The organism is Methylobacterium organophilum (genome assembly GCF_022533465.1).
Taxonomy (GTDB): domain Bacteria; phylum Pseudomonadota; class Alphaproteobacteria; order Rhizobiales; family Beijerinckiaceae; genus Methylobacterium; species Methylobacterium organophilum.
The window spans coordinates 3,808,517-3,862,703 of sequence record NZ_CP092848.1 but is presented as its reverse complement, the minus strand read 5'-3'; the positions used below and the strand labels follow the sequence as shown (position 1 = coordinate 3,862,703).

Sequence of the window (54,187 nt, the reverse complement as noted above, 5' to 3'; positions counted from 1 at the left end):
TCGGCGAATTTGGGCAGCTGCGCTGTCCCAAACATTGCTTCGCTTCGAACCAGGATCGGTGGGGCCACCTCCAGATAGCCATGCTCCTGCGTGTGCAGGTCGAGCATGAACTGGCCGAGCGCCCGTTCCAGCCGGGCGAGCTGACCTTTGAGCACCACGAAGCGCGCGCCGGAGAGCTTGGCCGCCGCCTCGAAATCCATCAGGCCGGTGGCCTCGCCGAGCTCGAAATGCTGGCGGCCCTCGGCGAGGCGGCTGCGCGCGGAGTCGAAGCGGCGATACTCGACATTGCCGTGCTCGTCGGCGCCCTCCGGCACCTCGGCCTTCGGCCGGTTGGGAATCGCGGCGAGGCGCTCGTCCAGGGCCTTGGCGGCCTCCGCCTGCGCCGCGTCGAGGGCCGGCCCCTCCTCCTTCAGCCGGGCGACCTCGGCCATCAGCTCGGCGGCGCGGGCCTCGTCCTTCGCCTTCTTGGCGCCGCCGATCTCCTTGGCCAGGGCGTTGCGGCGCTCCTGGTTGGCCTGCGCGGCCGAGACGGCGTTCTTGCGGGCATCGTCCAGGGCGAGCAGCTCGGCGGAGAGCGGCGCCAGCCCGCGGCGTGCGAGATCGTGGTCGAAGCCTTGCGGGTTCTCGCGGATGGCGCGGATGTCGTGCATGGGGGGCTCGGGCGGCGTCTTCGAAAGTCGGCCGGCCCGCTTTGCCGCATCGCTCCCGGCATCACAAGGCCGGGACGCCCCTCCCGTCAGTAGACGCCCGCGATCCGCGAGCGCTTGCCCTTGGCGCCGGCCTTCGTGTCGGCCATCGCGGGGGCCTTGCCCTTCGGCGCCGAGGCGGCGGCGAGCTTGGCCATGGCGGCCTGGGCGGCGGCCGGCATCACCGCCGGCTTGGCCTTGCCCGAACCGGGGGCGGAGAGGGCCGCCATGCGGGGCGCGGCCGCGGCCTTGCCGGGCGCCAGGGCGGCGTTGCGGATCGCCGGCGCGCCCTTCGGGCCCGAACCGTGGATCGCCATCGGCGCCCGGCCGGCGGGCGCGGCGGCGAGCTTGAGCGGAGCGGGGGCGAGGCTGAGCGGCGCGGCCTGGGCGTGCTGGCTGCGGGCCGGCCCTTGCGCCGCCGCGAAGGTGGCGCGCGGGGCCGTGCCGGCCACGACGGGGCGGGGCGGAACGGCGCGGCGCGGCGCGCGGTCGGCTGCAGGGCCGCCGGCACGGCGACGCTCGCCGCGCTCGCGACCATGACCGGGGCGGGCCGGGCCGGGCGCGGGGCCGGGGCGGGCTCGGGCGCTTCGGCCGTTCCGGTCTCCCGGGCCTCCTCGTCCTTCGGCTTGAAGGCGAGGGGCGCGGCCTCCGGCCGGGTGAAGCGCTCGACGTCGGGATCCGTGTCGGGGCCGAGATCGGCCATCATGACCGGAGTGCTGATGCCGGCCGGGCGGCCGTCCGTGCGGAGCGTCGCGAGCAGCCGGCGGTCGTCGCTGCCGGCGGTGGAGGCCTTGCCGACATATTCGACCCGCACATGGGCGGTGCCGCGACGGTGGAAATCGAGGGCGCGGGCCGCCTCCTCCGACACGTCCATGACGCGGCCGGCATGGTAGGGGCCGCGGTCGTTGACGCGGACCACCATCGAGTAGCCGTTGTCGAGATTGGTCACCCGGGCATAGCTCGGCAGCGGCAGGGTCGGATGGGCCGCCGCGATCGAGTGGCGGTCGAACACCTCGCCGTTGGCGGTCATGCGGCCGTGGAAGGCGCTGCCGTACCAGGAGGCCAGGCCCTGGCGCACATAGCCCCGGGCCTCCTCCCGCGGGACGTAGGTCTTGCCCGCCACCACGTAGGGCTTGCCGGAGAAGCGGCGGCCGCCGCCCTTCGGGATCACGTCGCCCTCGTTGTAGAGGCGCCGGCTGGCGCGCACGCCGTATTTCGGATCGATGCCGTTGCCCCCGGAGGCGCCGGCGAGCTTCTGCGGATTGGTGCTGCAATTGGCGGTCGTCAGCGCCACTGCGCAGACGCCGAGGAGCTTCCAGAAGGGCGCGCCGAACGGCGGCAGGGCCGACGCATACGGGAAGGGACCCTTTCCGGTCTTCTCGACACCCGCCATGAGGACACGCCTGGGCTCCCCGTCACGCCACACGGGCACCCGCAGCGCGGGGAGCGCCGGTGCGGGGCCGTCACACGGGAAGCCGGCGGCAGCCGCCTCCCCCGCCCAAAATCGTCCGAACGCCGTAAAGGAAAGCTGAACGGATTCGTTTGCGCACAACAATCTTCCTGCGGGGCCGGGGGCTTGCGCGCCGGCGGACGGGTGCCCGGCGAGGCCGCACAGGGAAAGGGGCCTGAGGCGGCGGATCAGGATCCGTCCTCAAGCCCCTCGGACAGCGGGCGTCTTCGCGTTCCGGCCGCCCTCAGCGGCGATCCGCCATGACCTGCTCGATCGAGCGGGCGCCGCGCTGGCGGAACAGCAGGTCGAGCGCCTCGAGCATCAGGGCGTGCATCTTGGTGCGCTCGACATGGGCGAGGTCGCGCAGCTGGTCGTGGACCGGCGGCTCCAGATAGACCGACATCTGCCGCGCCCGCTGCTTCAGCGTGGCGGGGGCCGGGCGCTGGGGTGGGGCGCGGTCGAGGGAGACGATCTCCGCCGTCTTCTGTCCCCGCGCCGGGCTCGCCGCCGCCACGATGGAGGCGAGGTTGAGCTTAGGCGGCTTTGACATGACGGCTCGCCTGCATGCGCCGCTCGATCCAGCCCCAGAGCCGGCGCACCTCGTCGGCGGCCTGGCCCTTCGGGTTGAACTCGGTCACGCCCTGGCCGACGCCGATGGCGTCCTGGTGGTCGGTGCGGGCCACGATGTTCACGTCGGGCAGGATGCCGAGCACCGCCAGGCCGTCCGCCGCGTCGCGGATGCGGTAGGAGCGGGGCGGGGTCTGGTTCAGCACGAAGGCGAACTTCTTCTCCAGGCGGTAGACCGCCGCCAGCGTCGGCTTGAAGGCGCGCAGATCGGCGGGGGTGGGCCGGCAGGGGATGATGCAGAGATCGGCCGCGCGGATCGCCGCCAGGGTGCCGGGGGAATCGACGCCGGGGGTGTCGATGAAGACGTAGTCGTAGGCCGAATCGCGCAGGCGCTCCATCACGAGCTCCATCTGCGTGGCGTCGATCTGCGCCACCTCGGGGCCCTCCGCCGTGCGGTGGTCGAGCCAGTCCGAGATCGTGGCCTGCCGGTCCATCTCCAGGATGCAGACGCTGTGTCCGGCTTCCTGCGCCGCGACGGCCAGCGAGATGCACAGCGTGCTCTTCCCGCTGCCTCCCTTCTGGGTGACGAAGGTGATGGCTTTCATGATCGGGCGCTCCCTTTCGGTCCAGGCGGGCTCTTGTCGTCCGGGCGCTCTGAGCGCGGGCGCCCGTCCTGTGACACCGGGATCGCCTGATCCCCTGATCGCCAAACAGGGTTAACCGTTGGTTAAAGTGCATCCCGCGGGGGCAGGCGCCGGCGGGGCGACACCGCTTCCGTGCGCGCAAATTTAACTTGAAATTGAATCTGCGTTGCCGCTTCGATCTTCGCTTTACTGATGTATGATAAGGACTGTAGGCTCCCGGAATTGCGAAATCCGGGCACCAACGCCTTAACCTGAGGTTTGTCTCCGAGCGGCGAATAGCCGGGGCGGGACGCCTTCCGGGTCGTGGGTCGCCCGCCCGTAGCCCGGAGCCCCATGTCGGCCCTTCACCCCGATCTCGAAGATGCCCTCGCCCGGTCGGCCTGTCTCGGCCCCTGGTCACACCAGGCGGCCTGCGACCGTTTCGCCGCGGCCCAGGCGCTGACCCGGCTGCTGGGTCTCGAGGAAGACGCCACGGCGGGCGTGCCGCTCGCCGCCTTTCTCGCCCGGATCGAGGAAGGCACGCGGGTCGAGAGCGTGCTGCTCGCGGCCCGGCAGGGCAGGGAGCCCTTCGAGGTCGAGTTCCGCACCCGCGGCGGTCCGGAGGGGCGGCGCTGGCTGCGGCTGATGGGGCGGGGCGAGCACGACCGCGCCACCGGCCTCGCCTTCGACCTCACGGAGGAGCGCATGGTCCGCGGCAGCGCGGCCCGGGAGGCGCAGCGCCGGGTCAACCGCCTCGCCGACCACGTGGTGGCGATGAAGGGGCTGGTCGAGGGCCTGCCCAATCCGCCCCTCGCCCGCCTCGTCGATGCGGTGGCGCTGGAGATCGGTTTCGAACTCGCGCGGCGGTTGCAGCCGCCGGAGGGCAGCCAGTCCCACTGAGCCGGTCGGCTCAGGGGCGGGCCGTCGCCTCCAGGGCCGGCCGCTTCCCGGGGGCGATCAGCCGGCGCAGGGCCGTGGCCGCCTCGGGCAAGGGCAGGCTCAGGGCCCGCAGGTAGCGGCGATGCTGGAGCGCGCAGGCGGAGGCCGGATCGGGAATCGCCGCCGCCGCTTCGAGCCGGGCCGCCTCCGTGTCCTCCACCTCGATCGTCACGGGCAGGACGGCGTCGTCGAGGGCCTGCCGGACGAGATCCCGCGCCTCGACCGCGCCCGTCAGCATCCGCTGCGCGAGGACGAGGTCCCCCGTTTCCGCGAGGCGGGCGCAGGTCTGCGGGTGGCTCGGGCCGGCCCGCTCCATCGCCCGCACCAGGAGGCGCCCGAGGGCGAGCAGGGTCTCGTCGGAGGCGCCGTGCAGCGCTCGCGCCGCCGCCCGGGCGGCGTCCCGCTGCATCCCCGCGAGGACCGCGTCCTCCGATCGGCCCTCGAGATAGGCGCCGAGCGCCCGGACCGCGACCGCGTCGATCACCTGCGGCGCCCTCCCCTCGAAGGCGGAGAGGAGCGGCACGTTGCGCAGGGCGGCGGCGCGGGCATGGGCGAGGTCCGGCCCGTCGTCGAGGCTCGAATCCGGGAAGCGGTCGGTCCCGACCACGCCGGTGGCGACGTTGCCGCGCATCAGCCGGGCCGGATCCGGGATCCAGAGATCGCCGGAGGCCACCGCCAGGGCCGTGTCGGCGAAATCCGCCGTCACCCCCGCCGCGAGATAGGCCGCCCGTTCCGGCCCCGAATCGGCCTGGATGTCGAGCCCGAGCGGCCCCGTCTCGTAGGGCGCGTGGAAGCCGAGCCGGGCGCTCGCCACGATCAGCCGCTCGCGGCCGCGCACGAAGGCGAGGGTGCAGGCGGAGACGCAGTAATCCGGCACGTAGGTCACGAGGCGGTGGGCCGCGATCAGCTCCCCGAGCGCGTTGCCCTCGTCGACGAGGCCGCCCTCGCTGGTGAGATGGATGCGCTCCACCCCCGGATGCGCGGCGAGGAGCCGGGCGAGCCGGTCCGCCGTCCCCTCCCCCAATTCGCCGGAGAGCCGGATGTCGTGGCCGCCGGGGCCGAGGGCGACCCGGGCGGGGGAGGCCTCGGGCTCGGGGCCGGGCAAAGTCTCCGGCCGGAAGGCGAGGCCGCGGGCGGGGGGCGCCGCGAGGGCCGGAACCGGCTCCGGCGGCGGCCCGAGCCCGGCCGGCGCCAGGCCGGTCATGCCCAGGGCACAGCACAGGCCGCCGGCCAGAAGACTCAATCCGCGCAACGCGTTCCGCGCCGCTCGTGTCATGGTGTCAGCCCCTTCGGGACGTGGCGCGACCTTGTTCGTCCGCGGCTCAGTGTCCCGTATGGAGCCGGCCAAGCAAGGGCTCTGCCAGGGCCTTTCCGAGGCCGATTCCGGGCGGGAGACGGATTCGTGCGGTCGCCGATCGTCCGATAGAAAGGATTATTCGTACGGAAGGGCGAACAGGCAAGGGCCTCCCGCGGCCGGGCCGATTTGTCGCACCCTGCCCCGTCGGCTCCGTGCCGCCTAGCGCGGCCGGCGCAGCAGGTAGGTGTCCATGATCCAGCCGTGGCGCGCCCGCGCCTCGGCCCGCAGCCGCAGGATCTCCGGCGCCACGTCGCCGATCCGGCCGGCCACCACGATCTCGTCGGGCGTGCCGAGATAGGCGCCCCAATGGATGGTGAGGTCCGGGTCGAGCCGGTCGAGGGCGGGGTCGCCGTCGAGCATGACCACGGTGGTGTCGAGGGGCTCCGGCAGCCCCTCCGCGAGGCGCCGGCCGGTGGTGACATGAACCGGCTCGCCGATGCGGTTGAGGGCGATGCGGTGGCTCGCGCAGAGGACCTGCACGCTGCTGATCCCCGGGATCACCGCATGGGTGAAGGGCAGCCGGCCCCGGGCGGCGATGCGGTCGATGATGCGCAGCGTGCTGTCGTAGAGGGAGGGGTCGCCCCAGACGAGGAAGCCGCCGGTCCCGCCCTCGGGCAGGTTCTGGGCGATCAGGTCCTCGAGCAGGGCGGCCCGGGCGGCGTGCCAGTCCGCGACCGCCGTGCCGTAATCGGCGGGGGCGCGGTCGCGCTCGGGATCGGGGGCGGCGACGAAGCGGTAGGGCCGCTCGCCCATGTAGCGGTCGCAGATCTCCTGGCGGATCCGGGTGAGCGCGCTCTTCGAGCCGCCCTTGTCGAGGACGAACACGGCGTCGAGGCTGCGCAGGGCCTCGACCGCCTGGACGGTGAGATGCGCGGGGTTGCCCGTGCCGATGCCGATGACGAGGAGTTTGCGCACGGAGCTTCGGGATCGAGGCGTCAGCGGGTGAGGCCGCCGAGCCAGGCGGTCACGGGATCGACGACATAGGCGGCCACCGAGGCCATCCAGGCCCGGGCGCGGCTCGTCAGGCTATGGCCGTCATGGGCGCTGGCGCCCTCGCTGCCCTGGGCCGCGAGAACGCCGGCGACATAGGCGTCCTCGGCCGGCTTGCATTCGGCGAGCGCCGCGTTCTGCGCCGCCTGCTTGGGCACGCTGACGGGCTGGCCGGAATAGGCTTGGCGCACGCAGCGATGCCATTGCCGGCGCAGGCTCTCCAGGTCCGGGCCCGCCGGGACGCCGGTTTCCGGGGTGGTTTCCGCCGGAGCCGGCAGGGCCGGGAGCGGCCCGAGGGCCAGCGGCAGGGCCAAGGCTACGGACGCGCATCCCACTCGCATGGCTCCCCTCCTCGGACCGGCACGGAGGGCCGCCGCCGGCACCCGCCGACGTTCCCCACCCGTTCTCATCCGAAGGATTTAGGCGATTCTCGCCGCCGGCGCTGTCACCGGGATGCCCCACCGGCCCTCGCCGATGGCCTGCCCTCCCGGAAAGCCGCCCGCTCGGTCTCGGAGCGGGCTTGCGCCTCAGCCGACGAGGGCCGCCAGGGCGCTGCCGCCCAGGGTCACGACCATCATGGTCATCAGGAACTTCAGGTCTTCGATCCGGTCGCTCATCGTCGTACTGCTGCTGGGTTCGGGCCGGTCGGCGCCTTCGCGCCACCTCAAACGTTAATAGTCCTTAACCGGAACGGGCGGGATTCTGCGGTGCGTTTCCTCACCGTTGCTCACACCTGCCCACACCCCGGCGCGGCGCTTTGCGCGGTATGGTTTCCGAATTCTTAACGGCGCTGCCGGTTCCGGTCCCGCGGCGGCACGGGGCCTCCGGTCAGGCGGAGGGCTCGGACAGCCTGGCCCGGTGGCGGCCGAGGGCCGCGAGCAGGAGGGGCAGGGACGAGGCGCGCGCGCCGCGCGCCAAGCCGTCCGCAACGGCACGCTCCAGCACGTCGAGGGCCTGCATCTGGGCGGTGAGGCCCTCGATGGGAGCCAGGTAGCTCCAGAGGGCCGCGTCGAAGGCGGCCAGGGGGGAGGGCGGATCCGCGATCAGAAGGACGCGGAAGGCGTCGAGTGTCGGCTCCCGGGTCGTCATCGCGCGCGGATCCCGTCGTCAGTGGGAGCGCGGCGTGTCCGCCTTGCCCGACGCGGCATGGCGGTGATGCCGGTCGCGCTCGCCGCCGCCGCCGGAGACCTTCGACGGCGCTCCGCTGGTGGCGGCGCCGGGCTGGGGGCCCCTCCCCTCCGTCGGATCCGGCCGGTCGGGGCGCTGGTGGCTGCTGCCGGGGCCGCCGTGATGGCGGTCGGCGGCGGGCGTCTTCGAGGAGGTGCTCATCGGTCCTGCTGGTGTCCCTGATGCGTGGTGTTGACCTTGGCGTTCCCGGCCTGTCCGGTCTTGTCCGGATCGGCGCCGGGATTGGGCCGGCCCGTCTCTTTCGGGGCGGGCGCGGCGCTGCCGGGGCCCTTGTCGGAGCGGTTGGCCGGCGGGACCGGCGGGGGTGCGGTCGTCATGGGACGGTCTCCTCTCTCGGGTGGACGAATAGGCTCAGGGGCGGCGCGGGCCGCCGCCGATCAGGCTGGCCGCGGCGAGCCCGACGCCCGCCACCACGGCCGCGGTGGCGAGGGGGTGCAGCTGGCTGCGGGTGTAGAGGCTGCGCTGCATCACGTGCCCGGGATGGCCGCCCGAGACGCGCCCCGGGCGGCGGCCGGCGGCGTGCAGGCTGCCCTCCCGGTCGCGGGCGGGGGCGTCCTGGAACTGCTGGCCCATCAGGGTGCTGCCGATCCGGTCGAAGGCGCGGGGGGCGAGGGCCTGGGCCGCGGTCATCAGCCGGCCGCCGCCGCCGACATAGAGGTCGCGCCGCGGATGGACGGCGGCATGCAGGATCGCCTCCGCCACCGCCTCGGGGCGGTAGACCGGCGGCGGCAGCTTGGGCGCGCGGTCGGTGTAGTTCCGGGCGTGTTGCGGGAAGGGGGTGTCGATCGCCGCCGGCTTGATCAGCGTCACCGCCACGTCCGCCCCCTCGTCCTCCCACTCGATGCGCAGGGTGTCGGTGAAGCCTTTGATGGCGTGCTTGCTCGCGCAGTACATGCCCTGGAGCGGGAACGGGATGTCGGAGGCGATGCTGCCGAGGTTGATCAGCGTGCCGTGGCTCTCCTTGAGGTACGGCGCCGCCACCAGGGAGCCGTTCACCACCCCCCAGAAGTTCGTCCGGAACAGGCGCTCGTGGTCGGCCTCGCTCACCTCCTCGAGGCGGCCGATGATCGAGAGGCCCGCATCGTTCACCCAGGTATCGATGCGTCCGAAGCGCGCGATCGCGTGATCGGCGACGGCCTGGACCGCGGCCCGCTCGGCGACGTCGGCGGCGACGTGGCTCGCGGTGCCGCCCTCGCGCGCGATCTCCCGGACGATCTCCGCCAGCGCCTCGCCGTTGCGGGCGGCGAGCACGACCCGCGCGCCCCTCTGCGCGGCGAGGCGGGCGGTGGCGAGGCCGATCCCGCTCGAGGCGCCGGTGATGACGACGACCTGGCGGTCGAGCGGAGTGCGGGCGGTCTTCATGGGGCGGTCCGGTCCTCGGGGGGCTGGGGCGGATCGCGTCGGCGGATCCCCGCCGGCACGTCCCCCCTCTGCCCCGGAAACCGCCGGAGACCCTCCCCGTTCAAAGATTCCCCGGCCCGTCCCGCCGGCCGGAGACCCGCCCTCCCCGACGCGTCGTCGGGACCGCATTGCGCGGCCGGCGTTTTCGACGCTTGATTGCGTCAAGGTTCCAGAACCTCACGCAACGGACAATCGAGGACAGGCATGGCGTCGGGCATCGCGGGCGATCTTTTTCGGGTGAAGTCGCTGGAGCGGCTGAACGCCGATGCGGAGGCCGGCGAGAACAAGCTGCAACGCCATCTCGGCCCCTGGAGCCTGATCGGGCTCGGCATCGGCGCGGTGATCGGGGCCGGGCTGTTCTCGCTCACGGGCATCGCGGCGGCTGAGCATGCCGGCCCCGCGGTCGTGGTCTCCTTCGCCATCGCCGCGATCGGCTGCGCCTTCGCCGGCATGTGCTACAGCGAGCTCGCGGGGATGATCCCGGTGGCGGGCTCGGCCTACACCTATTCCTACGCCACGATGGGCGAGTTTGTGGCCTGGATCATCGGCTGGGACCTCGTCCTCGAATACGCGGTCGGCGCGGCCACGGTCTCGGTGAGCTGGTCGCGCTACGTCACGCGGCTGCTGCACCAGTTCGGCATCGACTTGCCGGCCGCCCTCGTGCACGCCCCCTTCGAGACCTACACCCTGGCCGACGGGACCACGGCGGCGGGCCTCGTCAACCTGCCGGCGGTCCTCATCATCGTGGCGGCCTCGTTCCTCCTGATGGTCGGCATCCGGGAATCCGCCCGGGTCAACGCGGTGATCGTGCTCGTGAAGCTCGCCGTGGTGCTCGTGGTGATCGGGGTCGGCCTGTTCTACGTGAAGCGCCAGAACTACGTGCCGTTCCTGCCGGAGAACACCGGCACCTTCGGGGAGTACGGCATCTCCGGCATCATGCGCGCGGCGGGCGTGGTCTTCTTCGCCTATGTCGGCTTCGACGCGGTCTCGACCGCGGCGCAGGAGGCCAAGAACCCCCAGCGCAACATGATGATCGGCATCCTGGGCTCGCTGGCGATCTGCACGGCGCTCTATATCGGCTTCGCCGGCGTGCTCACCGGGCTCGTGCATTACGACGCCATGCGGGGCGACGCCGCGCCGGTGAACACCGCCATCGCCCAGACGCCCTACCCTTGGCTGAAGACCCTCGTGACCTTCGGCGTGATCTGCGGCTTCTCCACCGTGATCCTGGTGCTGCTGCTCGGCCAGAGCCGGGTCTTCTACACCATGAGCCAGGACCGGCTGCTGCCGGGCTTCTTCTCCGCGATCCACCCGACCTGGAAGACGCCCTACCGCTCGAACCTGTTCTTCATGGTGTTCACGAGCGCGCTCGGCGGCCTGCTGCCGATCTCGCAGCTCGGCCACATGACGAGCATCGGCACCCTGCTCGCCTTCATCCTGGTCTGCCTCGGCGTGATCATCCTGCGCCGCACCCAGCCCGATGCCCGGCGCGACTACCGCACGCCCCTGGTGCCCCTGGTGCCGATCCTCGGCATCCTGTTCTGCGGCGCGATGATGGCCTCCCTCGACGGGGAGACCTGGCTGCGCCTGCTCATCTGGCTCGCGATCGGCCTGGTGATCTACTTCGCCTGGGGCCGGCGCCACAGCCGCCTCGGCCGCGCCGCCTGAGGACCTGATCTTGGGGGCGTGGGGGCCGGGGGCGGCCCTCACGCCTGCGCGGGCGCCGCCCCCGCCGCCGGCTTGCCCGGGCGGATCCGGTACCAGCCGACATAGAGGGCCGGCAGGAACAGCAGGGTCAGGAAGGTCGCCGCGAGGATGCCGCCGATCATGGCATAGGCCATCGGCCCCCAGAACACCTCGCGGGCGATCGGGATCATGCCGAGGCTCGCCGCGGCGGCGGTGAGCAGGATCGGGCGCATGCGGTGGCAGGTCGCCTCCACCACCGCGTCCCAGGGCGCCATGCCCTCGGCCTCGAACTCGTCGATCTGCGTCACCAGGATCACCGCGTTGCGGATGATGATGCCGATCAGCGCCAGCACGCCGAGGATCGCCACGAAGCCCATCGGCGCTCCGGAGGGCAGCAGGGCCGCGACCACGCCGATCAGCCCGAGGGGCGCGACGCTGGAGACGAGGAAGAGCTTCTGCACGCTCTGGAGCTGCACCATCAGGAAGAAGGCCATGGCGAGCAGCATCACCGGCACCACAGCCGCGATCGGGCCCTGGCCCTTGGCGCTCTCCTCCACGGCGCCGCCGACGGCGAGCTCGTAGCCCTCGGGCAGTTCCTTGGTGAACTGCGCGATGGCCGGCGCCAGGGCGTTGACCACCGTGGGCGGCTGGGTGTCGTCGGTGATCGCGGCGCGGACCGTGATGGTCGGCAGGCGGTCGCGCCGCCAGACGATCGGCTGCTCCAGGTCGTAGTGGAGCCGGGCGAAGGCGAGCAGCGGCACGGTGGCGCCGTTCGACAGCGGCACCTGCAGGCTCTGCAGGGTGTCGACGGAGTTGCGCTCGACGGCGAGCGCCCGGCCGACCACGTTCACGAGGTAGATCGAGTCCCGCACCTGCGTGATCGTGGTGCCGCCGACGATGCCGTTGAGGATGCCGGCGATGTCCTGGCTCGTCACCCCGAGTTGGCGCGCCTTGTCCTGCAGGATCTCGACCCGCAGCACCTTGCCGGGCTCGTTCCAGTCGAAGGTGGGCACGCCGATCCGGTGATCGGTCGCCATCACGTTGGCGAGCTTGAGCGCCTGGGCGCGCACCACCTGCAGGTCGGGCCCGGACAGGCGGTACTGGATCGGCCGGCCGACGGGGGGGCCGAGATCGAGGGGGTGCACGAACACGTCGGTGCCGACGAATTGGGTGCGGGCGAGTTCGTTCAGCCGCGCCATGGTCTCGTCCCGGGCCTGGAGCGACACGGTCTCGATCACGATCTGCCCGAAGAAGGCGTTGCCGAGCTGCTGGTCGAGGGGGAGGTAGAAGCGGATCGCGCCCTCGCCCACGTAGGAGCTCCAGTGGCGGATCTTCGGGTCGCCCTTCAGGGCCTCCTCGAACCGGTCCATCTGGGCCTTGGTCTCGCCGATGCTGGCATTCTGCGGCAGGGTCAGGTCGACCAGCACCTCGTTGCGGTCGGAGGCGGGGAAGAACTGCTGCTGCACGTGGCCCATGCCGACGATGGCCGCCCCGAGCAGGCCGAGGCAGATCAGCACCGTCACCCAGCGGAAGCGCATGGCCGGGATCAGCACGGCCCGGAAGCTGCGCAGCAGGAAGCTCGGCTTCTCGCTGTGATGCTTCATCGTCTTGGGCAGGATCTTCACGCCGATCAGCGGCGCGAACAGCACCGCCACCACCCAGGAGACCAGGAGCGCGGCCGCGATCACCACGAAGAGCGAATAGGTGTACTCGCCCGCCGCCGAGCCGTTGAAGCCGATGGGCAGGAAGCCCGCCACCGTCACCAGCGTGCCGGTGAGCATCGGGAAGGCGGTGGAGGTGTAGGCGAAGGTCGCCGCCTTGTGCAGGCTGTCGCCCTGCTCCAGCCGCGCCACCATCATCTCCACGGTGATCATGGCGTCGTCGACGAGCAGACCCAGGGCGATGATGAGCGCGCCGAGCGAGATGCGCTGCAGCGTCACCCCCATGATCTCCATGACGATGAACACGATGGCGAGCACGAGGGGGATCGAGAGGGAGACGACGAGGCCCGCCCGCACCCCGAGGCTCACGAAGGAGACCGCGAGCACGATGACGACGGCCTCGACCAGCGCCTTGGTGAAGCCGCCCACCGCCTCCTCGACGATCTTGGGCTGGTCGGAGACGAGGTGGACGCCCACGCCGATCGGCAGCTCAGCCTCGGCGACCCGCAGGCGCGCCTTCAGCTCCTCGCCGAATTCCAGCAGGTTGCCGCTGGGCTGCATGGCGATGGCGAGGCCGATCGCCGGCTTGCCGTTGTAGCGGAACAGGGATTGGGGCGGGTCGGTATAGCCGCGGTGGATTTCCGCAACGTCCGCAAGGCGGAAGAAGCGGTCGTTCACACGCAGGTTGATCGCCTTGAGGCTGTTCTCGTCGGCGAACTGGCCGCCGACGCGCACGGAGACCCGCTCCGGCCCCGCCTGGATCACCCCGGAGGGGGCGACCGCGTTCTGCGCCTGCAGGGTCCGGATCAGGGTCTGGAAATCGATGCCGAGGCCGGCGAGCTTGCGGGTGGAGAAGTCGAGATAGATCACCTCGTTCTGGGCGCCGAGGATCTGCGTCTTGCCGATGTTCTTGACGCGCAGGATGATGGTGCGCACCCGCTCCACGTAGTCGCGCAATTGCCGCATCGAGACGCCGTCGGCGGTGAAGGCGTAGATGTTGCCGAAGACGTCGCCGAACTCGTCGTTGAAGGATGGCCCCTCGATCCCCTCGGGGAAGGTGTTGCGGATGTCGCCGATGCGCTTGCGCACTTGGTAGAACAGCCAGGGGATGGTCTTGGGCGGCGTGGTCTCGCGCAGCTGCACGAACACCGTGGCCTGGCCGGGCGTGGTGTAGCTGCGGGTGAAATCCACCGCGTTGATCTGCTGCACCTCCTTCTCGATCCGGTCGGTGACCTGCTCGAGGGTGTCCTGGATGGTGGCGCCCGGCCAGCGCGCCTGCACGACCATGGTCTTGATCGCGAAGGCCGGGTCCTCCTCGCGGCCGAGCCGCTGATAGGCCATGGCGCCGGCGATCACCGAGACCACCATCAGGAACCAGACGAAGGAGCGATGCGCGAGCGCCCATTCGGAGAGGTTGAAGGACTTCAGCATCGGGCGGAGCGAGCGTCTTTGCGATCAATCGGATGCGGGGCGATCCTGACACCCCGCCTGAAGGCTTTGCGGCGGGTCCGGGCCCGCGGCCGGGGACTCACCGGTTCGCGGCGAGGCGCACGGTCTGGCCCTCTTCGAGGCTGTGCACCCCGGCGACGGCGACCCGCTCCCCCGGCGCGAGCCCGGCGCCGATCGTGACCTGGCCGTCGCTGCGCCCGGACACGGTGACGGCGCGCCGGTTCACCCGGCTGCCGTCGGCGGAGACGACCCAGACCTCCGTCTTGCCCTCCGCCTCCAGCAGGGCGCCCGCGGGCAGGCTGATCCGCGGCTGCGTCTTCCGCTCCAGGGCGACGGTGACGGTGGTGCCGAGGCGGAAGGCGGGCGGGGGCGCGAGCAGGGTGAGGCGCACCCGGCGGGTCCGGGTCATGGGATCGGCGATGGGGCCGACCTCGCGCACCTTGGCCTGCGCCGTGACTCCCGGCGCCGCCTGGAGCGCCACGGTGTAGCTCGCCTCCGGGCTCATCCCGCCGATCAGGTCGTCGGGGATGTCGACCACCGCCTCGCGGATGTCGGGGCGGGCGAGGGTGACCACCGCCTGCCCGGCGCTGACCACCTGCCCGACCTCGGCGTTCCAGGCGGTGACGACCCCGTCGAAATCGGAGGACAGCGTCGCGTAGCCGAGTTCGTCCTGCGCCCGCTGGAGGGCCGATTTCGCCTGGGCGAGGCGGGCGGCGGCGGTGTCGCGGTTGGCCACCGCGGAATCGAGCTGGGCCTGGGTGACGTTCGCCCCCTCGAACAGGGTGCGCTGGCGCTGCTCCGTGGCGGCGGCGTTGGCGAATTGCGCCTCGGCATCGGCCACGTCGGCCTTGGCCCGGGTCAGGGCGAACTGGGCCACCGTCGGGTCGAGGGCGGCGAGCCGGGTGCCCTTGGCGACGAGGTCGCCGACATAGACGTCGCGGGCGACGATGCGGCCGCCGACCCGGAAGCCCGCCTGGGTCTGGTAGCGCGGCTCGACCGTGCCGGCGAAGGGGCCGAAGGTGGCGCGCGCGCGGGGCTCCACCGTGACGGTGAGGACCGGGCGCACGGGGGCGGGGGCCTCCTCCGTCTTGTGGCAGGCGGAAAGGCCGAGGAGGAGCGCGGGCGCGAGGAGAAGAGCGGGCCTCACAGCGTGCCCTCCCCCGTCACCGCGACCCGCTGGCCCGGGCGCAGGAGCTGGATGCCGGCGCTGACCACCTGCTCGCCGGCCGAGACGCCCCCCGACAGCACCAGGGCGGAGCCGGAATAGCGGGCGATCTCGATCCGCCGCGGCGCCACCGTGCCCGCCTGCCGGTCGTAGATCCAGACGGCGGGGGCGTTCTCCCAGCGGTAGAGGGCGCTCCAGGGCAGGGTCACCGCCGTCTTCGGGCGGAAGCGCCCGCTGCCGATCACCACGGCGCCGAGGCTCATCTGCGGCGGCACCGGATCGATGGCGAGCTTCACCTTGACGCCGCCGCTGGAGGGGTCGAGGGCGGGCGAGATCTCCCGCACGGTGCCGGTGGTGCGCACCGACGGGTCGGCCTGGAGCACGATGTCGACCTTCCTGCTCTCCGGCGGCTCGGCGAGCAGCGTCTCCGAGACGGTGAAGACGGCGTCGCGCGGGCCGTCCTGGGCGATGGTGAACACCGTCTGCCCCGCCTGGATCACCTGGCCGGCCTCCGCGTCCCGGGCGGTGACGATGCCGGACACGCCGGGCTTCAGCTCGGTATAGGAGAACTGCTCCCGGGCGGTCTGGAGGGCGGCCTGGGCCGAATCCACCGAGGCCTGCGTGGTCCGCAGGCTCTGCTCCGCCTGATCGTAGGCGCTGCGGGTGGTGTAGCCCGAGCGCATGAGCTGCTTCTGGCGCTCGAAGGCGACCTTGGCCTGGGTCAGCAGGGCTTCGGCCGAGGTCAGCTGCGCCTGGGCGGTGTCGAGATTGACCTGCTGCTCCTGCGGCTCCAGCCGCGCCAGGACCTGGTCGGCCTCGACATGCGCGCCGACCTCGACGAGGCGGGCGGCGATCTTGCCGCTCACCCGGAAGGCGATGTTGCTCTGGAACTTGGCCTGGACGTCGCCGGTGAGCACGACCTCGTCGGCGATGCTGGCGAGGGTGGCCGTCACGGTCTTGATCCGGGCCAGCGCGTCCTCGGCGCGGGCGGGGGGACCGATCCCGAGGCAGGCTGCGAGAGCGAGCCCGGTCGCTGCGGTAGAGACACGACCCTTCACGGCGGAGCGATCTCCTCGTTGCCGATGAGGGGAACCGGACCCGGTCCCCTCGCCTTCCCGGCAGGAAGATCGCCCCGTCCGCCCACGGGGTCCCGGCGCCGCCCCCTGTCGGGAAAGCGGGAGCCGAATCGTTGCCTGCCGGGCAGAGAGCTAATAATAACTGACTGGTCAGTCAATAATGGGTGCGAACGGGCGCGAGATGCCTTCGTCAGGTGGACGACAGCGGCGCAAGCAGGCGCGTCCGGGGGAGATCCTCGAGGCGGCCTTCGAGGAATTCGCGCGGACGGGCTTCGCGGGCACCCGGCTCGACGACGTGGCGGCGCGCGCCGGCATCACCAAGGGCACGATCTACGTCTACTTCTCCAGCAAGGAGGAGCTGTTCATCGCCACGGTGAAGGAGATCGTCCGGCCGGTGCGCGAGAATCTCGAGGGGCTCACCGCCGCCCTGCGGGGCAGCGCGGCGGCGATCCTGCGCCAGCATTTCGGCTTCATCTTCGCGCGGATGGTGGAGGATCGCCGCGGCCGCGAGCTGATCCGCATGCTGGTGGCGGAGGCCTGCCGCTTTCCCGAGCTCGCCAACCGCTGGCACGACGAGGTGATCGAGCCCCAGATGCTGCGGCTGCGCCAGGTCGTCGCCTACGGCATCGGGCGCGGCGAGTTCCGGGGGAGCGCCGCAGTGCAGTTTCCCGAATTGCTGCTCGCGCCCGTCATCATGGCCTGCCACTGGCAGAGCCTCTACGGCGAGAGCCACCCCCTCGACATCGACGCCTACCGGGACGCGCAGATCGATCTCCTGCTGAACGGCCTCGCCCTCCGGGACGGAGAAGGGCCGGACGACGCGCGCCCGGCCCTCGAAGATACTCAGTAGAACGGCCGCGGGCCGTAATAGCCGTAATAGCGCGGCGGGGGGGGGCGGTAGAAGCCCGGGCCCGGCCCGTACCAGCTCCGGCGCCAATAGGGCCGCGGGCCGTAGCCCCAGTTCGGCCGGCAATGGCCCCAGGGATTGAGGTGGAAGCCGGGGCCGCAGGCCCAGTCGACCTTCTCGATCGGGGCCGAAGCGCCGAGGGGCGCGGGGGAGAAGGGGGCGGCCTGCGCCGCCGTTGCGAGACCGAGGCCGCCGGCGATCGCGGCAGCCATTGCCAGCACCTTTGCGTGCCTCATGACGTGATCTCCTACGCTGGAGCACCGACCCGGAGAGGGAAGCCTCCTCCCGGAGAGGGCCGGTGCGGAACGACATCCTCGAGCCTCGGACCCTGGAGCGGGCCCGGGGCTCACGCCCTTCCGGCGGGGAGCCGGCCGGGCTTGTCCAGCAGAGTGGACCCGCCCGGGTGAACCGATCCTGACCCGAATGCGACGGATTCGGGGCAGGAGGCCCATCCCGCCCGCCTCACGAAAACGTGTCGCAAGACCCTGGCGCGCAACGCAAAACGGCGGAGCGCGCGCTCCGCCGTCCGGGACCTTCCGTGAGGAGGTGGGGTTACTGCGCCGGGCCGCCGGCGGTGTTGCCGTACTGGGGCACCAGGAAGTTCGGCTGGGCGGCGTTGCCGCCCTTGGCGGAGCTGTCGATGGCGCGCTGGGTCCGGCTGAGACCCCAGCCGCCCCGCGGGCCGATCGAGCCCGTGGTCAGCACGTCGCCGGTCGCGACGGTGGCACCCGTGGGGATGCCGGCCGGAGCCGTATAGCTCTGGGCGAAGGCGGAGGAGGCGGGAAGGGCGAGGCTCAGGGCGAGCGCAGCAGCGACGGATGCAAGACGAGTATTCATCGGTCTTTCCTTTCGTCTGGCGCGGTCTCCGTCTTGTTCGGGGGCCGTGTCATCTTGTGGTGACCGTGAGATAGGAAGCCGCTTGCAGGGCCGACGTGCCGTTTCGCACGCGGCTTGCTGTTCTGCCCTCTTGCGCGGAATCACGGGGACTTGCGGATCCTTGCGGGCGCCGAGGCGCCCCGAGACGACGCCCTACCGGGCGACGAACAGGCCCGGCACGACCCTGCCCTCCGCGCCGAACAGCTCCGCCGCCCGCTTGCAGCTCGCCTCGACGTCCTTCCGGTAGGCCTCGATGTAGGATTGGGCGCGCAGGCGCAGCTCGCCCTGCTCCAGCTCCTCCAGGGAGACGCCCATCGCCGTGACCGTGCTCTTCAGGCGGGCCGTGTCGGTGCGCAGGGTCGGGCAGGACAGGTTCACGAAGCCGGCAAGGCCGGCGATCTTGGCGGCGTTGTTGCGCTTGTCCGCGGCGGGCTGGGGACCGGGCCCGGGGGCCGTCTCCGCCAGGGCCTGGGAGGCGCTCAGGCTCGCGAGGAGCGCGGCGGCGGCAAAGAGATGGTTCATCGGGAGACCGGTGTTTCCTGCCCTGGGGCGTTTCGGGCCGCGATCGGCCTCTCGTTCGCCGGGAGTCCTATCGCCCGAAGATCCTCGAGTCGAAGGATTCCCCATGCTGCCCCGCCCACCTTGCCCTTATTAAGTTCTGAAGGTCGCGCGATCCCCTCTCGTTGCCCGCCGGCGGGCGGCGAAAACAGGAAGGGCACGGACCCTCTCGGATCCGCGCCCCGCGCCGTTCTCCGCCGTGAGGGCGGAACGGCTCACTTCATGAGCTTGAGCAGCTTCTTGCCGGCCGGGCTCGCCAGCTCCTTGGCGTCGATGGTGCCGTCGTTGTCGGGCTCGGCGGCCTGGAAGCGGGCGGCGACCAGGGCGAGGTACTCGTTCTTGTCGAGGGTGCCGTCGGAATCCGGATCGGCCGCCTTCAGCTCCTTCTTGGAGACGCGGCCCTTGAGCTCCTTGGCGTCCAGGGTGCCGTCCTTGTCCGGATCGAGGCCGTCGAAGGTCGCGGCGGCGGCGGCCTGGGCCTCCTTGAGGTCGATGGTGCCGTCGTTGTCCGGGTCGAAGGCGGCGATGGCGGCGGCGGGCTTGGCTTCGGCCGCGGCGGCGACCAGGGCGGCGGAGGAGAGGCCGAGAAGCGCGGCGAAGGCGAGGCGGGAGAACCGGGAAGCCATGTCGTGGAAGTCTCCGTGAGAGCAGCCGCAGCCGAGGAGCCGCCGCCGGTCAGCGAGGGGATCAGGAAGGCGCAGGGGCCGTGGAAGGGCCTGGGGGGACTTGGGTCTTCCTGTGTCGCTTGCCTAACCGTCCCGGGATAATTTGGCAATGCCCACGGGGTAACTTTGTGAAGAATGATGCCGTTTCGGGGCGCTCTCTCCGGGGCCGCTCCGTCCTCGCGGACGCCAAGGGGCTTGGCCTCCGGGCTTGGCTACCGGGCCTGGCTTCCGGTTCTGGCGGCGCAGGGCGAAGCGGCGCCGGACCCGCCGGGTCCCGCGCTGCCTGCGATCGAGGCTTCCGAAGGGGTTAGAGCTTCGCCTGAATCTTCCGGGCGATCTCGCCGAGGCGCTGCTCCAGCAGGGTCGGCACCTCGCAGACATAGGAGACCGACTGGCTGCGCTCCTGGAAGATGCGCCGGTCCCAGTTGAAGGCGCTCTCGAGGTCGGCAGTCTCCTTGGAGGAGACCTTGGTCGGGTCGCTGTCCGGGCTGTCCTTGGCGGCGCTGACCTTGTCGGCCTCGTCGCGGATGCGCTCGGCGAGCCGGCGCTGGCCCTGGGCGTAGCGGGTGATGCCGCTGATCACGGTGTTGCGCTCGCCGTTGATCACCTCGAACACGCCGGCGAAGAGGCGGGTGAGGCGCTTGTCCTTCTCGGCCTTGTCGCCCCCGCTCTTGGCGAGGAACTCGTCGAGGAGGCCGTCGACCTCGCTCAGCTCCGTGCGGCGGGAGGCGATCTTGCGGGCGAGCTGGGCCACCTCGCGGTCGTTGCCCCATTCGCCGGCCTCGGCGAGGTCGGGACCGGTCCAGAACGAGCCGTAGCCGAGGGTGGTCACCTTGCGCTGGGCGCAGGGCCAGTCCGGGTCGGCCTTGGGCTGGGCGAGGGCCGGCCCGGCCAGGGCGAGGGCGAGGAGGGGCGCGAGGCGGGCGGGGGACAGAAGGCGGAGCATCCCGGGGGTCTCTCAGTTCGGTTCGCCCGCCGGGCCGCCGCGCCGGGCCATGAGGCCGCGGCCGGGGTCGTAGGCGATGACGGCGAGCGTGAAGAAGGCGAGCGTGGTGCCGACCACGACGGCGCAGGCGAGCGGCTCGAACTTCACGTAGAGGGCGAAGCGGACCAGCTCGACCGCGTGCGTGAACGGGTTGGCCTCGCAGATCCAGTACAGCGTCTCGCTCGATTCCCGGATCCGCCAGAGGGGATATAGGGCGGAAGAGGCAAAGAACATCGGGAAGATCACGAAGTTCATCACGCTCGCGAAGTTCTCGAGCTGGCGCACCAGGGAGGACAGGAACAGGCCGATGGCGCCGAGCATCATGCCCGCCGCCAGGAAGGCCGGCAGGGCCGTCAGGTAGCCGAGCGGCGGGATGTCGGTCTCCCAGAAAGAGGCCACCGCGAGGAAGGTATAGGCCTGCACGATGGAGACGCAGACGCCGGCGATCAGCTTGGCGAAGAGCAGCGTCCAGCGCGGATAGGGCGAGGTGAGCAGCACCTTCATCGAGCCGACCTCGCGGTCGTAGACCATCGAGAGCGAGGATTGCATGCCGTTGAAGAGCTGGATCATCACGGCGAGGCCGGGCACCACGTAGACCTCGTAGAGCACGTAGGTCTCGTAGGGCGGCGTGATCGAGACGCCCAGCGTGTTGCGGAAGCCGGCGGCGAAGATGAACAGCCAGACGAGCGGGCGCACCAGGGCCGAGAAGAACCGCTCCTTCTGGTTGAAGAAGCGCAGCAATTCCCGGCGCACGATGCCGCCCAGGGCGATGCCGTAGCCGACCGCGTCGAGCCGTCCGGCATGGGGCACGGGCCTGGCGCCTGCCTCGGCGCCGCTCGCGACGGCGGGGGTGGGGGAACGGCTCATGCGGCGGCCTTTGCGGGTTCGGCCACGAGGCGGCGGAAGGCGGCTTCCAGGGTCTCGCCGGGGGTGCCGATCGCCCCGGCCCGGCCGCGGGCGACGATGCGGCCGCGATGCAGGACCACGGCGTCGTCCTCGGGGGCGATCTCCTCGAAGATGTGGGTCGCCCAGAGCACGGAGAGCCCCTCCTCCCGCACCAGGGCCCGTACGATGCCGACGATGTCGGCGCGGGATTCGAGGTCGAGGCCGACGGTGGGCTCGTCGAGGAGCAGCAGGCGCGGCTCGTGGATCAGGGAGCGGGCGATCTCGATGCGCCGGGACTGGCCGCCCGAGAGGGTGCGGATCTTGTCGTCGCGCCGCTCGGCGAGGCCGACCCGGGCGAGAAGCTGCTCGATGCGCGCCCGCGCCGCCCGCCGGCCGATGCCGTGCAGGCTCGCGTGATAGTGGAGGTTCTGCGCGACGGTGAGGTCGGTGTCGAGGGTGCGGGCCTGGAAGACCACGCCGAGCCGGGCGAGCGCCCGCGAGGGCTCCCGGTCGAGGGGATGGCCGAAGATCGCGACCCGGCCCTCCTGGTTGTTGTAGAGCCGCGTGATCACCGAGAACAGCGTGGTCTTGCCCGCGCCGTTGGGGCCGAGCAGCGCCATGAAGCGCCCGCGCTCCACCGCGAGCGACACGTCGGACAAGGCCGCGCGCTGGCCGAAGCGGTGGCTCACATGCGCGACGTCGAGGGCGGCGCTCATTTCGGCAGCGCCCTCTTGGCGTCGCCCACGGCATCGAGGCACTCGTCGAACTCGCCCTCCCCCTGCTCGCGCCGGGCGACCCGCAGGGCCTTCTTCAGCTTGGCGAGCACCGGCTCCGGGGGCGCCTTGGCGATCTCGGCCTCGATCAGGCCGATGCCCTCGGCGCAGGCCGCCTTGTCGTCGGCGCGGGCCGGGCCGGCGAGGAGGAGGGCCGCGCCCAGAAGGGTCGCGGCCAGGAGGGGGGGGCGGGGCAGGCTGCGCATGCTCACTTCACCGAGATCGTGCCGGTCAGGCCTTTGTCCTCGAGGCCCTGGGCGTACCACTTGTAGGTGCCGGGCTTGATCGCGACGAATTCGAGGGCGATCTCGCCCGGATCGTCGAATTCGAGGTGATCGGGCGGGCCGCCGCCATGGATCTCCTTGTGCTCGATCACGATCTGGTTGAACCAGATGTAGCGGAAGAACTCCGGCGCGTAGAACTTGTATTCCTGCCGCCCCTTGGCGACGATGCGCAGGCGATAGGCCTTGCCGGCCTCGAGCTCGATGTCCTTGTTCTCGACCACGAAATCGTTGCCCTCCTCGTTGCCGAGCACGAGGTCGGGCAGGTTCTGGCGCTTCTTGGTCAGGTCGAGGGCGCCCGCCGGGGCGGCGGCGAGCGTCAGGGCCGCGGCCGACAGGGCGGCCCGCATCATCCGTGTCATGTCCGTTTCCTCCTCCGCCGCCGTTGCCCGGCGGTCCGTGCCGTTCTGGTCTGGAATTACTTCTTCGTGATCGCCACGCCCCAGGGCAGCAGGCCGACGGGGATGCTCTTGACCACCTTGAGGTTCTCCACATCGATCACGGAGACGTCGTTCGAGGTGCCGTTGGTGGTGTAGAGCTGCTTCTCGTCCGGGGTGAAGGCGAGCTGCCAGACCCGCTGGCCCACGGGCAGGTATTTCAGCACCTCGTAGGTCTTGGTGTCGATCACGGCGACGCGGTTGGCCGGGCCCAGGGCGACGAAGGCCTTGGCGCCGTCCTTGGTCAGGCGCACGCCGACCGGCTGGATCTGCTCGTCGGTCACGCTCGGGATCTTGAAGGTGATCTTCTTGATGACCTTGCGGGTGCCGACATCGATCACCGAGACCGTGCCGCCGACCTCGGCCGAGACCCAGAGCGTCTTGCCGTCGCCGGAGAACTCGGCGAAGCGCGGCCGCGCGTCCACCAGCACGTTGTCGATCACCTGGAAGGTCTTGGTGTCGATGAAATGGGCCATGTTGGTGGTTTCGGAGGTGTTCACCAGGATCTTGCCGTCCGGCGAGAGGCCCATGCCCTCCGGCTCGACGCCCACCGGCACCTCGGCGAGGACCTTGTTCTTCTCGATGTCGAGGATGGTGACCTGGCTGTCGTCCTCGTTGGCGACGTAGAGCGGGTTGCCCGAGGCATCGAGGATGAACTGCTCCGGGTCGGGGCCGGAGCGCAGGGAGCGGACCACCTTGCCCGTGGCGGTGTCGAGCACATCGATGCGGTCGTCGTCGCTCGCGCAGACGAACAGCTCCTTGTCGTCCTTCGAGAGGGTGACGCCGCGGGGCCGGCGCCCGACCTTCCAGGTGGCGGTCACGGTCATGGTGCCGACATCGATCACGGAGACCGAGTTGGCCTTCTCGTTGGTGACGTAGGCGGTCACGGCCCGCGCGCCGGCCGTGCCCGCGACGAGCCAGGCCGCCGCGAGTGCCGCCAAGCCCGTTCCCGCCCCGAAGCGAGCGCCCATCCGTGTCCTCCCTGTCGTCCCGGCGCTTGCGCGCGCCGTCTCCGAGAAATGGTCCCGCGCGGGATGCCCTGTCGGGGCGGGCCGCACAAACTGAAAATTCGGGCTGTCCCCGCCCCTTACGCAGGCGGTCGATTGCCGCATCGGGCCGGCGCCGGCGGGAGCCCCGCCGTCATTTGAACTTGCACGTCGTTTCGGGCTCGTCGGTGCCCAGGGTGTCCAGCGGCGTGCGCTGGTGGATGAAGCCCTGCTCGGGGGCCACCGAGACCATGGCCTTGGGCTGCACCACGATGATCGGCTGGCGCAGCTGGTGGTCCCAGGGGCGGTAGGTCAGGCTGACGCCCTTGTAGGCGGGCAGGGAGAAATCGGGCGTGGTCAGGTAGGGGGCGAGCACCGCCGGGTCGGTCGACTTCTTCTGGGTCGCCGCCTCGCCCACCGTGCGCACCGCCGCCCAGGCCTGGTAGTCGAGGGGGCGCATCAGCCGGCCCGAGAGGCGGCGGAAGCGGTTCTGCGCTTGGGCCGCGCCCCAGGTCTCCAGGGTCGGATGCCAGGTGGTGGCGATCAGCCCCTGCGTGCCGGCCACGGGGCGGGGATCGACGGTGCGGTAGGGGACGTAGTCGCCCCAGTCGCCCTCCTCGTCGGCCACCACCGCCATGTCGTAGTCGAGGCCCCGGGTGAAGACCATCGCCTCGGCCCGGGTCGGGGTGTCGCCCCGCGCCTTGGCCAGCGGCCCGAAGGTCCAGGGCTTCTCCGCCGTGATCTTGAGGCCGAACTTGCGGGCGGCGTTCCTGAGGGCGTCGGCATAGGCCTTGTCCCGCTCGGTCGGACCCACGATCAGGAAGATCTTCCGCCAGCGCATCAGGGTCATGTACTGCGCCAGCGCATCCGTCTGCATGGCCCGGCTCGGCAGCACGTGGAAGACGTTGGCGCGGCACTCGGCCCCGCGCAGGGCGTCGTCCGGCGCCCCGGCATTCAGCACTACGGCGCCCTCCCCCTTGAGGGCGTCGGCCACGGCCAGCACCTCGGCCGCCGGCAGGGTCAGCACGACATACTTCACCCCCTTGGCGACGAGCGCCCTGGCGGCGGCGACCGCATCCTGGCCCTCTTCGAGAGCCACCTCGTCGAGGGCGTAGGTCTGCTTGGTGAAGCGGCCGGTGGTGTTGTTGTCCTTCACCGCCATCCGCGCCCCGGCGACGCCGAGATCCTCCGGGTCGGCCTCGGCGTCGTAGGAGGACGGCGCCGGCACGGGCCGGTAGAGGAGGCCGATCCGCGTGTCGCTGCCGCCGGCCGCGGGCGCCTCCGCGCCGGGCGCCGGCTTGTCCTCCGCGGCCCGGCTCTCCTGAGCCCGCGCGGCACCGGCCGGCAGCGGGGCGGCGAGGATCAGCGACAGGGCGAGGGTGGAGGGGCGAAGGGCAGGATGATGCATGCGGGCGGCACGCTAGCAACATTGCGCCGGCCGCCTCAACGCCGGAAGCATAAGAACATCATAAGCTTTCCGGCCGGAAAAACCGCCCGGCGGCCCGGGATGCAGAGGCGGCGGGAGTTGCCAAAACCGCCATGCGCCCGACCTTGGGGAGACGAGAGGCCGCAGGAAAAGCCGGCCTCCCCCGGGAGACGACGCTCATGACGGTTCGTGCCAGGAGGATCCGCGCCCCGCGCCTGCTCGGGCTCCTCGCCTGTGCCGGCCCGGCCCTGCTCGCGCCCCTCGGCTCCGCCCGGGCCGAGGCGCCGGCCGGGGAGGGCGGCAAGGCGGCGGTCTTCGCGGCGGAGATGAACGATCCCTCCCTCGCCTATGGCCGCAAGCCCGTGCCCGCCGAGCAGAAGCGCCTCGCCCTGGTGACGGACGAATTGCGCAAGGCCCTGTCCGACAAGGCGGGGCTGGCCAGCGTCGACCTCGCCCCGCAGCAGGAGGAGATTGCGAAGCAGGCGCCCCTGTGGAAATGCAACGGCTGCGCGTCGGACATCGCCAAGGCGCTCGGCGCCGGCTATGCGGTGACGACGACGGTCGAGAAGGGCGCGGGCCAGATCTTCAATCTGGACGTCGCCATCGCGGATTCGGCCACCGGCAAGGTCGTGCGTAGCGGCCTCGTCGTGATAAGAGCCAACACCGACGACGACTGGACCCACGCCATGCGCTGGGTCGTGAAGAACCGGCTCCTCACCGAGCCGCTGCCGGGACGCTCCTGAGGGTCCCGAGGCGGTGCCCGGGGAGCCCTTGATCCGGAACACCGAGACAGCGTGCCGCAGCGTAGCCACCCGATCGCGTCCCCCCTGCCCGCCCCCGTCCGCCTGCTGGTCAGCGTGCGCGACGGTGCCGAGGCGCGCCTGGCCGCCGCGGCCGGGGCCGATCTCGTCGATGCCAAGGATCCCGAGCGCGGGGCGCTGGGCGGCCTGACCCCGCAGGCCGTGCGGGCGATCCGCGCGGGCCTTGCCCCGGGCATCGTCACCAGCGCGGTGGCCGGCGACGAGGGGGGGCAAGAGCGCGGCCAAGCGTGCGGCCAAGCGTGCGGCGAAGACCCCGTGGCCGCGGTGGCGGCCATGGCGGAGACGGGCGTCGACTGGGTGAAGGTCGCGGTCGGCGCTGCGGAGGGCCGTCCGCTCGCCGCCATGGCCGCCGCCGCGCCCGGCCGGCTGATCGGCGTGCTGTTCGCCGAGGAGGGCCTGGCCGAGGAGGGCGCCGCTCCGGCGCAGGTCGCGCGCCTCGCCGCGGCGGGCTTCGCCGGGGCGATGATCGACACGCGCGGCAAGGCCGGGCGTCGCCTGGGCGATCTCCTGTCCCCGGCGGTGCTGACCGCGTTCGTGGCCTCCTGCCGGGCGCATCGGCTGATGAGCGGGCTGGCCGGCTCCCTCGCGGTCGCGGACATCCCGGCCCTGGCGGCCCTGCGCCCCGACTATCTCGGCTTCCGCGGCGGGCTCTGCCGCGAGGGCGACCGCCGGCAGGGGCTCGATGCGGGCCGCGTCGCAGAGGCCGTCGCCGCCCTGCGGGCGCTCGCCCGGGATGCGGCCGCGTGACGGGCCCGTCCCTCACCGTCGTGAAGGTCGGCGGCAGCCTGCTCGCCGACCGGGACCGCCTGCGGGCGGTGCTGGCCGCCGGTGTCGAGGCCGGCCCGGTCGCCGTGGTGCCCGGCGGCGGCCCCTTCGCCGACGCGGTGCGCCGGGCCCAGGCGAGCCTCGGCTTCGAGGACGGCCTCGCCCACCGCCTCGCCCTCGACGCCATGGGCCGCATGGCCGAGATCTTCCGTGCCCTCGAGCCGCGGCTTCCCCTCTCGGCCTCCCTCGACGCGCTCGCCGCGGCCCTGCGGGCCGGCCGGAGCGGGATCTGGGACCCGGCGGCGCTCAAGGCCGGCCATCCCGACATCCCGGAGAGCTGGGCGGTCACCTCCGACAGCCTCGCCCTCTGGCTCGCCACCCGGCTCGGCGCGGCGCGCTGCATCCTCGAGAAATCGGCGCCGGCACCCGCCGGGGCCGATCCCGCGGCGCTGGCGGCCTGCGGGCTGGTGGATGCGGCCTTCCCGCGCTTCGCCGCCGCCTTCCCCGGCACGATTCTGGTCCGCGGTCCCGAGGCCGGGAGGGACGCCGCATGAGCGCCCCCGGACAGAGCCCGCGCGACCACCTCGTCTTCGTCACCGGCAAGCTCGCCCATGCCCGGCTGGAGAAGGTCGCGGCCACCCTCCCCCCGGACCGCTTCGCCTGGAGCATCGCCGATGCGGGGGTGAAGGTCGCCGCGCTGATGACCGAGGAGATCATCAAGCGCCGGGTGAGCATCCCCGAGGGCGCGACGCGCATCGTCCTGCCCGGGCGCTGCCGGGCGAACCCGGAGGCGCTCGCCGCGCATTTCGGCCTGCCCGTGGAGCGCGGCCCCGACGAGATCGTGGACCTGCCGGCCTATCTCGGGCTCAGCGGCCGCAAGGTCGACCTGTCGCGCCACGACCTGCGCATCTTCTCCGAGATCGTCGACGCCTCGAAGATGACCGTCGACCAGATCGTGGCCAAGGGGCTCGACCTCGCCCGCCGCGGCGCGGACGTGATCGATCTCGGCGGCCTGCCCGACACCCCCTTCCCCCATCTCGACGACGCCGTGCGGGCGATGAAGCGCGCGGGCCTGACGGTCAGCGTCGATTCCTTCTCCCTCGACGAACTGACCCGCGGGGCGCGGGCCGGAGCCGATTATCTCCTCAGCCTCAACGAGGAGACCCTCGACCTCGCCTTCGAGACCGACGCGGTGCCGGTGCTGGTGCCGATGCGGCCGGACGACCTGCCCTCCCTCGACCGCGCCATCGCGCGGATGGAGAAGGCGGGCCGGCCCTATATGGCCGACCCGATCCTGGAGCCGATCCATTTCGGCTTCGTCGAGTCGGTCGCCCGCTACAACGAGGTGCGCCGGCGCTGGCCGGGCATCGAGATGATGATGGGCACCGGCAACCTCACCGAGCTCACCGAGGCCGACAGCCTCGGCGTCACAGCGCTCCTCGTCGGCATGTGCTCGGAACTCTCGATCCGCAACGTGCTGATCGTGCAGGTCTCGAACCACACCCTCCGCACGGTGGAGGAGCACGATGCGGCCCGGCGGGTGATGTACGCGGCCAAGGCCGACGCGGCGCTGCCCAAGGGCTATGGCCGGGCGCTGCTCGCCCTTCACGACAAGCGCCCCTTCGTGCAGACCCCCGATGAGATCGCGGCCCTGGCCGCCGAGGTGCGCGATCCCAATTACCGCATCGCCGTCGCGCAGGACGGGATCCACGTCTACAACCGCGACATCCACAAGGTCGGCACTGACGCGATGGCCTTCTTCCCCGACTTGAACGTGGCGAGCGACGGCGCCCACGCCTTCTATCTCGGCGGGGAGCTGACCAAGGCGGAGACCGCCTTCCGCCTCGGCAAGCGCTACGTGCAGGACGAGCCCCTCGACTGGGGCTGCGCCGCCGACCGCGCCGCCGAGGACACCACCGCCTTCAAGAAGGCCGGCCACACCCGGCATAGCGGGCCGGACGCGCCCCCGCCGGGCACCCGCGACGCGGCGGATCCCGAGCGGGACGCCGCCCCGCCCCGGCGGGAGGACGGCCAGGGCCGCCCGGAGGCCGCCGACCCGCTGTCCCAGCCGCGGGGCGGCCGCGTGGTCTGCGGGAAGCTCGTGCCCGATGCGGGCCGGGCGGGCGAGGATTGAGCCAGGGGTTGAGACGGTGCCGCTGATCCTCGAGACCATCGTGACCACGCTCTCCCCCGAGGGCGCGCTTCACCTCGTGCCGTTCGGGCTGATCCAGGACGGCGCGGACTACGTGCTGGCCCCGTTCCGGCCTTCCCCGACCATTCACAATCTCGCGACGAATCCGGTCTTCGCCGCCTCGGCGCCGAGCGACGTGCGGGTGATCGCCGGCGTGGTCACGGGGCGGCGCGACTGGCCGGTCGTGCCCTGCGAGAAGATCGTCGGGCAGCGCCTCGCGGAGTGCTTCGGCCATGCCGAGTTCGAGGTGGTGGCGGTGGAGGAGGACGCGGCCCGCCCCCGCTATCGTGGCCGGCTGGTCCATGCCATGAGCCATCGGCCGTTCATCGGCTACAACCGCGCCCAGGCGGCGGTGCTGGAGGCGGCGATCCTGTCGACGCGTCTGCACATGCTGCCCCCCGACAAGATCCTGACGGAGATGGCCTATCACGCCATCGCGATATCCAAGACGGCCGGGCCTGCCGAGCGGGAGGCCTGGGACTGGATCGAGGACAAGGTCGCGCAAGCCCTCGGGCGGAGCGAACGCGTCCTCGGAAACACCGGCTCCGCGTCCTGACGCGGCGGCTCAACGGAGAAACCTCTGATGCGCTTCATGACGCTCGCGGCCGTGGCGGCCCTCGCCACGGTCTCGTTCACGGCCCAAGCCCACGGCCCGACCCGGCAGAAGGTCTCGGAGACGATCGAGATCAACGCGCCCGCCGACAAGGTCTGGACGGTGGTCGGCAACTTCCAGGATGCTAGCTGGATCCCGGTGGTCGAGAAGACCGAGGGCAAGGGCGGCAACGAGGTCAAGGCGACCCGGACGCTGACGCTCAAGGGCGGCGCCACGGTCGAGGAAGAGCTCGCCAAGTACGACGCCGAGAAGAAGCTCCTCATGTACCGGATCAACAAGGTCGACGTGAAGGTGCTGCCGGTGAACGACTACTCCTCGACGATCGAGCTCGAGGGCGACGGCGGCAAGACCAAGGTCACCTGGAAGGGCGCCTTCTACCGCGGCTACATGAACAACGACCCGCCGCCCGAGCTGAACGACGAGGCCTCCAAGAAGGCCGTGCTCGGCCTCTACAAGGCCGGCCTCGAGAACCTGAAGGCCAAGGTCGAGAAGGGCTCGTAGGGGCTTTGAGTCTTCGGAGAGCCGGCGTGCGTCGATCGTTTCGGTGGGCCCGCCGGCCCTTTCCGCCCGCCTGGGCGGGGGCGAGGATCAGGGCGCCGCGCGGCGTCCTGCTGGCGGTGGGGATGCTCGCCGTGTCCCCCGCCCTCGCGCAGCAGGCCTATGTCACGACGCAGCTCGGCAACGCCGTCGACGTCGTGGATCTCGCCGCCGGCAAGGTGGTGCGCTCGATCCCCGTGGACGGGGCGCCCGCCGGCATCGCCCTCGCGCCCGATCGCAGGACGGCCTACGTCACCCGCCCCGAGGGCCATGGCCTCGCGGTGATCGATCTCGATGCGGGACGGGTCAGCGCGACGGTGCCCCTGCCCGGCGGCCCCCTCGGCATCGGCGTCAATCCGAGGACCGGCGCGGTCTACGTGGCCGACTGGTACGGCGCCCGCGTCTTCGTGCTCCTCCCCGAGGGCGGGAGCCTCCGGCGCTCCGGCGAGATCGCGGTCGGCCGCTCGCCCTCCGGCATCGCGGTGACGCCCGACGGGGCCACCCTGCTCGTCGCCAACCGGGAATCCGACAGCGTCTCGATCGTCGACCTCGCCTCGGGCCAGGAGCGCGCGGTCGTTCCCGTCGGCCAGCATCCCTTCGGGCTGACCCTGTCCGCGGACGGGACCCGCGCCTACACCGCCAACGTCGTCTCCGACGACGTCTCGGCGATCGACGTGGCGGCGGCCCGGGAGATCGGCCGGGTGAAGACCGGGGAGCGCCCCTACGTCATCGCCCTGGCCGGCGGCCGCGGCTTCGTCACCGACCAGTACGTCAACGACGTGACGGTGTTCGATCTGGCGAGCCTGGAGAAGGTCGGTACGATCGATGTCGGCGACCATCCCGAGGGCATCGGCACCGGGCGGGACGGCAGGACCGTCTACGTCGCCAATTGGGGCGACAACAGCCTGAGCGTGATCGACGTGGCGACCCTCAAGGTCACGGGAACCATCGCCACTGGCGACGGCCCCCGCGCCTTCGGGGATTTCCTGCGCTAGGGCCCTCTCCGCCGGAGGCCCCTCACACCGCCTTCTGCATCGGCACCACGTTGTGGAGCGTGCGGTCGGAATTGTCGAAGAAGCGGCGGATGTTGCGCGCGGCCTGGCGGATGCGCTGCTCGTTCTCGACCAGCGCGATGCGCACGTACTCGTCGCCGTGCTCGCCGAAGCCGATGCCCGGCGCCACCGCCACGTCCGACTTCTCCAGGAGCAGCTTCGAGAATTCGAGGCTGCCGAGCGGCCGGTACTTCTCGGGAATCGGCACCCAGGCGAACATCGAGGCCTGGGGCACCGGCAGGGGCCAGCCGGCCTTGCCGAAGGACTCGATCAGCGCGTCGCGGCGCTTCTTGTAGGTCGCCCGCATCTCCTTGATGCAGTCGTCCGGCCCGTTCAGCGCGGCGGTGGCCGCCACCTGGATCGGCGTGAAGGCGCCGTAATCGAGGTAGGACTTCACCCGGGTCAGCGCCGCGAGCAGACGCTCGTTGCCGACCGCGAAGCCCATGCGCCAGCCCGCCATCGAGAAGGTCTTGGACAGGGAGGTGAACTCCACCGTGACGTCGATGGCGCCCGGCACCTGCAGCACGGAGGGGGGCGGGGTGTCGTCGTCGAAATAGACCTCGGCATAGGCGAGGTCGGAGAGCAGGATCAGCTCGTGCTTCTTCGCGAAGGCGACGAGGTCCTTGTAGAAGTCGAGGCTCGCCACGTAGGCGGTCGGATTCGAGGGGTAGCACACGACCAGGGCGACGGGCTTCGGGATCGAGTGGACCACCGCCTTCTCCAGGGCCGGGAACATGGCCGGGGTCGGCTCGGCCGGCACGGAGCGGATCACGCCGCCGGCCATCAGGAAGCCGAAGGCGTGGATCGGGTAGCTCGGATTGGGCACCAGCACGACGTCGCCCGGGGCGGTGATCGCCTGGGCCATGTTGGCGAAGCCTTCCTTCGAGCCCAGCGTCGCCACGACCTGGGTGTCGGGGTTCAGGCTCACGCCGAAGCGGCGCTGGTAGTAGCCGGCCTGGGCGCGGCGCAGGCCGGCAATGCCCTTGGAGGCGGAGTAGCGGTCGGTCCGCGGCTTCCCGGCGGTCTCGACCAGCTTCTCGATGACGTGCCGGGGCGCGTCGAGATCGGGGTTGCCCATGCCGAGATCGATGATGTCGGCGCCCTGCGCTCGGGCAGCGGCCTTGATCCGGTTCACCTGCTCGAAGACGTAGGGCGGGAGGCGCTTGATGCGGTGGAAATCGGTCATGACAGGTCCATCGGCGCGGAGGTTCCGGCAGGGCGCTGTTGGGCCGGAACGCGGCGAAGCGGCTCGTTTACCACCGACGCGCGCCCGCGCCGATCTTTTTGTGACGCCCCCGTGAAGCCGCGGGAGCGGCGAAGGCTACGGGGTGGGCGGGGCCGAGGGGGCGGACAGATCCTTCCCGGCGGACTTGCCCGCGCCCTCCGCGGCCTTTCCGCGGGCCTCGTTGCGGCTGCGGGCGCCTTCCAGCTCCGCGGCGAGGGCCTTCTGGCCCTCGGACGAGCGGGCGCGGATGGCGCGCTTCGGGGCGTCCTCGCCCACGGGCATGTAGCCGACGCCCTCGCGGCGGGAATTGGCCACGAAATCGGGGGCCTGCATCTCCTTCGGGCCGTGGCCGGCGCCGACGAAGGCGGCCTTCATCGGGTTCACGTCGCTGGAGCAGGCGCAGAGACCCGCGGCGATCGGCAGCAGGGCCGCGGCGGTGGCGAGCCTACGCCCGATCCTGCGGGCCTGCGCCGACGGGGATGCGCCTTCGGCGGAACGCGCTGCGAGGTGCCACAGGAGTGTCATCGGCTTTGGCTTGAAAACCTAAATCGCGGGCCGGCACTGGCAAGGAAAGCGGTTGGCGCGTTAATTTGTCGGAAACGAGGCCCGCCGTCTCCGCTGACGCGGCCCGAGCAGAGCCTCCAGGGAGGAGAGCGCGCGCGTGGCGACCGAGAGAAGCGTACCCGGCGTACCGGACCTTGAGGCGATCTCGCGCAACGCCGGTCAGCTCGCGGAGGAATTCGGCAAGATCGCCGCCGCCTCGATGCGGCCCTTCGAGGCGAAGGACGGGGCGTTTCCCGCGGCGCCCGAGGGCACCGACGAGATCAACGAGATGACCCGCACCCTGACCCGGGTGGCGGAAGCCTGGATGAGCGATCCGGAAAAGGCGCTGACGGCGCAGCGCAGGCTCAGCGAGGCCTTCATGGCCCTGTGGGGCGCGACCTGGACGCGGATGCAGGGGCAGGCGGCGGCGCCCGTGGCGGAGCCGGAGCCCAAGGACAAGCGCTTCGCCCACGAGGAATGGTCGAGCAACCCGGTCTTCGATTTCGTCAAGCAGAGCTATCTCATCACCGCCCGCTGGGCGGAGACCCTGGTGCGCGAGGCGGAGGGGCTCGACCCCCATACCCGCCACAAGGCGGAGTTCTACCTGCGCCAGATCCTGGGGGCGATGTCGCCCTCCAACTACGTGATGACCAACCCCGAACTGCTGCGCCACACCCTGCAGGAGAACGGGGCCAATCTCGTGCGCGGCATGAAGATGCTCGCCGAGGATATCGAGGCCGGCGGCGGCCAGCTGCGGGTGCGCCAGACCGACCTCTCCGCCTTCAAGTTCGGCGAGGACGTCGCCGTCACCCCCGGCGAGGTCGTGTTCCGCAACGATCTGATGGAGCTGATCCAGTACGCGCCCAAGACCGAGACGGTACTCAAGCGCCCGTTCCTGATCGTGCCGCCCTGGATCAACAAGTTCTACATCCTCGACCTCAACCCGGCCAAAAGCCTGATCGGCTGGATGGTCAGCCAGGGCCTCACGGTGTTCGTGATCTCCTGGGTCAACCCGGACGAGCGCCACCGCGACAAGGACTTCGAGTCCTATATGCGCGAGGGCATCGAGACCGCGATCGACATGATCGGCGTCGCCACCGGCGAGACCGAGGTATCCGCGGCGGGCTACTGCGTCGGTGGCACCCTGCTCGCCGTGACGCTGGCCTATCAGGCCGCCACCGGCAACCGGCGCATCAAGAGCGCGACCTTCCTCACCACGCAGGTCGACTTCACCCATGCCGGCGACCTCAAGGTCTTCGCCGACGAGGAGCAGATCCGGGTGATCGAGGCGCGGATGGCCGAGCGCGGCTATCTCGAGGGCGCGCGCATGGCCAACGCCTTCAACATGCTCAGGCCCAACGACCTGATCTGGTCCTACGTGGTCAACAACTACGTGAAGGGGAAGGCGCCCCTGCCCTTCGACCTGCTCTACTGGAACGCCGACGCCACGCGCATGCCGGCGGCCAACCATTCCTTCTACCTGCGCAACTGCTATCTCAACAACACGCTCGCCAAGGGCGAGATGGTGCTCGGCAACGTGCGCCTCGACCTGAAGAAGGTGAAGGTGCCGGTCTTCAACCTCGCCACCCGCGAGGACCACATCGCCCCCGCCGTCTCGGTCTTCGAGGGCTCCAAGAAGTTCGGCGGCAAGGTCGATTACGTGCTGGCGGGCTCCGGCCACATCGCGGGCGTCGTCAACCCGCCGGGCAAGAAGGCCAAATACGGCTTCCGCACCGGCGGCCCGACAAAGGGTCAGTTCGAGGACTGGCTCACGGCCGCCACCGAGCACGAGGGCTCCTGGTGGCCCTACTGGTTCAAGTGGCTGGAGGAGCAGGCGCCGGAGCGGGTTCCCGCCCGCATCCCCGGCGAGGGGGGCCTGCCCTCCCTCGGCCCGGCGCCGGGCACCTATGTCCGCATGAAGGCCTGAAGGCCCCGCGCCGCGAACGGGGCCGCCCGCGGCGGCCCCGGACATGAGGAGCGCCGTCAGTACTTGCGCACGAGCGGCGCCGGGATGGCGGCGGGGGGCGGCGCGAAGACGTAGCGGAAGCCGACCGAGACGACGTCCGCGCTCGAATCGACCGTGCCGGCGAAGGCGATGCTGGCGCCCAGCACGTTCCGCGTGTCGTAGTCGCGTCCCAGCCCGGCCAGGATGCTGCTCTTGTCCAGGAAGAAGTGCGAATAGGCCGCGTTGAGCGTGAGCTGGTCGCTCCAGCGGTAGCTCGCGCCGATCGAGGCGATGTAGCGGTCGTTGTCGGGCAGGCGCACCGAGCGGTTGCTGAAGTCGATCGGCGATTCCTCGTAGGCGAAGCCCGCCCGCAGGGTGAGGGCCGGCGACCAGTCGTATTCGGCGCCGATCGAGTAGGTGAACCCGTCCTTGTAGTTGAGCGGCAGGAAGTTCACCGGCACGCCGAGGGTCTTCGAGACGATGCCGATCGTGCCGAGCCTCGACCAGTTGTCCCACTCGAAGCCGAGGCTGACCCGGGTGACCGGGTTGATCGCCTGGGTCAGGCCCACGCTGAGCTTGTCCGGGGTGTTGAGGTTCGCCTTGACCTGGCCCGCCGCCCGGGCGAGCGCGAGCAGCGGCACGCCGATCGAGCCCTCGAGGTCGTGATGCACCGAGGAGCGGTAGCCGATGCCGAGCACGGTGCCGTCCCAGGGCGTGATCGTCGCGCCCGCGGTGAAGCCGACGCCCCAGGAATCTCCCTTCAGGAAGGCGCTCGGGAGGGCGGCCGCCGGCAGCAGCGGCGTCAGCGGCACGGCCTGCCGCAGGGTCAGGCGGAAATACTCGATGTTCGGGCCGGCGGCGACGGAGAGCCAGTCATTGACCTTGAAGCCGATCACCGGGTTGAAGGCGAGGGAGAAGATCCGCGAGGACCGCCCGTAGACCTCGCCGGCCCAGACGTCCCGGGGCTTCGTCACGAGGCCGAAGGGGGCCCCGGTCTGCAGGCCGATCCAGACCCGGTCGCTCAGCTGGTAGGAGGTCGCCCCCGCCGGCACCACCGCGCCCTGGCCGATATCGCCCGAGCCGCCGAGGGGCAGGAAGCCGGGATTGGTGCCGGCCGTGGGCTGGATCTCGGACGAGAGATTGATGAAGGTCAGGTTCTGCTCGCTGACCCAGCCCGGCCGCATGGTGATCACGGCCGGGTTCCAGAACATCGAGGAGACGCCGCCCGAGCCCGAGGCCGCGCCGGCGAAGGACAGGCCCTGGGCCTGCGTGCTCTGCTCGCGGATGCCGAAGGCGCCGGCCTGGGCCTGGGTCGTCACGCCCGCCGCGAGCCCTGCGAGGCACAGGGCCGAGACCCCCGAGAGCGCGTGTGCGCGAATCCTGCCGATCTTCCCCACGTCCTGACCCCTTCTCAGACCTATTGTTCGACGGTGCTGGATTCCTCTCGGCTGCGTCGCCCGGGCTGGCACCTTGGCGCGACGGTGGCGCATTTGCGGGTACTTATCAATGCCTATGTTTCTTAAGAGTTTATCAGTAAATTGACGTGTCTCGACTGATTCTCTGCTTGCGAAAACCTGCGCGCGCTGTTGTCGCAGAGATCCGCCGCAAATGGTTCACATCTGAACCTTATGCGCTATCCTGCATTGGCGATCGGGATCGAGCGGGCGTTTCGGCGCTTTGGTTCCGGTCTGTGTCATTTGCGTCACGTTCGCAGGCGCCCCCCGTTCCCGCACCGGCGCCCGCGTCGGCCCTTGCACCGGCTCCATGACGGCGCCATGGTCGCGCCCCCGCAAGGCAGGCCCGGACGCAGACCCGATGAAGCTCATCCGCCACGGAAATCCCGGTGAGGAGAAACCCGGCCTCGTCGATCGCCACGGCGGCCTGCGCGACCTGTCGGGGCTCCTGCGCGACGTCGCCGGGCCGGCCCTGTCCCGCGAGAGCCTCGACCGCCTGCGCAGGATCGACCCCGAGACCCTCCCCCTGCTCCCGGCCGCGACCCGGCTCGGCCCTTGCGTCGGCGGCACCCGCAACTTCGTCGCGATCGGCCTGAACTATTCCGACCACGCTGCCGAGATCGGCGCGCAGATTCCGGCCGAGCCGATCGTGTTCAACAAGGCGCCCTCCTGCATGGCCGGGGCGAACGACACGGTCATCCTGCCCAAGGGCTCGGCCAAGACCGACTGGGAGGTGGAGCTCGCGGTGGTGATCGGCCGGCGCGCCTCCTACGTCCACGCCAACGAGGCGCTGGACTACGTGGCCGGCGCCTGCATCTGCAACGATCTCTCCGAGCGCGAATTCCAGATGGAGCGCGGCGGCACCTGGACGAAGGGCAAGGGCTGCCCGACTTTCGGCCCCCTCGGCCCCTGGCTCGTCACCCTGGACGAGATCCCCGATCTCAAGGGCCTGTCGCTCAGCCTCGACATCAACGGGCAGCGCATGCAGACCGGCTCCACCGCGACGATGATCTTCGACGTGCCGCAGATCGTCGCCTACGTCTCGCATTTCATGATGCTGGAGCCCGGCGACGTCATCACCACCGGCACCCCGCCGGGCGTCGGCGTCGGCATGAAGCCGCAGCGCTTCCTGAAGAGCGGCGACGAGATGGTGCTGCGCATCGACGGTCTCGGCGAGCAGCGCCAGAGCGTCGTCGCCTTCGACGACTGGACGGCCAAGGTCGCGGCGGGCGAGCCGACGCAGTGAAGGGGCTCGTCGCTTCGCTGCGAAATTGATCGTGCCGGCAAAAATAATATCGTAGATTGTGTATTTGCAGTTCTGGAGTTGTGCCGACCGGCCTCTTTCCTTCTGGGAATGAAAATTAACCGAGTTTTATTGATCACAATTGATGATCCGCGTGTCTCCATGCGGATCTCCCATGCATCCTGCTCCGACCCAAGAGCCCAAGACTGGTTCTCCGCCGACGCTCGCGGCGATCGCGGCGCTCGCGGCGGAGTTACGCCACGTGGCGCAGGACAAGACCGGGCGGATCCGGCAGATCACCGGCCAGGCCCGCATCCTCGCCCTCAACGCGCTGATCGAGGCCGGCCGTGCCGGCGAGCATGGGCGCGGCTTCTCCGTGGTCGCCCAGGAGGTCCGGGCGATCGGGACGGAGATCGAAGGGCTGGCCCGTGAGCTGGAGACGCATCTGTCCGGCAAGATCGTCGAGGTGCAGGAGGCCGTCCGCGCGATGGCCGGCTGCGCGCAGGAAGAGCGCCTCATCGACCTCGCCCTGAATGCCGTCGAGCTGATCGACCGCAATCTGTATGAGCGGACCTGCGATGTGCGCTGGTGGGCGACGGACGCCGCCATCGTGGATTGCGCGGCCCAGCCCTCGCCGGAGGCCGCCGCCTACGCGGCCGAGCGGCTCGGCGTCATCCTCTCGGCCTATACGGTCTATCTCGATCTGTGGCTGTGCGACCGATCCGGCCGCATCCTCGCGACGGGCCGCTCCAGCCGCTATCCGGGCCTGACCGGCCGAAGCGTCGCCGGCGAGCGCTGGTTCGAGGAGGCCCTCGCCCTGAGCAGCGGCGACGACTATGGCTGCGCCGATGTCCGCCGCGAAGCCCTGCTCGAGAACGCGCAGGTGGCGACCTATACGGCGGCGGTGCGGGGGCGCGGGCAGCGGAACGGGCCGCCCTGCGGCCTGCTCGCCATCCATTTCGACTGGGAGCCCCAGGCCCGCGCCATCGTCGAGGGGGTGCGGGTGGCCCCCGAGGATCGGGCCCGCACGCGCGTTCTGCTCGTCGATGCCCAGCGGCGCATCCTCGCCGCCTCCGGCGGCGAGGCCGCCCTCGGCGCGACGGTGGCGGCCGATCCTGCGGGGCGCAAGAGTGGGACCGCGCGCGATCCGCGCACCGGCACGCTCACCGCTTTCCACCGCACGCCCGGCTACGAGACCTACGAGGGGCTCGGCTGGTACGGGATGATCGAACAGCGGCCCGCTTGAGGCCCTTTCGCGCTGGGCAGCGCGTCCGGCGCCCCTCGCATCGGGGCCGGGCGTGGGCGCGGCTGCGTCGGTATCGCACCCAAACCTTCGCGGCCGGCGGCGGTTTCCTCCCCACGAGACGCGTGAGGAGAAGAAAGCATGTCCTGTGTGGATGGCTCCCGCATTGCAAGTGGCGAATCGAGCTTCTGGCGCGTTGGTCGGGTGCAGTCTTGTGTCCGGCCTGTTGATGCAGTCGTGCATGTTGACTGCTGGCCCTGATGGTATCCGCGAGCTGGGTCCCACTCTGCTTAGCGGGCTATGACGCCCTGGACATTCGGCGGGGTGTCCCGGCTCCCGGTCTGACCGGTTCGCCATCAACTCTCATCGTCCTCGCAACCTGGCAAAGTCTCCTCGCCGTGCTGTCAGGCGGCCATGGCCGCTGGTGCGCGGTAGGTGCCACCGCGGGTCATGATCGCCCAGGCGACCCGCGCCGTGCGATTGGCCGCCGCAACAGTCACCACGCGCACCGGCTTGCGCTGCAGCAGCGCCGGCAGCCGCGGGTCGACCGAAGTCGGCGTCGCCTTCGCGCGCCGGATCAGAGAGGTCATGCCGACCACGAGCAGGCGGCGCAGGTAACGGTCGCCCATGCGCGAGATCCGACCCAGGCGCTCCTTGCCGCCGCTGCAGTTCTGCAGCGGTGTCAGACCCAACGAGGCCGCGAACTGCCGACCGGAGCGGAAGCGCTCGGGCTCGCTCACCGAGGCGGCCAGCGCGGTCGCCGAGACGATGCCGACACCCGGGATCGTCGCCAGGCGCTGTGACAGGTCGCAGTCCCGATGCCAGGCCAGCAACTCCTTCTCCAGCCGGGTGAGCTGGATCTGCACGGCGCCGATCTGATCGGCCAGCCCATTCACTACGCGCTGGGCCAGGGGCGGCACCTCGGCCGCGTCTCCGGCTGAGAGCCGAGCTGCCAGTTCGAGCGCATGGCGCAGGCCCCGCGCCATCTCGATCCCGAACTCGGCGAGCAGACCGCGGATCATGTTCACCAGCTGCGTGCGTTGCTTGACCAGCAGGTCGCGCGTCCGGTGCAGGGCCAGCGCCGCCTGCTGCTCGGTCGACTTCACCGGCACGAAGCGCATGCTCGGGCGTGTCACCGCCTCGCAGATGGCAGCGGCATCATTCGCATCGGTTTTGCCGCGCTTGACGTACGGCTTCACGTAAGCTGGCGGCATCAGCCGCACGTCATGGCCGAGCCTCATGAGTTCCCGGGCCCAATGGTGCGCTGTGCCGCACGCCTCCATGCCGACCAGGCAGCGCGGCAGCTTGGCGAAGAACGGCACGACCTGCGCCCGCCTCAGAGCCTTGCGAACGACGACGTGCCCAGCTGCGTCGACGGCGTGAACCTGGAAGATGCTCTTGGCTAGATCGATGCCGACGGTGATGATCTCCATGGGGATGGCTCCTGCATCTGCGTGGCTGCTTCGACAGCAACCACATCCTGGCACTCAGATGCCGTCAGTCGGAGCGGGAGCCATCCACCCCATCTGCTCAGGATCCCCGGCACCAGGCCGGGCAGCGCATCGATACCGTCGATCAGCTCTCGAGCCTCGTTCTGCTCGGATTGTCCCTTGCCGGTGCAATCCTCGTCGTCGGGCTCGACCTGCTCCTGATCTGAGACGGTCCCGCAAGTTTCCCGTGAGGGCAAGGGGGCTAGCGGGGCGGCCGGAAGAAATCCCCGGAAAGTTTTCGAGTCGCCGGGCAAGTGCGGACGGATCCGCGAACCGGGTTCTGCTTGGTCCCGCCAGAACATCCGCGGTGCAGAATACAGATGGCGCGCGGCGAACGCCGCGACAATTAAACACAGGTTGATTTGCGGGCGATAAATTTCGGCAATATCTCTCTCCGATCCATCTCGACTTGGGCGGAGGTACGCGATGAGGGCGGAGGGGGAAGGGCAGGCCGATCGGCTTTCGGAAGTGTCCCGGCTCGCCGGGGCACTGGCCGATCAGATCCTGCGGGAAAGCATGACGGGCGAGCCGTCGGAGGCGAAGGTGACGGCTTTGGGCAAGGCCGCGCTGCTGCTCGACGATTTCAGCCAGCCGATTCCCGATCTCGTCGCCGACGTGCTGATGCGCGTCCATGGCGGCGGGGAGGACGGGGCGGAGGCCCTGTCCGAGCCGGAGGATCTGGAGACGGAGGGGGCGTCGGCCGAGGGCATGGCCGGGGCGCCGAGCGTCAGGCCCGGCCTGTTCCCGCGGCTCCTGCGTTCCCTGCGGCCGCCCCAGCGCGGCTGATAAGGCTCAGTCGTCGCCGACGACGCCGGCCTCGTCCTGGGCCTGCAGCACGGCGGGCCGCGGCATCGAGATGATGTTGAAGCCGGAATCCACGAAGTGGACCTCTCCGGTCACGCCGCTCGACAGGTCGGAGAGCAGGTAGAGCGCCGAGCCGCCGACATCCTCCAGCGTCACCGTGCGGCGCAGGGGGGCATGGGCCTTCTGGTGATTGTACATCAGCCGGGCATCGGCGATGCCGGCGCCGGCCAGGGTGCGCATCGGGCCTGCCGAGAGGGCGTTGACCCGGATCCCGTCCGGGCCGAGATCGGAGGCGAGGTAGCGCACCGAGGCCTCCAGCGCCGCCTTGGCCACGCCCATCACGTTGTAGTTCGGCATGACCCGGGTCGAGCCGCCATAGGTCAGGGTCAGCAGCGAGCCGCCCCGCGGCATGCGCTGGGCCGCCCGCTGGGCCAGCTCCGTGAAGGAGAAGCAGGAGATCGTCATGGTCCGCGAAAAATTCTCGCGGGTGGTGACGTCGACGTAGCGGCCCTTGAGCTGCGCCTTGTCCGAGAAGCCGATGGCGTGGACGAGGAAGTCGATCCCCTCGGGGAAGCGCTCGTCCAGGGCGGCGAAGGTGGCGTCGACGGAGGCGAGATTCTCGACGTCGCAGGGCAGCACCACGTCCGAGCCCAGGGAGGCGGCGAGCGGCGTGACGCGCCGGCCGAGCGCGTCCCCCTGATAGGTGAAGGCGAGGCTCGCGCCCTGGGCGTGCAGCGCCTTGGCGATGCCCCAGGCGATCGAATGATCGTTGGCGACCCCCATGATGAGGCCGCGCTTGCCCGCCATCAAACCCGTCATACGCTGTCCCGAACGCTCGTTCCGGGCGGCGCCCGGTCAGTTCCCCGACGAGGCTTAACGCGCCGGTTGCATGCCTGTCCACGCATCCGGACCGCGATCGGGCACGAAAAAGCCCCGCCGGGGCGGGGCCGGGACAGGAGCGGGGGACGCGTGCGGCGCGGCCTCAGAAATAGCCGCGGGTGCCGGAGCGGGCGTCGTCGATTAGGGTCTGCTTGACGCGCACGGCCAAGGTGCCGAGGCCGAGCGTGCAAGCAACCAGGAAGACCGCGAGACAGATCAACATGGATGCATCGTACCTCCGGTCGTATGAACGCCGGCTGTCTATCCCGGTTCCTCGGTTACTCCCAAGACGAGCCCGGGCTTAACCTTGGCTGTACATCTCGCAGCTGCGAGACGGGCGCCTCAGGCGTCGATGTGCTTGAGCACGAGCGTGGCGTTGGTGCCGCCGAACCCGAACGAGTTCGACATCACATGGCCGAGGGAGACGCCGTCGCGGCGCTCGCGCAGGATCGGCATGTCGGCGAAGGCCGGGTCGAGCTCGTCGATATGGGCGCTCTCGCAGATGAAGCCGTTGTTCATCATCAGGAGCGCGTAGATCGCCTCCTGCACGCCGGTGGCGCCCAGGGAATGCCCGGTGAGGGACTTCGTCGCCGAGATCGGCGGGCAGGCCTCGCCGCGGCCGAACACCGCGCGGATCGCCTCGATCTCCTTGTCGTCGCCGACCGGCGTCGAGGTCGCGTGCGGGTTGATGTAGTCGATCTTCACGCCCTTCAGGTCTTCCAGGGCTTGGCGCATGCAGCGCACCGCGCCCTCGCCGGAGGGGGCGACCATGTCGTGGCCGTCCGAGGTGGCGCCGTAGCCGGCGATCTCGCCGTAGATCTTCGCGCCGCGGGCCTTGGCGTGCTCGTATTCCTCGAGCACCACCACCCCCGCCCCGCCGGCGATCACGAAACCGTCACGGTTGGCGTCGTAGGCGCGGGAGGCACGCGCGGGCGTGTCGTTGTACTTCGAGGACATCGCGCCCATGGCGTCGAACAGCACCGACAGGGTCCAGTCGAGGTCCTCGCAGCCGCCGGCGAAGATCACGTCCTGCCGTCCGCCGCGAATGATCTCGGCGGCGTTGCCGATGCAGTGGTTCGAGGTCGCGCAGGCCGAGGAGATCGAATAGTTCACGCCGCGGATCTTGAACCAGGTCGCGAGCGTGGCCGAGGCCGTGGAGCTCATCGCCTTCGGCACGGCGAAGGGGCCGACGCGCTTGGGGCCCTTCTCCTGGGCGATGGCGGCCGATTCGACGATGGTGCGGGTCGAGGGCCCGCCGGAGCCCATGATGATGCCGGTGCGGTCGTTGGAGACGTCGCCGGCCTCCAGCCCCGCGTCGCGGATCGCCTGCTCCATGGCGACGTGGTTCCAGGCGGTGCCGCCGCCGTGGAAGCGCATCGCCCGGCGGTCGACCACGCTCTCCGCGTCGAGCTGGGGGGCGCCCTCCACCTGGCTGCGGAAGCCGCGCGCGGCGTAGGATTCGGCCCGCACGATCCCCGAGCGCGCCTCGCGCAGGGAGGCGAGCACTTCCTGGGTGTTGTTGCCGATGGACGAGACGATGCCCATCCCGGTGATGACGACACGCCGCATGATGCTCGAAGGAATCTCCGTCGCCGCGCCAGACGCGCCGCACGGCGTCACCTAAGATGATGTGCGCATAATCTCAACCACGCAAAGCCCGATCCGTGCCCGATTGGCACGCGTTCGACCGCTGCGGGGACGGATTTTACGACTGGAACAGGCCGACGCGCAGGTCCTTGGCCTCGTAGATCCGGCGGCCATCCGCCTCGAGCCAGCCATCAGCGATGCCGAGCACGAGCTTGCCCTGGCGCACCCGCCGGATGTCGATGCCGTAGACGACCTTCTTGACGGTGGGCAGCACCTGGTCGGTGAACTTGACCTCGCCGACGCCGAGGGCCCGGCCGCGGCCGGGGCTGCCGAGCCAGCCGAGATGGAAGCCGACGAGCTGCCAGAGGGCGTCGAGGCCGAGGCAGCCGGGCATCACGGGGTCGCCCTGGAAGTGGCAGGGGAAGAACCAGAGGTCGGGCCGGATGTCGAACTCGGCGAGCACATGGCCCTTGCCGTAGGCGCCCCCCTCGGTGCCGATCGAGGTGATGCGGTCGAACATCAGCATCGGCGGCAGCGGAAGCTGGGCGTTGCCGGCCCCGAACATCTCGCCGCGGCCGCAGGCCAGCAGCTCCTCGTAGGTGAAGCTCGACGGCCGCGGCGCAGGGCCGCCCTGCTCCGGCTGCGCGGGGATGTCGGATTCGGAAGACACAGGAGCCATGTGAGCGGTTCGGTTCCCTTCGGCTGGTTTCTTGTCCGGGGAGGCGGAGGATGGGCCGGCGCCGATGCCGGGTCCGAGGCGGCGCCTCGTTAGCACAGTGCCCCCCTGCCTGATAGCCGTCCCGGCGGAGGGCCGGGCGGCGCAGGTTCGAGGCACTGTCGGGTTGTCGTCGTTGCCGCAGGCACGTATACTATTGCGTCAGATGTCAAGTGAAGAGTGAGAAAGCCGTCCCGCCGATGTCCGACCTGTCGCCACTTCAGGCCGTCCTGAATGCCCGCCCGGCCAATGCCGCCGAGGCCGGCGCGGCTGCGCGCCGCGGTTGCCCGCTCTCCGACCTTCGGGACCGCCTGCGCCGCGCCGGCCTGCGCCCGACGCGGCAGCGCTTGTCCCTCGGCTGGCTGCTCTTCGGCCGTGGCGACCGCCACCTGACTGCAGAAATGCTCTACGACGAGGCCATGCGCGCCAAGGTGCCGGTCTCCCTCGCCACCGTCTACAACACCCTGCACCAGTTCACCGAGGCCGGCCTGCTGCGCCAGCTCGCCCTCGACGGGTCGAAGGCCTATTTCGACACCAACCCGAGCGAGCACCACCACTTCTTCCTCGAGGAGGAGGGCGAGGTGATGGACATGCCGGAATGCGGCATCTCCGTCGATTCGCTGCCCGAGGCGCCCGAGGGCATGGAGATCGCCGGCGTCGAGGTGATCGTGCGCCTGCGCCGCCGGGCGGCTTCGGGCCGCGCCTGACGCCTCACCCGCTTCACCGGCATCTGCGAGACATGCGAAAGGCCCGGGATGTCCCGGGCCTTTTCGTTTGCGCCCGCCGCTCGCGCGGTGCGCCTATTCGACCCGTTCGTTCGGGTAGACGCCCCAGAGCCGGTCCTGGCGGATATAGCCGTCGACGTCGCCGCGCTTCTGCGGAAGGGACACGACCAGCCGGCACCAGGTGCCGGTGCAGCTCTTCACGCTGCCGATCACGCCGGGCTCGAGGCGCGCCTCCTCCCCCGCGGTCTCGTCCGCGCGGGAGCGCAGCGTCACGGTGGCGGTCTTGTCGCCCCCGGTCTTGTCGCCTCCGGCTCTGGCGATCACCACGGCGGTCCGCCGCCCCGAGAGCAGGGAATGCAGCACCCAGCCCTCGGTGCCCTCCGAATCCCGGATGCGCCGCCAGGTCTCGAACTCGGCGATGATCTCCACCGGCAGGCCGGCCCGCTGGAACACCCAGAGGGTGCGGTGGTCCTTGGACGGGCCCTCCCGCAGGTTCACCCGGTCGGTTTTGAGGCTGGCATAGCGCGGCAGCGGCAGCTTGGTGACGGGGCCGAGGCCCGCCTCCGGCGTCGCCGGCGCCGCCAGGGCGGGGAGCGCCGGCAGCGTTCCAGCCAGCCCCGGAAGGGCCGCGAGAAGCAGGGACAGGGCGCGCGCCCGGGCCGTCCGTCGCATCGTCCGTCGCATCGTCGGTCTCCTGCCCGGGATCCTGTCGGAGGCGGCGTTCGGGGCGCGGAAGGGCGCCGGACCGGCCGCCCGCATTGTCTTCGCCCGTCGCTCTGGTAGAGAGGCCGGAAGACGCGGGCAGCCCGCCGGCTCTCCCCACCCGATGCCGCATTCCGCCCCATCTGGCCGGGACGTGGTTAAGGGAGCGTAAGCCGGGCCGGTGCCGCCGGCGAGGTCAGTCGGGCGCCGCGCGGGGTGCCGGGAGGGGGTCATGTCGTTCAAGCGCAAGCCGCTGGTCGTGGTGACGCGGCGCCTGCCGGACGCGGTCGAGACGCGCATGCGCGAGCTCTTCGACACGCGCCTCAACCATGACGATGCGCCGATGTCGGCCGAGGCGCTCGCCGTCGCCCTGCGCGAGGCGGACGTGCTGGTGCCCACCGTGACCGACGAGATCGATTCCGCCCTGCTCGCCCAGGCCGGTCCGAACCTGCGGCTCATCGCGAATTTCGGCAACGGCGTCGATCACATCGACGTGGCCGTGGCCCTGGAGCGGGGCATCACCGTCACCAACACCCCCGGCGTGCTGACCGAGGACACCGCCGACATGACCATGGCGCTGATCCTCGCCGTGGCCCGGCGGGTGGCGGAGGGGGCGCGCATCATCCCCGACGACGACTGGACCACCGGCTGGTCGCCGACCTGGATGCTCGGGCGCCGCATCACCGGCAAGCGCCTCGGCATCGTCGGCATGGGCCGGATCGGCCAGGCCCTCGCCCGCCGCGCCAGGGCCTTCGGCCTGTCGATCCACTATCACAACCGCCGCCGCGTGCCCGCGAGCATCGAGGAGGAGACGGGGGCGACCTACTGGGAATCCCTCGACCAGATGCTCGCCCGGGTCGACATCGTCTCGGTCAACTGCCCGCACACGCCGGCGACCTATCACCTGCTCTCCGCCCGCCGCCTCAAGCTCCTGAAGCCCGAGGCGGTGGTGGTGAACACCGCCCGCGGCGAGGTGATCGACGAGAACGCCCTGGCGCGCCTGATCGAGGCCGGCGAGATCGGCGGGGCCGGCCTCGACGTGTTCGAGCAGGAGCCGGCGGTGAGCCCGCGCCTCGTGCGCCTCGCCCGCAACGGCAAGGTGGTGCTGCTGCCGCATATGGGCTCGGCCACCCACGAGAGCCGCGTCGACATGGGCGAGAAGGTCATCATCAACATCAAGACCTTCATGGACGGCCACCGGCCGCCGGACCGCATCCTGCCCAGCATGCTCTGAGACCGGGCGGCGGCTCAGCCGAACAGGTCGACCGTGGCGAAGCCGCGCGCCGCCAGGCGCTCGGCCAGCACCCGCCGGTGGCAGCGCTCGGGATCGCGCTCGAAGCAGAGCAGGCAGACCGGCGCCTTGCCCGCGAGTTCAGCCAGGGCGTCGAGGGCGAGCCCCCCGTCGGCGGTGTCGAGCACCTCCTCGCAATAGATCCTCCGCATCAGCCCGGCATCGTGGGCGCGGGCGGCCTCGCGGCCGGCCTTCGGCGTGCCCAGAGCCCGCAGATGCGCGTAGCCGAGGCCCGCCTCCTCCAGCCCGGCCTTCAGGGCGCCCTTCGAGAATCCGCGCTTGCGGGAATTGGCCACCGCCCGCACGTCGGCGAGCGTTGCCACCCCCGCCTCCTTGAGCGCCGCGTGCAGGCGCTCCGGATCGAGGCCCTCGTATCCTATGGTGAACAGAGTCTTCATGATGTGACGGCGATCCGAAAACGCGGGCTCTTCTTGAGGCTTGCGGGCCACGCCCCCTGAGGATTGTCGTGGGAAGGTCCTCGCGATGTGCCTCCCCTACAACGGCTACCGGAAATTCGCCGCAATGGCGTCAAACCTCTCTTAACCGCGCCCAGGGCAACCAATAGCCATGCATTGGCGCGAAGACGGTTGCGGGGCCTCGATGTCGCTGGAGATCGCGAAGACGGTTCTGGCCTGCGTGCCGCGCCTCAAGCGGCTGGCCGCCGCCCTCGCCCTGTCGAGCCTGGCCGCCTGCGCCGCCGACACGAGCTTCTACCCCACCAAGGGCGACGCCAAGCCCCATCCGGGGGTGGCCCGGGCCAAGCGCCACCCGATCCAGGGCATCGACATCTCCAAGTGGCAGGGCCCGATCGACTGGGCCTCGGTCCGGGGCGCGGGCACCCAGTTCGCCTTCATCAAGGCGACCGAGGGCGGCGACCACGTGGATGAGCGCTTCCGCGAGAACTGGGAGGGGGCCGGCCGGGCCGGCGTGCCCCGCGGCGCCTACCATTTCGTGTTCTGGTGCCGCTCCGCCAAGGAGCAGATGGACTGGTTCAAGCGGAACGTGCCCAACGACCCGACCGCCCTGCCCCCGGTGCTGGACGTGGAGTGGAACGGCCATTCCGTCGCCTGCCCGAAGCGGCTGCCCAAGGCCCAGGCGCTGGGCATGATCCAGTACATGCTCGACGAGATGGAGCGCTACACCGGCAAGCGCCCGATCATCTACACCGACATCACCTTCCACCGGGACGTGCTGGAAGGCGAGCTGCCCGATTACCCGCACTGGGTGCGCTCCACCGCGGCGGAGCCCGAGCAGCGCTTCGCCAACCGCCAGTGGATGCTCTGGCAGTTCACCTCGACCGGCCGCGTGCCGGGCGTGCGCGGGGACGTGGACCGGAACGCCTTCTACGGCACCCAGGCCGAATGGGCCTCGTTCCTGGCGACCGATTGCGATCCGCGGGAGCATCGCCGCCTGTCGAGCCGCGGCCTCTGTACGGAGAAATGACGGGCCCGGCCTTGCGGTGCAAGTGGACCCGATATTAGGAACAAATTGAACGAATGGTCGATTGATCTGTCTACTAGTGGACAGACGATCGAAGGTGTTTGCGCTACGAGCACCTGATACGAAGCGTGAACAAAGCGTCATCATGTCGACCATGTCGGCGGCTCGCGAGCCCCTGTTCGAAGGAAACCTCCTCCTCAAGGCTTTGAGCCCGGACGACAGGGCGCTTCTCGCCCCCTATCTGGAGCGGTGGGAGCACCAGCGCGGCGAGGTGATCTTCTCCGCCGGCAGCGAGGTCGGCTTCGTCACCTTCCCCTGCGAATTCACGGTGATCACCCTCGTCATCGAGATGGCGGACGGGCGCAGCGCCCAGACCGCGACCGTCGGCCGCGAGGGCGCGGTCGGCGGCGTCGTCAGCAACGGGGGCCTGCCGGCTTCCGCCAACGCGGTCGTGCAGATCCCGGGGCCGGCCCTGCGCATCGACGTGCGCCGCCTGCAGGAGGCCAAGCGCCGCTCGGAGACCCTGCGCAACCTGTTCACCCGCTATTCGGACTGCCTGCTCGCCCAGGTGCTGCAGGCGGTGGCCTGCAACGCCCTCCACCCGATCGAGCAGCGCTGCATGCGCTGGCTGATGACCCTTCAGGACCGGCTCGACACGCCCGTCCTGCCGGTGACGCAGGAGGTGCTGGCCGCCATGCTCGGCGTGCAGCGGACCTACCTGACCCGGATCCTGCGCTCGCTGCAGGACCAGGGCCTGATCGCTATCGGCCGCGGCCGCATCACGATCCTGAACCGCGCCGAGGTCGAGGCCGCCGCCTGCGAGTGCCACGCCAGCGTCAAGCGGCACTTTGAAACCGTGCTCGGCGCAGTGTACAGCCGCAGCGGCCGCTTCATCGCGATCGATCCCGACCCCGTGCAGGGCAAGGGCGGCAACGGTGCGACCGCGCCGGACGCCCCGATCGCCTGAGGGGCCGGTCTCCGCTCCGGCGGCGGCCCGACATCGCCCCGACGCCGCGCGAGCCGACCGACCGATGAGTGCCCGGTCTCCCGAGTTGCCAGAGGCCGTCGCGGATGCCGGGAGGCTCGCCGCCCTCGACGGATACGACATCCTCGACACGCCGCCGGAACCCGATTTCGACGATATCGTGCTGATCGCGAGCCGGCTCTGCGTGGCGCCGACCGCCCTGATCAGCTTCGTCGCCGAGGACCGCCAGTGGTTCAAGGCGCGGGTCGGCTTCGAGCCCTGCGAGACGCCCCTGGCGCAGTCGGTCTGCGCCCATGCCCTCGAGCAGTCCGGCATCCTGGTCATCCCCGACCTCGCCGCGGACCCCCGCACCCGCGCCAACACGCTGGTGACCGGGCCGCCCCATCTGCGCTTCTACGCCGGCGCCCCCCTGGTGACGCCGGAGGGCTACGGCCTCGGCTCGCTCTGCATCCTCGACACGCATCCCCGCCCCGGCGGGCTGTCCCCGGCCCAGATGACCGGGCTCGAGGCGCTGGCCCGCCAGGTGATGGTCCAGCTCGCCCTGCGCCGCAGCGTCGAGGCCCGCGACGCCGACCTCGCCCGCCGGTCCCGGGAGGAGCGGGAGCTGCGGGCCAGCGCCGCCGCCCTCGCCGAGAGCGCCCTGCGCCTGCGGCTCGCCGTGGAGGCGACCGGCGTCGGCATCTTCGACTACGACCTCGTCACCGGCACCCTGATCTGGGACGCCCGCACCCGCGAGATGTTCGGCCTCGGGCCGGAGGATCCGGTCAGCTACGAGGGCGCCTTCCTCCCCGGCCTCCACCCGGAGGACCGGGCGCGGACCGACGCGGCGGTGCGGGCGGCCCTCGATCCCGCCGGCTCGGGCGTGTTCGACTGCGAGTACCGCACCGTCGCCGCCGACGGGAACGTCCTGCGCTGGATCGCGGCCCGCGGCCGGCTGACCAGCGTCGAGGGCCGCCCGACCCGCTTCGTCGGCACGGTGCGCGACATCTCCGCCGAGCGCCGCGCCCAGGCCGAGATCCTGGCGAGCGAGGAGCGCTACCGCCTCGTCACCCACGCCACCAACGACGCGATCTGGGACTGGGACCTCGTCGCCGACCACGTCCTGTGGAACGAGGCCCTGCTCGCCGCCTATGGCTGGGATCCCGCCCGGATCGCGCCGACCGGCGGCTGGTGGCTCGACCACATCCATCCCGAGGACCGGGCCGGCGTCGAGGCGGATATCCGCGCCGTCATCGCCGGCCGGGCGATGGACTGGCGGCACGAATACCGCTTCCTGCGGGCCGACGGCAGCTATGCCGACGTGTTCGACCGGGGCTCGATGGTGCGCGATCCCGCCGGCCGGCCGGTCCGCATGATCGGGGCGATGCTCGACCTCACCGAGCGCAAGCGGGCCGAGGCCCAGTTCCGGGCGGTGTTCGAGGGCGCCAATGTCGGCATCGTCCAGCTCGAGCCGCGCAGCCTGAAGGCCCTGCGCGTCAACGCCAAGCTCTGCGCGATCTGGGCGGCGGAGCCCGCCGACATCGTCGGCCAGTCGGTGGCGAAATGGACGCCGGAGGAGGATGCCGAGGAGCGCGACCGGCTCCATCGCCGGCTGGCCGCCGGCGAGATCATGCAGGAGACCCTGGAGAAGCGCTACCGGCGCAAGGACGCACGGCTGATCTGGGCCCGGGTCAACCTCGTCTCGCAATGGCGCGGCGACGAGATCCAGGTCACGGCGATGATCGAGGACATCACCGAGGAGCGCCGGGCGGCGGAGTGCCAGCGCGCCCTGATCGCCCTCGGAGATCGCCTGCGGGACGCGGGCAGCACCGCCGAGATCGCCGAGGCGACGGCGGCCCTCCTGGGCCGCAGCCTCGATCTCGACCGGGCCGGCTACGCCTTCCCCGACGGCGCCGAGGCGACGCTCACCGTCGAGCGGGACTGGAGCGCGGGCGCCCTGCCGAGCCTCGCCGGCACCCATGCCTCCGCCGCGCTCCCCCTGCGGCTTTCCGAGCTCGCCCGGGGGGCGGTCTGCGTGCTGCGGGACGCCGCGGCGGAGCTTCCCCCGGCGCGCGCCGCCGCCTATGCGCGGGCGGGAATCGGCGCGGCGATCGAGGTGCCCCTGGTCCGGCGCGGCGCCCTGGTCGGCGTGCTCTTCGCCCAGTCCGCCGCCGCTCGCGACTGGTCGAGCGGCGAGGTCGATTTCGCCCGCGAGCTCGCCGAGCGCGCCTGGGGGGCGGTCGCCCGCATCCAGGCCGAGGAGCAGCAGCGCCTGCTCAACCGCGAGCTCTCCCATCGGCTCAAGAACACCCTGGCCATGGCGCAGGCCATCGCGGCGCAGAGCCTGCGCAACGTCACCGAGGTCGAGACGGCCAAGAAGACCCTGGTGGCGCGCCTGATCGCCCTCGGCAAGGCGCACGACATCCTGCTCGACGGCTCGAGCGAGGCCGCCGACATGGAGGCCCTGATCGCCGGGGCCCTCGCCAGCCACGACGACGGCCAGGCCGGCCGCTTCCGCCTCGCCGGGCCGCCGATCCAGGTGGGGGCGGCCGCCGCCCTCCCCCTCACTCTGATGCTGCACGAGCTCGCCACCAACGCGGCCAAGTACGGCGCCCTCTCCGTGCCCGAGGGCCGCGTCGGCATCACCTGGGAGATCGTCGCCGACGGCGCGGCCGAGCCCCGCCTGAACATGCGCTGGCAGGAGAGCGGCGGCCCGCCGGTGACGCCGCCGGCCCGCACCGGCTTCGGCTCGCGGCTGATCGAGCGCGGCCTGTCCGGTGCGGTGGGCGGCGAGGTCGCGGTCGATTACGACGCGGCCGGGGTGGTCTGCCGGCTGTCCGGCCCGCTCTCGGGCTTTCTGGCCCGCGACTGATCCCCCTCCCCGCCCCGAAGATCGCCAGCGGGGTCGCGAGCAGGATGACCATGGGCAGGCGCAGGGATTCGTACTGGCCGGCCAGGAAGCAGAAGATCATGAACACGCCGCGCCCGAAGATGATCGGCGCGAAGTTGCCGGCGATCTTCTCCCGGTAGGCGGCCTCGGTCCACCCGATCGAGAAGCTGCTCGGCAATTCCCCCGCCCGCGGCTCGACCGCCTCGCCTCGGTGGTGCAGGTCGATTGGAGGACTCAGCCCGGAGAGGATGCCCGGGACCCTGGCCAGCCGGCGTGAAACAAAACTTTCGAAGTTCGGCCTCTGCTTAAATTTCATGCAAAGGCGCCAGCATTTTTGCACTTAAAGGTTGTAAATTTGGTCGCTCGCATTTGACTCGAAAAATGCGGCGCGGGCCCTCGGAGGGGAGCGGCGGACCCCTCCATCGCCCCGAATGCCGAGGGCCGGAGCGGCCCGTCGCTGCGCCCGCGGCAGGAAGTTGCCGTCGTTTCCGTTTCGTTCTAGTGGTACCCCGACGCTCGAGGGCCATCTTCCGCGTCGACGATTCCCACGGCACGACCGTTGCCCGCCCTGACGGACCGGGCGTCAGGCGCTGCATGGCGCCGCCCCGGGCCTGCCTGCAACAGACCGATCCGCCCCATGGCCAAAGCCAAAGCCGACGCAAGCAGCCGAGCCGAGAGCGAGAAGGACGCCAAGCTCGCCGCGCTCTTCGACGGGGCCGCGCAGGCGCGCGATGCCCGCGTCATCGCGGTGCGTGGCGCCCGCGAGCACAACCTGAAGAACGTCGACCTGACGATCCCCCGGGATCGGCTGGTGGTGTTCACGGGGCTCTCGGGCTCGGGCAAGTCGTCGCTCGCCTTCGACACGATCTATGCCGAGGGCCAGCGCCGCTACGTCGAATCGCTCTCGGCCTATGCCCGGCAATTCCTCGAGATGATGTCGAAGCCCGATGTCGACCAGATCGACGGGCTCTCGCCGGCCATCTCCATCGAGCAGAAGACCACCTCGAAGAACCCGCGCTCCACCGTCGGCACGGTCACGGAGATCTACGACTACATGCGCCTGCTCTGGGCGCGGGTCGGCATCCCCTATTCCCCGGCCACCGGCCTGCCGATCGAGAGCCAGACCGTCAGCCAGATGGTCGACCGGGTGCTGGCCCTGCCGGAGAAGACCCGGCTCTACCTGCTCGCGCCCGTGGTCCGAGGCCGGAAAGGCGAGTATCGGAAAGAAATCGCCGAGTTCCAGAAGAAGGGCTTCCAGCGTCTCCGCGTCGATGGCGAATACTATCCGATCGACGACGTGCCGAAGCTCGACAAGAAGCTCAAGCACGACATCGACGTGGTGGTGGACCGCATCGTCGTGCGGGCCGACATCGCGAGCCGTCTCGCCGATTCCTTCGAGACCGCCCTCGATCTCGCCGACGGCATCGCCGATATCGAGTTCGCGGATACGCCGGAGGGCGAGGCGCCGAAGAAGATCACCTTCTCGTCGCGCTTCGCCTGCCCCGTCTCGGGCTTCACCATCCCCGAGATCGAGCCGCGGCTGTTCTCCTTCAACAATCCCTTCGGCGCCTGCCCGACCTGCGGCGGCATCGGCCATGAGATGCGCATCGACGAGACGCTGGTGATCGCCGACCCGGCGCTCACCCTGAAGCGCGGCGCGATCGCCCCCTGGGCCAAGTCGACCTCGCCCTATTACGACCAGACGCTGGAGGCGCTGGCCAAGCATTTCGGCTTCAAGACCACGACCGCCTGGTCGGCCCTGCCCGCGGCGGCCCGGGCGGTGATCCTCTACGGCACCGGCAAGGAATCGGTGCGGTTCGACTACAATGACGGCCTGCGCGCCTACGCGGTCAACAAGCCCTTCGAGGGCGTGATCCCGAATCTGGAGCGGCGCTACAAGGAGACCGAGAGCGACGCGAGCCGCGAGGAGATCGGCCGCTTCATGAGCGCCACGCCCTGCGCCGCCTGCGGCGGCAAACGGCTCAAGCCCGAGGCGCTCGCGGTCAAGATCGACAGGCAGGACATCGGCGACGTCACGGCGCTCTCCGTGC

General features: G+C 70.9%; 55 protein-coding genes and 1 pseudogene (2 of these 56 cut by a window edge). 20 read left to right on the top strand and 36 right to left on the bottom strand.

The annotated features are described in order from the left end of the window. From serS to MMB17_RS18175, 5 genes are all read right to left on the bottom strand, one after another. On the bottom strand, positions 1 to 650 hold the 5' portion of the coding sequence (serS, locus tag MMB17_RS18195; protein ID WP_241099797.1) for a serine--tRNA ligase. The gene continues 850 nt to the left of window position 1, outside the view; the window shows 650 of its 1,500 coding nt (coding positions 1-650); it begins with the start codon at positions 648 to 650; its stop codon lies off the left edge, out of view. An 86-nt stretch (positions 651 to 736) separates the two neighbouring features. Beyond that, positions 737 to 916, bottom strand: a complete 180-nt coding sequence (locus MMB17_RS18190; protein WP_241099796.1) for a hypothetical protein — start codon at positions 914 to 916, stop codon at positions 737 to 739. After that, the gene (locus tag MMB17_RS18185; RefSeq protein WP_241099795.1) at positions 868 to 2,079 is read right to left on the bottom strand and encodes a septal ring lytic transglycosylase RlpA family protein; all 1,212 of its coding nucleotides are present in this window, start codon (positions 2,077 to 2,079) and stop codon (positions 868 to 870) included. The genes MMB17_RS18190 and MMB17_RS18185 overlap by 49 nt, the downstream gene beginning before the upstream one ends. A gap of 301 nt (positions 2,080 to 2,380) precedes the next feature. Then, positions 2,381 to 2,686, bottom strand: a complete 306-nt coding sequence (locus MMB17_RS18180; RefSeq protein ID WP_241099794.1) for a ribbon-helix-helix domain-containing protein — start codon at positions 2,684 to 2,686, stop codon at positions 2,381 to 2,383. Continuing rightward, positions 2,670 to 3,308 carry a ParA family protein gene (locus tag MMB17_RS18175; protein WP_241099793.1) on the bottom strand — a complete coding sequence of 213 codons (639 nt, stop codon included), beginning with the start codon at positions 3,306 to 3,308 and terminating at the stop codon, positions 2,670 to 2,672. The genes MMB17_RS18180 and MMB17_RS18175 overlap by 17 nt, the downstream gene beginning before the upstream one ends. A gap of 372 nt (positions 3,309 to 3,680) precedes the next feature. Here MMB17_RS18175 and MMB17_RS18170 point away from each other — a divergent pair, with 372 nt between their 5' ends. Then, on the top strand, positions 3,681 to 4,226 hold the full coding sequence (locus MMB17_RS18170) for a hypothetical protein (RefSeq protein ID WP_238311175.1): 546 nt from the start codon (positions 3,681 to 3,683) through the stop codon (positions 4,224 to 4,226). A 10-nt stretch (positions 4,227 to 4,236) separates the two neighbouring features. Here MMB17_RS18170 and MMB17_RS18165 read toward each other — a convergent pair whose 3' ends face one another. From MMB17_RS18165 to MMB17_RS18135, 7 genes are all read right to left on the bottom strand, one after another. Beyond that, positions 4,237 to 5,508 carry a COG3904 family protein gene (locus MMB17_RS18165; RefSeq protein WP_241099792.1) on the bottom strand — a complete coding sequence of 424 codons (1,272 nt, stop codon included), beginning with the start codon at positions 5,506 to 5,508 and terminating at the stop codon, positions 4,237 to 4,239. Between the two features lie 273 nt (positions 5,509 to 5,781). Continuing rightward, a complete protein-coding gene (gene cobF, locus MMB17_RS18160; RefSeq protein WP_241099791.1) occupies positions 5,782 to 6,537 on the bottom strand; it encodes a precorrin-6A synthase (deacetylating) in 756 nt (251 codons plus the stop codon). A gap of 20 nt (positions 6,538 to 6,557) precedes the next feature. Further along, complete coding sequence (locus MMB17_RS18155) at positions 6,558 to 6,953, bottom strand: hypothetical protein (protein WP_241099790.1); 396 nt, start codon at positions 6,951 to 6,953, stop codon at positions 6,558 to 6,560. Positions 6,954 to 7,440: 487 nt separating this feature from the next. Beyond that, complete coding sequence (locus MMB17_RS18150; protein WP_241099789.1) at positions 7,441 to 7,701, bottom strand: hypothetical protein; 261 nt, start codon at positions 7,699 to 7,701, stop codon at positions 7,441 to 7,443. A gap of 18 nt (positions 7,702 to 7,719) precedes the next feature. Then, a complete protein-coding gene (locus MMB17_RS18145; protein WP_241099788.1) occupies positions 7,720 to 7,941 on the bottom strand; it encodes a hypothetical protein in 222 nt (73 codons plus the stop codon). Beyond that, complete coding sequence (locus MMB17_RS18140; RefSeq protein WP_241099787.1) at positions 7,938 to 8,117, bottom strand: hypothetical protein; 180 nt, start codon at positions 8,115 to 8,117, stop codon at positions 7,938 to 7,940. The genes MMB17_RS18145 and MMB17_RS18140 overlap by 4 nt, the downstream gene beginning before the upstream one ends. Positions 8,118 to 8,151: 34 nt before the next feature. Then, the gene (locus tag MMB17_RS18135) at positions 8,152 to 9,162 is read right to left on the bottom strand and encodes an SDR family oxidoreductase (protein ID WP_241099786.1); all 1,011 of its coding nucleotides are present in this window, start codon (positions 9,160 to 9,162) and stop codon (positions 8,152 to 8,154) included. A gap of 243 nt (positions 9,163 to 9,405) precedes the next feature. On the opposite strand from MMB17_RS18135, the gene MMB17_RS18130 reads away from it, so the two are divergent. After that, the gene (locus tag MMB17_RS18130; protein ID WP_241099785.1) at positions 9,406 to 10,869 is read left to right on the top strand and encodes an amino acid permease; all 1,464 of its coding nucleotides are present in this window, start codon (positions 9,406 to 9,408) and stop codon (positions 10,867 to 10,869) included. Between the two features lie 38 nt (positions 10,870 to 10,907). Here MMB17_RS18130 and MMB17_RS18125 read toward each other — a convergent pair whose 3' ends face one another. The 3 genes from MMB17_RS18125 to MMB17_RS18115 form a co-directional block, all read right to left on the bottom strand. After that, positions 10,908 to 13,976, bottom strand: a complete 3,069-nt coding sequence (locus MMB17_RS18125) for an efflux RND transporter permease subunit (protein ID WP_276518071.1) — start codon at positions 13,974 to 13,976, stop codon at positions 10,908 to 10,910. A 100-nt stretch (positions 13,977 to 14,076) separates the two neighbouring features. Then, the gene (locus MMB17_RS18120; protein WP_241099783.1) at positions 14,077 to 15,144 is read right to left on the bottom strand and encodes an efflux RND transporter periplasmic adaptor subunit; all 1,068 of its coding nucleotides are present in this window, start codon (positions 15,142 to 15,144) and stop codon (positions 14,077 to 14,079) included. Continuing rightward, entirely contained in the window at positions 15,141 to 16,220 is a 1,080-nt protein-coding gene (locus MMB17_RS18115) for an efflux RND transporter periplasmic adaptor subunit (RefSeq protein WP_373324985.1), read from the bottom strand. Before MMB17_RS18115 ends, MMB17_RS18120 begins: the two co-directional genes overlap by 4 nt. A gap of 199 nt (positions 16,221 to 16,419) precedes the next feature. Here MMB17_RS18115 and MMB17_RS18110 point away from each other — a divergent pair, with 199 nt between their 5' ends. Beyond that, a complete protein-coding gene (locus MMB17_RS18110) occupies positions 16,420 to 17,088 on the top strand; it encodes a TetR/AcrR family transcriptional regulator (RefSeq protein ID WP_241099782.1) in 669 nt (222 codons plus the stop codon). On the opposite strand, the gene MMB17_RS18105 is transcribed toward MMB17_RS18110, so the two are convergent. The 11 genes from MMB17_RS18105 to MMB17_RS18055 form a co-directional block, all read right to left on the bottom strand. After that, positions 17,082 to 17,381 carry a GCG_CRPN prefix-to-repeats domain-containing protein gene (locus MMB17_RS18105; protein ID WP_241099781.1) on the bottom strand — a complete coding sequence of 100 codons (300 nt, stop codon included), beginning with the start codon at positions 17,379 to 17,381 and terminating at the stop codon, positions 17,082 to 17,084. The genes MMB17_RS18110 and MMB17_RS18105 overlap by 7 nt on opposite strands. 316 nt (positions 17,382 to 17,697) lie before the next feature. Next, positions 17,698 to 17,982: a hypothetical protein gene (locus MMB17_RS18100; protein ID WP_238311163.1), complete on the bottom strand. Its 285-nt coding sequence runs from the start codon at positions 17,980 to 17,982 to the stop codon at positions 17,698 to 17,700. A gap of 192 nt (positions 17,983 to 18,174) precedes the next feature. Beyond that, positions 18,175 to 18,543 (bottom strand): hypothetical protein, encoded by a 369-nt coding sequence (locus MMB17_RS18095; protein WP_238311162.1) that lies wholly within the window; start codon positions 18,541 to 18,543, stop codon positions 18,175 to 18,177. Between the two features lie 251 nt (positions 18,544 to 18,794). Continuing rightward, the gene (locus MMB17_RS18090) at positions 18,795 to 19,205 is read right to left on the bottom strand and encodes a penta-EF hand family protein (RefSeq protein WP_238311161.1); all 411 of its coding nucleotides are present in this window, start codon (positions 19,203 to 19,205) and stop codon (positions 18,795 to 18,797) included. A gap of 346 nt (positions 19,206 to 19,551) precedes the next feature. Further along, positions 19,552 to 20,190: a hypothetical protein gene (locus tag MMB17_RS18085; protein ID WP_238311160.1), complete on the bottom strand. Its 639-nt coding sequence runs from the start codon at positions 20,188 to 20,190 to the stop codon at positions 19,552 to 19,554. Between the two features lie 12 nt (positions 20,191 to 20,202). Next, complete coding sequence (locus MMB17_RS18080; RefSeq protein WP_238311159.1) at positions 20,203 to 21,096, bottom strand: ABC transporter permease; 894 nt, start codon at positions 21,094 to 21,096, stop codon at positions 20,203 to 20,205. After that, positions 21,093 to 21,830 (bottom strand): ABC transporter ATP-binding protein, encoded by a 738-nt coding sequence (locus MMB17_RS18075; protein ID WP_241099780.1) that lies wholly within the window; start codon positions 21,828 to 21,830, stop codon positions 21,093 to 21,095. The genes MMB17_RS18080 and MMB17_RS18075 overlap by 4 nt, the downstream gene beginning before the upstream one ends. Continuing rightward, positions 21,827 to 22,093, bottom strand: coding sequence for a hypothetical protein (locus MMB17_RS18070; protein WP_241099779.1), 267 nt, complete (start codon positions 22,091 to 22,093; stop codon positions 21,827 to 21,829). The genes MMB17_RS18075 and MMB17_RS18070 overlap by 4 nt, the downstream gene beginning before the upstream one ends. 2 nt (positions 22,094 to 22,095) lie before the next feature. Further along, complete coding sequence (locus MMB17_RS18065) at positions 22,096 to 22,530, bottom strand: cupredoxin domain-containing protein (RefSeq protein ID WP_241099778.1); 435 nt, start codon at positions 22,528 to 22,530, stop codon at positions 22,096 to 22,098. A 56-nt stretch (positions 22,531 to 22,586) separates the two neighbouring features. Beyond that, the gene (locus tag MMB17_RS18060; protein ID WP_238311155.1) at positions 22,587 to 23,576 is read right to left on the bottom strand and encodes a YVTN family beta-propeller repeat protein; all 990 of its coding nucleotides are present in this window, start codon (positions 23,574 to 23,576) and stop codon (positions 22,587 to 22,589) included. Between the two features lie 169 nt (positions 23,577 to 23,745). After that, complete coding sequence (locus MMB17_RS18055; protein WP_241099777.1) at positions 23,746 to 24,999, bottom strand: ABC transporter substrate-binding protein; 1,254 nt, start codon at positions 24,997 to 24,999, stop codon at positions 23,746 to 23,748. Between the two features lie 197 nt (positions 25,000 to 25,196). Here MMB17_RS18055 and MMB17_RS18050 point away from each other — a divergent pair, with 197 nt between their 5' ends. From MMB17_RS18050 to MMB17_RS18020, 7 genes are all read left to right on the top strand, one after another. After that, positions 25,197 to 25,760 (top strand): DUF3280 domain-containing protein, encoded by a 564-nt coding sequence (locus MMB17_RS18050; protein WP_241099776.1) that lies wholly within the window; start codon positions 25,197 to 25,199, stop codon positions 25,758 to 25,760. 51 nt (positions 25,761 to 25,811) lie between these two features. After that, complete coding sequence (locus tag MMB17_RS18045) at positions 25,812 to 26,585, top strand: (5-formylfuran-3-yl)methyl phosphate synthase (protein WP_241099775.1); 774 nt, start codon at positions 25,812 to 25,814, stop codon at positions 26,583 to 26,585. Beyond that, complete coding sequence (locus MMB17_RS18040; RefSeq protein ID WP_241099774.1) at positions 26,582 to 27,157, top strand: amino acid kinase family protein; 576 nt, start codon at positions 26,582 to 26,584, stop codon at positions 27,155 to 27,157. The genes MMB17_RS18045 and MMB17_RS18040 overlap by 4 nt, the downstream gene beginning before the upstream one ends. Beyond that, a complete protein-coding gene (locus MMB17_RS18035) occupies positions 27,154 to 28,737 on the top strand; it encodes a DUF6513 domain-containing protein (RefSeq protein WP_238311150.1) in 1,584 nt (527 codons plus the stop codon). The genes MMB17_RS18040 and MMB17_RS18035 overlap by 4 nt, the downstream gene beginning before the upstream one ends. Before the next feature lie 16 nt (positions 28,738 to 28,753). Further along, on the top strand, positions 28,754 to 29,350 hold the full coding sequence (locus MMB17_RS18030; RefSeq protein ID WP_241099773.1) for a DUF447 domain-containing protein: 597 nt from the start codon (positions 28,754 to 28,756) through the stop codon (positions 29,348 to 29,350). A gap of 27 nt (positions 29,351 to 29,377) precedes the next feature. After that, positions 29,378 to 29,908, top strand: a complete 531-nt coding sequence (locus MMB17_RS18025; RefSeq protein ID WP_241099772.1) for an SRPBCC family protein — start codon at positions 29,378 to 29,380, stop codon at positions 29,906 to 29,908. Positions 29,909 to 30,030: 122 nt separating this feature from the next. Beyond that, positions 30,031 to 30,939 carry a beta-propeller fold lactonase family protein gene (locus tag MMB17_RS18020; RefSeq protein WP_241099771.1) on the top strand — a complete coding sequence of 303 codons (909 nt, stop codon included), beginning with the start codon at positions 30,031 to 30,033 and terminating at the stop codon, positions 30,937 to 30,939. Positions 30,940 to 30,961: 22 nt separating this feature from the next. On the opposite strand, the gene MMB17_RS18015 is transcribed toward MMB17_RS18020, so the two are convergent. Further along, on the bottom strand, positions 30,962 to 32,182 hold the full coding sequence (locus tag MMB17_RS18015) for an LL-diaminopimelate aminotransferase (protein WP_241099770.1): 1,221 nt from the start codon (positions 32,180 to 32,182) through the stop codon (positions 30,962 to 30,964). A 135-nt stretch (positions 32,183 to 32,317) separates the two neighbouring features. Next, positions 32,318 to 32,746, bottom strand: coding sequence for a hypothetical protein (locus tag MMB17_RS18010; RefSeq protein ID WP_241099769.1), 429 nt, complete (start codon positions 32,744 to 32,746; stop codon positions 32,318 to 32,320). Between the two features lie 136 nt (positions 32,747 to 32,882). On the opposite strand from MMB17_RS18010, the gene MMB17_RS18005 reads away from it, so the two are divergent. Continuing rightward, positions 32,883 to 34,691, top strand: coding sequence for a PHA/PHB synthase family protein (locus MMB17_RS18005; RefSeq protein ID WP_241099768.1), 1,809 nt, complete (start codon positions 32,883 to 32,885; stop codon positions 34,689 to 34,691). A 56-nt stretch (positions 34,692 to 34,747) separates the two neighbouring features. On the opposite strand, the gene MMB17_RS18000 is transcribed toward MMB17_RS18005, so the two are convergent. Beyond that, positions 34,748 to 36,088 (bottom strand): OmpP1/FadL family transporter, encoded by a 1,341-nt coding sequence (locus MMB17_RS18000; RefSeq protein WP_373324990.1) that lies wholly within the window; start codon positions 36,086 to 36,088, stop codon positions 34,748 to 34,750. 436 nt (positions 36,089 to 36,524) lie between these two features. On the opposite strand from MMB17_RS18000, the gene MMB17_RS17995 reads away from it, so the two are divergent. Together MMB17_RS17995 and MMB17_RS17990 are read left to right on the top strand one after the other, a co-directional pair. Beyond that, positions 36,525 to 37,409, top strand: coding sequence for a fumarylacetoacetate hydrolase family protein (locus MMB17_RS17995; protein ID WP_241099767.1), 885 nt, complete (start codon positions 36,525 to 36,527; stop codon positions 37,407 to 37,409). A 172-nt stretch (positions 37,410 to 37,581) separates the two neighbouring features. Beyond that, positions 37,582 to 38,652 (top strand): methyl-accepting chemotaxis protein, encoded by a 1,071-nt coding sequence (locus MMB17_RS17990; protein ID WP_276518044.1) that lies wholly within the window; start codon positions 37,582 to 37,584, stop codon positions 38,650 to 38,652. Positions 38,653 to 39,053: 401 nt separating this feature from the next. On the opposite strand, the gene MMB17_RS17985 is transcribed toward MMB17_RS17990, so the two are convergent. Then, positions 39,054 to 40,082, bottom strand: a complete 1,029-nt coding sequence (locus tag MMB17_RS17985) for an IS110-like element ISMmg2 family transposase (protein ID WP_009867220.1) — start codon at positions 40,080 to 40,082, stop codon at positions 39,054 to 39,056. 483 nt (positions 40,083 to 40,565) lie between these two features. Between MMB17_RS17985 and MMB17_RS17980 the strand changes: the two genes are divergently transcribed. Then, the gene (locus MMB17_RS17980; protein ID WP_241099766.1) at positions 40,566 to 40,925 is read left to right on the top strand and encodes a hypothetical protein; all 360 of its coding nucleotides are present in this window, start codon (positions 40,566 to 40,568) and stop codon (positions 40,923 to 40,925) included. Positions 40,926 to 40,931: 6 nt separating this feature from the next. Here the strand turns inward: MMB17_RS17980 and fabI are convergent, their stop codons facing one another. From fabI to fabA, 3 genes are all read right to left on the bottom strand, one after another. After that, a complete protein-coding gene (gene fabI / locus MMB17_RS17975) occupies positions 40,932 to 41,762 on the bottom strand; it encodes an enoyl-ACP reductase FabI (protein WP_238311141.1) in 831 nt (276 codons plus the stop codon). 402 nt (positions 41,763 to 42,164) lie between these two features. Beyond that, positions 42,165 to 43,391, bottom strand: a complete 1,227-nt coding sequence (gene fabB, locus MMB17_RS17970) for a beta-ketoacyl-ACP synthase I (RefSeq protein WP_238311140.1) — start codon at positions 43,389 to 43,391, stop codon at positions 42,165 to 42,167. Between the two features lie 136 nt (positions 43,392 to 43,527). Next, positions 43,528 to 43,974 (bottom strand): 3-hydroxyacyl-[acyl-carrier-protein] dehydratase FabA, encoded by a 447-nt coding sequence (gene fabA, locus MMB17_RS17965; protein ID WP_238311254.1) that lies wholly within the window; start codon positions 43,972 to 43,974, stop codon positions 43,528 to 43,530. Positions 43,975 to 44,324: 350 nt separating this feature from the next. Between fabA and irr the strand changes: the two genes are divergently transcribed. Continuing rightward, positions 44,325 to 44,831, top strand: a complete 507-nt coding sequence (irr, locus tag MMB17_RS17960; RefSeq protein ID WP_238311139.1) for a Fur family transcriptional regulator Irr — start codon at positions 44,325 to 44,327, stop codon at positions 44,829 to 44,831. A gap of 93 nt (positions 44,832 to 44,924) precedes the next feature. On the opposite strand, the gene MMB17_RS17955 is transcribed toward irr, so the two are convergent. Then, on the bottom strand, positions 44,925 to 45,521 hold the full coding sequence (locus MMB17_RS17955) for an SH3 domain-containing protein (RefSeq protein ID WP_420847380.1): 597 nt from the start codon (positions 45,519 to 45,521) through the stop codon (positions 44,925 to 44,927). A 262-nt stretch (positions 45,522 to 45,783) separates the two neighbouring features. Between MMB17_RS17955 and MMB17_RS17950 the strand changes: the two genes are divergently transcribed. Next, complete coding sequence (locus MMB17_RS17950; protein ID WP_241099764.1) at positions 45,784 to 46,785, top strand: 2-hydroxyacid dehydrogenase; 1,002 nt, start codon at positions 45,784 to 45,786, stop codon at positions 46,783 to 46,785. Between the two features lie 14 nt (positions 46,786 to 46,799). On the opposite strand, the gene MMB17_RS17945 is transcribed toward MMB17_RS17950, so the two are convergent. Further along, a complete protein-coding gene (locus MMB17_RS17945) occupies positions 46,800 to 47,243 on the bottom strand; it encodes a DUF488 domain-containing protein (RefSeq protein ID WP_241102232.1) in 444 nt (147 codons plus the stop codon). 199 nt (positions 47,244 to 47,442) lie between these two features. On the opposite strand from MMB17_RS17945, the gene MMB17_RS17940 reads away from it, so the two are divergent. The 3 genes from MMB17_RS17940 (at position 47,443) to MMB17_RS17930 (ending at position 52,118) form a co-directional block, all read left to right on the top strand. Continuing rightward, the gene (locus tag MMB17_RS17940) at positions 47,443 to 48,285 is read left to right on the top strand and encodes a glycoside hydrolase family 25 protein (protein ID WP_238311136.1); all 843 of its coding nucleotides are present in this window, start codon (positions 47,443 to 47,445) and stop codon (positions 48,283 to 48,285) included. A gap of 151 nt (positions 48,286 to 48,436) precedes the next feature. Then, the gene (locus MMB17_RS17935; RefSeq protein WP_241102231.1) at positions 48,437 to 49,249 is read left to right on the top strand and encodes a Crp/Fnr family transcriptional regulator; all 813 of its coding nucleotides are present in this window, start codon (positions 48,437 to 48,439) and stop codon (positions 49,247 to 49,249) included. 64 nt (positions 49,250 to 49,313) lie between these two features. Continuing rightward, positions 49,314 to 52,118, top strand: coding sequence for a PAS domain-containing protein (locus tag MMB17_RS17930; RefSeq protein ID WP_241099763.1), 2,805 nt, complete (start codon positions 49,314 to 49,316; stop codon positions 52,116 to 52,118). Between the two features lie 10 nt (positions 52,119 to 52,128). Here MMB17_RS17930 and MMB17_RS17925 read toward each other — a convergent pair. Continuing rightward, positions 52,129 to 52,338 (bottom strand): annotated as a pseudogene (locus tag MMB17_RS17925) (efflux RND transporter permease subunit); the annotation flags it as partial. 435 nt (positions 52,339 to 52,773) lie between these two features. On the opposite strand from MMB17_RS17925, the gene uvrA reads away from it, so the two are divergent. After that, positions 52,774 to 54,187: the start of an excinuclease ABC subunit UvrA gene (gene uvrA / locus MMB17_RS17920; protein ID WP_238311131.1), read on the top strand. The gene runs 1,583 nt beyond the window's last position; only the first 1,414 of its 2,997 coding nucleotides appear in the window; it begins with the start codon at positions 52,774 to 52,776; its stop codon lies beyond the right edge, outside the window.

What these genes read in the sequence shown, in the direction of transcription:
- MMB17_RS17930 (WP_241099763.1), top strand. Translation starts at nt 49,314, where the DNA reads ATGAGTGCCCGGTCTCCCGAGTTGCCAGAGGCCGTCGCGGATGCCGGG.
- MMB17_RS18025 (WP_241099772.1), top strand. Translation starts at nt 29,378, where the DNA reads ATGCGCTTCATGACGCTCGCGGCCGTGGCGGCCCTCGCCACGGTCTCG.
- MMB17_RS18110 (WP_241099782.1), top strand. Translation starts at nt 16,420, where the DNA reads ATGCCTTCGTCAGGTGGACGACAGCGGCGCAAGCAGGCGCGTCCGGGG.
- MMB17_RS17995 (WP_241099767.1), top strand. Translation starts at nt 36,525, where the DNA reads ATGAAGCTCATCCGCCACGGAAATCCCGGTGAGGAGAAACCCGGCCTC.
- MMB17_RS18185 (WP_241099795.1), bottom strand. Translation starts at nt 2,079, where the DNA reads ATGGCGGGTGTCGAGAAGACCGGAAAGGGTCCCTTCCCGTATGCGTCG.
- MMB17_RS18020 (WP_241099771.1), top strand. Translation starts at nt 30,031, where the DNA reads ATGCTCGCCGTGTCCCCCGCCCTCGCGCAGCAGGCCTATGTCACGACG.
- MMB17_RS18180 (WP_241099794.1), bottom strand. Translation starts at nt 2,686, where the DNA reads ATGTCAAAGCCGCCTAAGCTCAACCTCGCCTCCATCGTGGCGGCGGCG.
- MMB17_RS17950 (WP_241099764.1), top strand. Translation starts at nt 45,784, where the DNA reads ATGTCGTTCAAGCGCAAGCCGCTGGTCGTGGTGACGCGGCGCCTGCCG.
- MMB17_RS18065 (WP_241099778.1), bottom strand. Translation starts at nt 22,530, where the DNA reads ATGACACGGATGATGCGGGCCGCCCTGTCGGCCGCGGCCCTGACGCTC.
- MMB17_RS17940 (WP_238311136.1), top strand. Translation starts at nt 47,443, where the DNA reads ATGTCGCTGGAGATCGCGAAGACGGTTCTGGCCTGCGTGCCGCGCCTC.
- MMB17_RS18050 (WP_241099776.1), top strand. Translation starts at nt 25,197, where the DNA reads ATGACGGTTCGTGCCAGGAGGATCCGCGCCCCGCGCCTGCTCGGGCTC.
- MMB17_RS18060 (WP_238311155.1), bottom strand. Translation starts at nt 23,576, where the DNA reads ATGGGCGCTCGCTTCGGGGCGGGAACGGGCTTGGCGGCACTCGCGGCG.
- MMB17_RS18035 (WP_238311150.1), top strand. Translation starts at nt 27,154, where the DNA reads ATGAGCGCCCCCGGACAGAGCCCGCGCGACCACCTCGTCTTCGTCACC.
- fabB (WP_238311140.1), bottom strand. Translation starts at nt 43,391, where the DNA reads ATGCGGCGTGTCGTCATCACCGGGATGGGCATCGTCTCGTCCATCGGC.
- MMB17_RS17935 (WP_241102231.1), top strand. Translation starts at nt 48,437, where the DNA reads ATGTCGGCGGCTCGCGAGCCCCTGTTCGAAGGAAACCTCCTCCTCAAG.
- MMB17_RS18070 (WP_241099779.1), bottom strand. Translation starts at nt 22,093, where the DNA reads ATGCGCAGCCTGCCCCGCCCCCCCCTCCTGGCCGCGACCCTTCTGGGC.
- MMB17_RS17985 (WP_009867220.1), bottom strand. Translation starts at nt 40,082, where the DNA reads ATGGAGATCATCACCGTCGGCATCGATCTAGCCAAGAGCATCTTCCAG.
- MMB17_RS18175 (WP_241099793.1), bottom strand. Translation starts at nt 3,308, where the DNA reads ATGAAAGCCATCACCTTCGTCACCCAGAAGGGAGGCAGCGGGAAGAGC.
- MMB17_RS18080 (WP_238311159.1), bottom strand. Translation starts at nt 21,096, where the DNA reads ATGAGCCGTTCCCCCACCCCCGCCGTCGCGAGCGGCGCCGAGGCAGGC.
- MMB17_RS18075 (WP_241099780.1), bottom strand. Translation starts at nt 21,830, where the DNA reads ATGAGCGCCGCCCTCGACGTCGCGCATGTGAGCCACCGCTTCGGCCAG.
- MMB17_RS17980 (WP_241099766.1), top strand. Translation starts at nt 40,566, where the DNA reads ATGAGGGCGGAGGGGGAAGGGCAGGCCGATCGGCTTTCGGAAGTGTCC.
- fabA (WP_238311254.1), bottom strand. Translation starts at nt 43,974, where the DNA reads ATGTTCGGGGCCGGCAACGCCCAGCTTCCGCTGCCGCCGATGCTGATG.
- MMB17_RS17955 (WP_420847380.1), bottom strand. Translation starts at nt 45,521, where the DNA reads ATGCGACGGACGGCCCGGGCGCGCGCCCTGTCCCTGCTTCTCGCGGCC.
- MMB17_RS18190 (WP_241099796.1), bottom strand. Translation starts at nt 916, where the DNA reads ATGGCGGCCCTCTCCGCCCCCGGTTCGGGCAAGGCCAAGCCGGCGGTG.
- MMB17_RS18170 (WP_238311175.1), top strand. Translation starts at nt 3,681, where the DNA reads ATGTCGGCCCTTCACCCCGATCTCGAAGATGCCCTCGCCCGGTCGGCC.
- MMB17_RS18085 (WP_238311160.1), bottom strand. Translation starts at nt 20,190, where the DNA reads ATGCTCCGCCTTCTGTCCCCCGCCCGCCTCGCGCCCCTCCTCGCCCTC.
- MMB17_RS18145 (WP_241099788.1), bottom strand. Translation starts at nt 7,941, where the DNA reads ATGAGCACCTCCTCGAAGACGCCCGCCGCCGACCGCCATCACGGCGGC.
- MMB17_RS18150 (WP_241099789.1), bottom strand. Translation starts at nt 7,701, where the DNA reads ATGACGACCCGGGAGCCGACACTCGACGCCTTCCGCGTCCTTCTGATC.
- MMB17_RS18155 (WP_241099790.1), bottom strand. Translation starts at nt 6,953, where the DNA reads ATGCGAGTGGGATGCGCGTCCGTAGCCTTGGCCCTGCCGCTGGCCCTC.
- irr (WP_238311139.1), top strand. Translation starts at nt 44,325, where the DNA reads ATGTCCGACCTGTCGCCACTTCAGGCCGTCCTGAATGCCCGCCCGGCC.
- MMB17_RS18135 (WP_241099786.1), bottom strand. Translation starts at nt 9,162, where the DNA reads ATGAAGACCGCCCGCACTCCGCTCGACCGCCAGGTCGTCGTCATCACC.
- fabI (WP_238311141.1), bottom strand. Translation starts at nt 41,762, where the DNA reads ATGACGGGTTTGATGGCGGGCAAGCGCGGCCTCATCATGGGGGTCGCC.
- MMB17_RS18105 (WP_241099781.1), bottom strand. Translation starts at nt 17,381, where the DNA reads ATGAGGCACGCAAAGGTGCTGGCAATGGCTGCCGCGATCGCCGGCGGC.
- MMB17_RS18055 (WP_241099777.1), bottom strand. Translation starts at nt 24,999, where the DNA reads ATGCATCATCCTGCCCTTCGCCCCTCCACCCTCGCCCTGTCGCTGATC.
- MMB17_RS18010 (WP_241099769.1), bottom strand. Translation starts at nt 32,746, where the DNA reads ATGACACTCCTGTGGCACCTCGCAGCGCGTTCCGCCGAAGGCGCATCC.
- MMB17_RS18095 (WP_238311162.1), bottom strand. Translation starts at nt 18,543, where the DNA reads ATGAACCATCTCTTTGCCGCCGCCGCGCTCCTCGCGAGCCTGAGCGCC.
- MMB17_RS18100 (WP_238311163.1), bottom strand. Translation starts at nt 17,982, where the DNA reads ATGAATACTCGTCTTGCATCCGTCGCTGCTGCGCTCGCCCTGAGCCTC.
- MMB17_RS18015 (WP_241099770.1), bottom strand. Translation starts at nt 32,182, where the DNA reads ATGACCGATTTCCACCGCATCAAGCGCCTCCCGCCCTACGTCTTCGAG.
- MMB17_RS17990 (WP_276518044.1), top strand. Translation starts at nt 37,582, where the DNA reads ATGCATCCTGCTCCGACCCAAGAGCCCAAGACTGGTTCTCCGCCGACG.
- MMB17_RS18090 (WP_238311161.1), bottom strand. Translation starts at nt 19,205, where the DNA reads ATGGCTTCCCGGTTCTCCCGCCTCGCCTTCGCCGCGCTTCTCGGCCTC.
- MMB17_RS18130 (WP_241099785.1), top strand. Translation starts at nt 9,406, where the DNA reads ATGGCGTCGGGCATCGCGGGCGATCTTTTTCGGGTGAAGTCGCTGGAG.
- MMB17_RS18140 (WP_241099787.1), bottom strand. Translation starts at nt 8,117, where the DNA reads ATGACGACCGCACCCCCGCCGGTCCCGCCGGCCAACCGCTCCGACAAG.